We start from the raw sequence: 56,981 nt of genomic DNA, 5'->3' as shown, positions 1-56,981 counted from the left end.
CGCAAGCTCGGCCTGCCGGCGCGCGGCGAGCGTCTGCTCGAACGTCGCGCGATCGCCGAATTCGCGTGAGTTCCCGCGCCGACTGACATGACGCGGCGGCACGCATCCAGGCGTGGCCGCCCACCGATTTCCCCTGATTTGAAGGATGCGTTGACATGGCTGTGAAGACCGACATCAAGACGTTCGCCGCCATCGGCACCGGCGTGATCGGCAGCGGGTGGATTTCCCGTGCGCTCGCGCACGGTCTCGACGTGGTCGTGTGGGACCCGGCGCCGGGCGCGGAAGAGCGGCTGCGCGCGAATGTCGCGAACGCATGGCCCGCGCTCGAGCGCGTCGGCCTCGCGCCGGGCGCCGATCCCGCGCGGCTGCGCTTCGTCTCGACGATCGAGGCGTGCGTCGCCGATGCCGATTTCATCCAGGAAAGTGCGCCCGAGCGCGAGGCGCTGAAGCTCGAACTGCACGAACAGATCAGCCGCGCGGCGAAGCCCGACGCGATCATCGCGTCGTCGACGTCGGGGCTGCTGCCGACCGATTTCTACGCGCGGGCGACGCATCCCGAGCGCTGCGTGGTCGGCCACCCGTTCAACCCCGTCTACCTGCTGCCGCTCGTCGAGGTGCTCGGCGGGGCGCGCACGTCGCCGGAAGCGGTCGAAGGCGCGATGGAGATCTATCGCAAGCTCGGCATGCGGCCGCTGCACGTGCGCAAGGAGGTGCCGGGCTTCATCGCCGATCGCCTGCTCGAAGCGCTGTGGCGCGAGGCGCTGCACCTGGTCAACGAAGGCGTCGCGACGACCGGCGAGATCGACGATGCGATCCGCTTCGGCGCGGGCATCCGCTGGTCGTTCATGGGCACGTTCCTGACCTACACGCTGGCCGGCGGCGACGCGGGCATGCGACACTTCATGCAGCAGTTCGGCCCGGCGCTCGAACTGCCGTGGACGAAGCTGGTCGCGCCGACGTTGACCGACGCGCTGATCGACAGCGTCGTCGAAGGCACGACCGAACAGCAGGGCACGCGCAGCATCAAGGAACTCGAACGCTATCGCGACGAGTGCATCACCGAGGTGCTGAAATCGATCGCCGCGGTGAAGGCGCGGCACGGGATGCGATTCGAGGACTAGACGATGACGGGCGATACCCCGCTGACGATTTACCGCGACGTGGTGCGGCCCGAATGGGTCGATTACAACGGCCACCTGCGCGATGCGTTCTACCTGCTGATCTTCAGCTTCGCGACCGATGCGTTGCTCGATCGCATCGGGCTCGACGACACCGCACGTCGCGAGCGGGGGTGCTCGGTCTATACGCTCGAAGCGCACGTGAACTACCTGCACGAGATCAAGGAGGGCACGCAGGTGCGCGTCGATGCGCGTGTGCTCGCGTACGACGCAAAGCGGCTGCACCTGTATCTCGAACTGTTCGCGCAAGGGCATGACGACGCGGTATCAGCGAGCGAGCAGATGCTGCTGCACGTCGATACGCGCGACGGCGCGAAATCGGCGCCGTTCGACGAGGACGTGGCTGCACGCGTGGCCGAACTGCACGCGTTGCAGCGCGATTGCGCGGCGCCTGCCTATGCGGGCCGCGTGATCGGGCTGCCGCCGCGCCGCTAGCGGCGCTCGTCATCCTTCAACTCTCGACTGCGGAGCGCGCACGATGCTCGAGCCGGAAATCGAGGCGTTCGTCGCCGCCGTCGACGCGTGGTACCCGGCCGATGCGGCGGCGCGCTCGCCCGGCGAGCAGCGCCGCCTCTACGACCGCTTCGCGGCCGAATGGACGCCGGCCGCACTGCCGCCCGGCATCGTGCAGCAGGACGCCGTGTGGCATGCGCCGGACGGGCGCGCGATCGCACTGCGGCGCTATGCGTCCGCACATGGCTCATCGCGCGGCACGGTGCTGTTTTTTCATGGCGGCGGTTTCGTCGTCGGCTCGCTCGACAGCCATGCGCTGATCACCGCGCAACTCGCGGCCGACACGGGGCTCGACGTGATCGCCGTCGACTATCGCCTTGCGCCCGAACACCGCGCGCCGGCCGCACTCGAAGATTGCCTGGAAGTCACACGCGCCGCACGCGACGCACGCTGGCCGTTCGGGCCGTGCGTGCATCCATTGACGCTCGCGGGCGACAGCGCGGGCGGGATGCTCGCGGCGGCCGTGGCCACCGCGCTGCGCGATGCGGACGAACGCAACGTCGACGGCGTCGCGCTCGTCTATCCGATGCTCGGCTTCGAACCGCAATCGCCCGCGCGCGAGACGGAAGCGCACGCGCCGATGCTGACGCTCGACGACGTGCGTCGCTATCGTGAACTGTACTGGGATGGTGATTTGTCCGCCGTGCTGCGGGCAGATAACCCGCTGTTGCGCGCGTCGGTGCCGCTCGAGGCGGCGCGTTTCGACGGCCTGCCGCCGGTGCTCGCGATCGGCGCGGAACACGATCCGCTGCGCGACGACGCGCGCGTGTACGTCGAACGGATTCGCGCGGCCGGCGGGCTCGCGCACGGCTGGATGGGAGAAGGACTGGTGCACGGCTGCTGGCGCGCGCTCGGGACGAGCCCGCAGGCCGCACGCATGCACCGGATGGTCGGCGGGTTTTTGCTCGCACCACACGCGTAGCGGGCGTTTCCGGGAGGCAACGATGCAGGCAGCAGCGCAACACCGTATCGAGGACTGGCGGACGTTTTCGGCCGACGCGGCCATCGCGGCGGCGACGATCGGCGATGGGGCGGTGGACGTCGAGTGGAGCGACACGCGACGATCACCGTTCCATTTCGACTGGCTGCGCGACAACTGCGCGTGTTCGGCATGCGTGCATGCGGTCACGCGCGAGCAGGTGTTCGAGATTGCCGATGCGCGCGCCGATCTGTCGGCGCTCACCGTGCATGTCGAAACCGATGGTGCGCTGCATGTCGAGTGGAACGACGGCCATCGCAGCGCGTGGTCGCCGGGCTGGTTGCGTGCGCATGCATACGACGACGCGTCGCGCGCCGAGCGTCTGGCCGCGCACGGGCGGCATGTATGGACCGGCGACGATGCGACGGCGATCGGCGTATTCGCGTGGCGCGACGTGATGGAGGACGACGGCGCGCTGCTCGCGTGGCTCGCCGCGCTGCAGCGCACGGGGCTGACGCTCGTCGAAGGCGTGCCGGCCGAGCGCGGACGTGTCGACGAGATCGCGCGCCGCATCGGCCTGATCCGCGAAAGCAATTTCGGTGTGCTGTTCGATGTCGAATCGAAACCGCGTCCGGACAGCAATGCGTATACGTCGCTGAACCTGCCGCCGCATACCGACCTGCCGACACGCGAGTTGCAGCCGGGCGTGCAGTTCCTGCATTGCCTGGCCAACGAAGCGACGGGCGGCGACAGCATCTTTCTCGACGGCTTTGCGCTGGCCGACGCGCTGCGGCGCGAGCATCCGGCCGATTTCGAGCAATTGGCGTCGACGCCGTTCGAGTTCTGGAACAAGAGTGCGCACAGCGACTACCGCTGTTCGGCGCCGGTGATCGGGCTCGATGCGCGCGGCAACGTGACGGAGGTGCGCGTCGCGAACTTCCTGCGCGGGCCGCTCGATGCGCCGGCCGGCTCGGTCGCGGCCGTCTATCGCGCGTACCGGCGGTTTCTCGCGCTCGCACGCGAGCCGCGTTTCCGTGTGCAGCGCCGGTTGCGGGCGGGCGACATGTGGGCGTTCGACAACCGGCGCGTACTGCATGCGCGTACCGAGTTCGATCCGTCGACGGGCCGACGCCACCTGCAGGGCTGTTACGTCGATCGCGACGAGTTGCTGTCGCGCTGGCGCGTGCTGTCGCGATCGGTGCCTGCCGCAGCCGCGGCGCGCTGATCGGCAGCGCATACGGCTTCGTCACGCCTGCCCCGCCGCGAAAAGGCACCCGGACGCCAGGCGTCCGGGCGAAGCCACCCGCTGCCGGGCGGCGGAGGTATGCGTTTCATGAAACAAGACGAGCCCCGCGAAGGGGCTCGTCCGGACTGCCGTACTTCATCGCGCGACGCGCGGCGCCCGCCGGGGGCGCATCGGCTTACTGGCCGAAGAAGATCGAGTCGCGTGCGTTCGTCGATGCGGCTGCCGGGGCGCCCGAGTGGACGAGCGGAGCCGGCTGTGCGCCGTAGCCGCTGGTGTCGGCACCATGAATACGCGCTTCGGCGCTCTGGATGTCGTTCGGGTAGTACGGGCTCGACACGCCCGGCTTGTAGCCGGCTTGTTCGAGCTGAACCAGTTCGCCACGCACTTGTGCGCGGGTCACGGTGCTTTGCGCGAATGCGCCGAACGAAGCGGACAGGGCGACAGCGGCAACGACTGCGGAAACGAGCGATTTCATGGTGACCTCCGGGTGTTTTATTGAGTTCGCTCTCGACACCATGTCTTGAGCGATTGATCAAATCTTAGTCACCAGAGGATTCAGGGTAAACGCCGATTTTGACGATAAATTGTTTCCTGTGTGGTAACAGTGGCGCGCTGGATCAGTCTTTCAACGGGCTTTCTTTTCAGTCCGCGCAATACGTATGAAGAATATTGCGAATGGCGGCATGGGGTTCAGCGCGCTTCGGCTGTCGTGTCGAACGGCCGGCCCGGCGCGCGTCCGGCCGGCGCACCCGAACTGAGGAAGCGCACACCCGTCGCGGCTTCCGACGCCTCCCACAGCAGCGCCGCCGCGGCTACGTCGCGTGCCGGGCGCGGCACGCTCGCGGGCGCCGGCAGCCCGCGCGACTCGAACCAGCCGGACGGCCCGATGTACGCGCCACCCGCGAGATCGGGTGACGTTGCCGCATGAATCGCGGGCAGCGCACCCTGGTCGGCCGGCTGCGCGAGATAACGGTTCGCCGCACGCATCAGCGCGGCGCGCGCGGGCGAACTGTCCATCGCCGGGCCCGCGAACTGCAGGTTGGTCGCCGCATAGCCGGGGTGCGCGGCCACGCTGATTCCCGCGAACGCCGCGCGCTCGAAACGGCGCTGCAGCTCGATCGCGAACACGAGGTTCGCGAGCTTGCTGTCGCAATAGGCGAGATAACGGTTGTAGCGGTGTTCGGCACGCAGGTCGTCGACGCGAATCCGGCCGCCGCGATTGAAGCCGCTCGACATCGTCACGACGCGTGCGCGCCGTGACGCACGCAAGGCGGGTAGCAGATGGCCGGTCAGCGCGAAATGGCCGAGGTGGTTGGTGCCGAACTGCATCTCGAAGCCGTCGCGCGTGTGCCGCAGCGGCAGGAACATCACGCCGGCGTTGTTGCAGAGGATGTCGACGCGGCCGTGGCGTTCGGAGATATCGCCCGCGAAACGTGCGATCGACGCGAGATCGGCGAGGTCGAGCGGATCGACTTCGACGCGTGCATCGGGATGAAGCTGGCGAATCGCGTCGGCCGCCTGCGCGGCGCGCGCCGCGTCGCGGCAGCCCATCACGACCGTCGCGCCTTTCGCGGCCAGCGTTTCCGCGAGCTGCCAGCCGAGACCGCTGTTGGCGCCGGTTACGACCGCGACCTTGCCGCCCTGCGCCGGGACGTGGCGCGCACTCCATGCATGCATGTCTGTCTCCATCGGCACGGCCGATCGGCCGCAGCACGTAATCGTTACATTGAGTGGTGTAACGATAGTGCGGGCGGACGTGACAGACAAGCGGGGGAATTAGACCGGCGCTTCTAGGACGTGCTCGCGGCGTGACGCAGCAAGCTTCCGCGCGCGGCCGGCAGGTTTTACCTGCTTCCGGCCAGTGCGAGTACCTCGGCGGCGGAGATCATCGCGGCCGCATTCGCAGGTGCCGGGCGTTCGGCCGGTCGGAATACTTCGTCGCCGCGATGGATGACCTGGCGCGACAGCGCGCAGGTGCCGGTACGCTGCGCGAAGCGGCGGCGCCAGCGCTGTTCACCGTAGTGACAGCGACCGGGCTCGACCCAGCGGACGACGAGCAGCGTATCGGAACGTTCGAGAATTTCGACGTGGACGTCGGCGGGATCGAGCGCAGGCAGGGATTTGGAGGCCTTCATTTTGCCGTTTCCTAAAGCTCGTGCGGTTTCGGCCGTGGCAGTGGATGTCACTACCCGATGGCGAATCCGTAGCGGTTTCCATGAGTGGTGCGCTAAATGTAAGCGTCTGTGACCGGAAAAAACATCCTGTCTGGCTCAAATTACCTTTTGCCGATTTAGAAACAATCCACGCTTATTTTCTTGGAAACCACGGACAAAAACGCCCCGGACGGGGAAGTCCGGGGCGGAAAATCGGCCCGCGCACCGTGTCTGCTCGCCCAGTCACGGCGTCCATCGCCGGGGGACGGAGTGCCCGCAGGAACGAAAGCGGGCGGGGAGGCGATGGTTGAAAAGCGCGGTCCGGCAACACCATGATGGCGCGCCGATCCCGTTGAGACCCTGACGCGAACATGACTTTTTTGTCAGTTTGGTGGGGCCGCAGCGGCGGACAAGTACGACGAACCGGCTGAGGGACGCGCCGATATTGGGTTTGTACGAAACCCGGACTCGACTTTCCGGCCCTGTCCTGCACGGATTTTTCTTCATCCGCCCGATTTTCCCGCTCGGGTAAATACTGAATCCCGATTTCGTGACAAACGCGCGATCACTTCCTATGATTGGTTGGACCTTTAGTCCTTTGTGCCAATCGGCCGACGGGTGGCCGCTTTTTCGGGAGAGTCGCTCATGAGATTGCAGGGCAAACGCGCGCTGGTGACGGCGGCCGGGCAGGGCATCGGCCGTGCGACCGCGCTGCGGTTCGCGAGCGAGGGCGCCGACGTGCTGGCGACCGACATCAACGAAGCCGCGCTCGTGCGGCTCGAGGCCGACGCCGAACGCGCGGGCGGCCGGCTGGCCACGCGGCGGCTCGACGTCACCGATGCGAGCGACATCGCGGCGCTCGCCGCGGGCGAACGCGCGTTCGACGTGCTGTTCAACTGCGCGGGCTACGTGCATCACGGCTCGATCCTCGACTGCGACGACGCCGCATGGGCGTTTTCGATGAACCTGAACGTCACGTCGATGTACCGGCTGATCCGCGCGCTGCTGCCCGCGATGCTCGAAGCCGGCGGCGCATCGATCGTCAACATGGCGTCGGCCGCGTCGAGCGTGAAGGGCGTGCCGAACCGCTTCGTCTATGGCACCACCAAGGCGGCCGTGATCGGGTTGACCAAGGCGGTGGCCGCCGATTTCGTCGAGCGCGGCATCCGCTGCAACGCGATCTGCCCGGGCACGATCGAGTCGCCGTCGCTGGAGCAGCGGATCGCGGACCAGGCGCGCACGCGCCACGTGTCGGCCGACGAGGTGCGCCAGGCGTTCGTCGCGCGCCAGCCGATCGGCCGCATCGGCAGCGCGGATGAAGTGGCCGCGCTCGCGCTGTACCTGGCATCCGACGAAGCGTCGTTCACGACCGGCACGATCCACCTGATCGACGGCGGCTGGTCAAACTGACCGTGCCGAACCGACTGACCTCCCCCCGTTCACTTCCCGCTTCCATTCGGACAACGCAATGAAACTGCTCAGATTTGGCGACAAATACCATGAAAAACCGGGCCTGCTCGATGCGCACGGCCAGCTCCGCGACCTGTCCGGCGTAATCGACGACATCGCCGGCGATGTGCTGACCCCGGCGTCGCTCGCGCGGCTGCGCGACATTCCTCCGTCGTCGCTGCCGCTCGTCGAAGGCACGCCGCGGCTCGGCGCGTGCGTGGGCCGCGTCGGCAAGTTCATCTGCATCGGCCTCAACTATTCCGACCACGCGGCCGAATCGGGGATGGAGGTGCCGAAGGAACCGGTCGTGTTCGGCAAGTGGACGAGCGCGATCTCGGGCCCGAACGACGACGTGGAGATCCCGCGCGGCTCGGAGAAGACCGACTGGGAGGTCGAGCTCGGCGTGGTGATCGGCCAGGGCGGCCGTTATATCGCGGAAGCCGATGCGCTGTCGCATGTCGCCGGCTACTGCGTCGTGAACGACGTATCGGAACGCGAATTCCAGCTCGAGCGCGGCGGCACGTGGGACAAGGGCAAGGGCAACGACACGTTCGGCCCGCTTGGGCCCTGGCTCGTGACGGCCGACGAAGTGCCCGATCCGCACGCGCTGCGGCTGTGGCTCGACGTCGACGGCCACCGCTACCAGAACGGCACGACCGCGACGATGGTGTTTCGCGTGCCGCACCTGATCAGCTACCTGAGCCGCTTCATGAGCCTGCAACCGGGCGACGTGATCTCGACCGGCACGCCGCCGGGCGTCGGCCTCGGGCAGAAGCCGCCCGTCTATCTGCGCGCCGGACAGGTGATCACGCTCGGCATCGACGGGCTCGGCGAGCAGCGCCAGCGCACCGTGCAGGCCTGATTTCCTTTTACGGACGGTTCGTCATGCCTATCATTCGATCGATGCGCGTCCTCGACGTGCGCTTCCCGACCTCGCGCCAGCTCGACGGCTCCGATGCGATGAATCCGGACCCCGATTATTCGGCGGCCTACGTCGTGCTCGAAACCGACCGCGACGGGCTCGAAGGGCACGGGCTCACGTTCACCATCGGGCGCGGCAACGAAATCTGCTGCGCGGCGATCGACGCGATGCGTCACCTCGTCGTCGGCCTCGACCTCGACTGGATCCGCGAGGACATGGGCCGTTTCTGGCGGCACGTGACGTCGGACAGCCAGTTGCGCTGGATCGGCCCCGACAAGGGCGCGATCCACCTGGCGACCGGCGCTGTCGTCAACGCGGTGTGGGATCTGTGGGCGAAGGCCGTCGGCAAGCCGCTGTGGCGGCTCGTCGCCGACATGAGCCCCGAGGAACTGGTGCGCGCGATCGACTTCCGCTACCTGACCGATTGCCTGACGCCGGACGAAGCGCTCGAACTGCTGCGCCGGCAGGCGCCCGGCAAGGCCACGCGGATCGCCGCACTCGAGCGCGACGGCTACCCGTGCTACACGACGTCGGCCGGCTGGCTCGGCTACAGCGACGACAAGTTGCGCCGGCTGTGCCGCGAGGCGGTGGAAGAGGGCTTCGAATACGTGAAGCTGAAGGTCGGTGCGAACCTCGAGGACGACATCCGCCGCGTGACGATCGCGCGCGAGGTGATCGGCCCCGACCGCAAGCTGATGATCGACGCGAACCAGGTGTGGGAAGTCGACGAGGCGATCGACTGGGTGCGCGAGCTCGCGTTCGCGCGGCCGTGGTTCATCGAGGAGCCGACGAGCCCCGACGACGTCGAAGGGCATCGCAAGATCCGCAAGGCGATTGCGCCCGTGCAGGTCGCGACCGGCGAGATGTGCCAGAACCGCGTGCTGTTCAAGCAGTTCATCGCGCGCGGCGCGATCGACGTCGTGCAGATCGACGCGTGCCGGCTCGGCGGCGTGAACGAGATTCTCGCGGTGATGCTGATGGCCGCGAAGTACGGGCTGCCCGTGTGTCCGCATGCGGGCGGCGTCGGGCTGTGCGAGTACGTGCAGCACCTGTCGATGATCGACTACGTATGCATTTCCGGCACGAAGGAAGGGCGCGTGACCGAATACGTCGATCACCTGCACGAGCATTTCGTCGAACCGTGCGTCGTGCGCGGCGCGGCGTACATGCCGCCGACGGCGCCCGGCTTCTCGATCGAGATGAAGCCCGAATCGCTGGAGCAGTACCGGTTCCGCGGCTGAAGCAGGGCGTGCGTGCCGACAACATGAACGACGGAGACGCGAAGTGGATTTGAATCTGCAAGACAAGGTCGTGATCGTGACCGGCGGCGCGTCGGGCATCGGCGCCGCGATCTCGATGCGGCTCGCCGGCGAAGGCGCGATACCGGTGGTGTTCGCGCGGCACGCGCCCGACGACGCGTTCTGGCGCGAACTCGTGCGGAAGCAGCCGAATGCCACCTGTGTTTCCGTCGAATTGCAGGACGATGCGCAGTGCCGCGACGCAGTCGCGCAGACCGTCGCGCGTTTCGGTCGCCTCGACGGCCTCGTCAACAATGCGGGCATCAACGACAGCGTCGGGCTCGATGCCGGGCGCGACGCGTTCGTCGCGTCGCTCGAACGCAACCTGATCCATTACTACGTGATGGCGCACTACTGCGTGCCGCACCTGAAGGCGGCGCGCGGCGCCATCGTCAACATCTCGTCGAAGACGGCCGTGACGGGGCAGGGCAACACGAGCGGCTATTGCGCGTCGAAAGGCGCACAGCTCGCGCTGACACGCGAATGGGCCGTCGCATTGCGCGACGACGGCGTGCGCGTGAACGCGGTGATCCCTGCCGAGGTGATGACGCCGCTCTATCAGAACTGGATCGCCGGTTTCGACGATCCGCAAGCGAAGATCGCGGAAATTGCCGGCAAGGTGCCGCTCGGCCGACGCTTCACGACGGCCGACGAGATTGCCGATACGGCCGTGTTCCTGCTGTCGGAGCGCGCATCGCACACGACGGGCCAGTGGCTGTTCGTCGATGGCGGCTACACGCATCTCGACCGTGCGATCAGCTGAGGGCCGCGCTCCATGCAACCCGACCTCGACCCGAACCCCACGCCGCCGCTGATTGCATTGACCGGCATCGGCAAGCGCTTCCCGGGCGTGCAGGCGCTCGACGACTGCCGCTTCGACCTGCGCGCCGGCGAAGTGCATGCGCTGATGGGCGAAAACGGCGCCGGCAAGTCGACGCTGATGAAGATCCTGGCCGGCGTGTACCAGCGCGACGGCGGCGAGATCCGGATGGACGGCCGCGCGGTGGAGATTGCCGATCCACGCGCCGCACAGGCGCTCGGCATTGGCATCATCCATCAGGAACTGAACCTGATGAACCACCTGAGCGTCGCGCAGAACATCTTCATCGGCCGCGAGCCGCGCGGCCGCCTCGGCGTGTTCGTCGACGAAGACAAGCTGAATCGCGATGCCGCCGCGATCTTCCAGCGGATGCGGCTCGACCTCGACCCGCGCACGCCGGTCGGCCGGCTGACGGTCGCGAAGCAGCAGATGGTCGAGATCGCGAAGGCGCTGTCGTTCGACTCGCGCGCGCTGATCATGGACGAGCCGACCGCCGCGCTCAACAACGCGGAGATCGCCGAGCTGTTTCGCATCATCCGCGACCTGCGCGCGCACGGCGTCGGCATCGTCTACATCTCGCACAAGATGGACGAGCTGCGCCAGATCGCCGATCGCGTGACCGTGATGCGCGACGGCAAGTATGTCGCGACCGTGCCGATGGTCGGCACGTCGATGGAGTCGATCATTTCGATGATGGTCGGCCGCCAGCTCGATACGGAAAGCCGCACGCCGCCCGATACGTCCGCGAACGAGATTGCGCTCGAAGTGCGCGGGCTGTCGCGCGGCCGTGCGATTCGCGATGTCGGCTTCACGCTGCGGCGTGGCGAGATCCTCGGCTTCGCGGGGTTGATGGGCGCGGGCCGCACCGAAGTTGCACGCGCGGTGTTCGGCGCGGACCCGGTCGACGCCGGTGAAATCCGCGTGCACGGCAAGCCGGTGACGATCCGCACGCCGGCCGATGCGGTGAAGCACGGGATCGGCTACCTGTCGGAGGATCGCAAGCATTTCGGGCTGGCGGTCGGGATGGACGTGCAGAACAACATCGCGCTGTCGAGCATGCGCCGTTTCGTGCGCCGCGGCGTGTTCCTCGATGCGCGCGAGATGCGCGATACCGCGCAGTCGTACGTGCGGCAGCTCGCGATCCGCACGCCGTCGGTCGCGCAGCCCGCGCGGCTGCTGTCGGGCGGCAACCAGCAGAAGATCGTGATCGCGAAGTGGCTGCTGCGCGACTGCGACATCCTGTTCTTCGACGAGCCGACGCGCGGCATCGACGTCGGGGCGAAAAGCGAGATCTACAAGCTGCTCGACGCGCTCGCCGCCGACGGCAAGGCGATCGTGATGATCTCGTCGGAGCTGCCCGAGGTGCTGCGCATGAGCCACCGGATTCTCGTGATGTGCGAAGGCCGCGTGACCGGCGAATTGCGCGCGGCCGACGCCACGCAGGAAAAGATCATGCAGCTCGCGACGCAGCGCGAGTCGACCGTATTGTCCTGATTCAGACGCTGACCATGTCCAACGATACGCATCCCGTTCCGCCCCTGGCTTCCGGCGACACGCCGGCCGCCGCATCGAGCCTGAAGTCGCGCTTCTTCAATCCGGCCGCACGGCAGAAGCTGCTCGCGTTCGCGAGCCTCGTGCTGCTGATCGTGTTCTTCAGCTTCGCGTCGCCGAACTTCCTCGAAGTCGACAACCTCGTGTCGATCCTGCAGGCCACCGCCGTGAACGGCGTGCTGGCCGTCGCCTGCACGTACGTGATCATCACGTCGGGCATCGACCTGTCGGTCGGCACGCTGATGACGTTCTGCGCGGTGATGGCCGGCGTCGTGCTGACGAAGTGGGGGATGCCGCTGCCGCTCGGGATCCTGGCCGCGCTGCTGTTCGGCGCGCTGTCGGGCTGCGTGTCGGGCTTCGTGATCGCGAAGATGAAGGTGCCGCCGTTCATCGCGACGCTCGGCATGATGATGCTGCTCAAGGGGTTGTCGCTCGTGATCTCGGGCACGCGGCCGATCTACTTCAACGACACGCCGGGCTTCACGTCGATCGCGCAGGATTCGCTGATCGGCAGCCTGATCCCCGCGCTGCCGATCCCGAACGCGGTGCTGATCCTGTTCCTCGTCGCGATCGGCGCGTCGATCGTGCTGAATCGCACGATCTTCGGCCGCTACACGTTCGCGCTCGGCAGCAACGAGGAAGCGCTGCGGCTGTCCGGCGTGAACGTCGACGCATGGAAGATCGCCGTCTACACGTTCAGCGGCGCCGTGTGCGGGATCGCCGGGCTGCTGATCGCGTCGCGGCTGAATTCCGCGCAGCCGGCGCTCGGGCAGGGCTACGAGCTCGATGCGATCGCGGCCGTCGTGATCGGCGGCACGTCGTTGTCGGGCGGCGCGGGCAGCATCGTCGGCACCATCATCGGCGCGTTCATCATGAGCGTGCTGACCAACGGCCTGCGCATCATGTCGGTCGCGCAGGAATGGCAGACGGTCGTGACGGGCGTGATCATCATCCTCGCCGTGTACGTCGACATCCTGCGCCGGCGCCGCCGCTGACGCACGCCTGCCCGCAGGCATCCGCTTCACCGCCGGCCCGGCCGGTATCCAGAAGAGACCCACCAAGGAGACGCGAAGTGATCAGGAGCAATGTGTTGAACGCGATCGTCGGGCTGACGTTCGCCGTCGGCTTCACGGCCGGCGCGCGGGCGCAGGAAGCCTATATCCCGCTGATCTCGAAAGGCTTCCAGCATCAGTTCTGGCAGGCCGTGAAATCGGGCGCGATGCAGGCCGCGAAGGACTACAAGGTGAAGGTGACGTTCGAAGGGCCCGAAACCGAGGCGATGGTCGACAAGCAGATCGACATGCTGTCGGCCGCGATCGCGAAGAAGCCGGCCGCGCTCGGCTTCGCGGCGCTCGACAGCAAGGCCGCGCTGCCGCTCCTGAAGAAGGCGCAGGCCGCGAAGATCCCGGTGATCGCGTTCGACTCGGGCGTCGACAGCGACATCCCGGTGACGACGGCCGCGACCAACAACAAGGCGGCTGCCGCGCTCGCCGCCGACAAGCTCGCGGCGCTGATCGGCGACGAAGGCGAGGTGGCCGTGGTCGCGCACGACCAGACGAGCCGCACCGGCATCGACCGCCGCGACGGCTTCCTCGAGCGGATGAAATCGGCGCATCCGAAGGTGCAGGTCGTGACCGTGCAGTACGGTGAAGGCGACCAGCTGAAATCGACCGAGGTGACGAAATCGATCCTGCAGGCGTATCCGAAGCTCAAGGGATTGTTCGGCACCAACGAGGGCTCGGCGATCGGTGTGGTCAACGGCGTGCGCGAGATGAAGCGCAAGGTCGTGATCGTCGGCTACGATTCCGGCAAGCAGCAGAAGGACGCGATCCGCAGCGGGCTGATGGCCGGCGCGATCACGCAGAACCCGATCGGGATCGGCTACAAGACCGTCGAGGCGGCCGTGAAGGCGACCAAGGGCGAGAAGCTGCCGAAGGTCATCGATACCGGTTTCTACTGGTACGACAAGACCAATATCGACGATCCGAAGATCGCGGCGGTGTTGTACGACTGAGCGTTGCGCATGAGCGGCGGCGACGGCGACGCGCGCCGCCGCCGCGGCAACCGAACACGAGGGCACCATGGGCGCAGTACGCATCGATTCCCATCAGCACTTCTGGCGTTATCGTGCGGCCGACTATCCGTGGATCGGCCCCGGGATGAGCGTGCTCGCGCGTGACTACCTGCCCGACACGCTGTGGCCGCAGATGCATGCGCAGGCGCTCGGCGCGTCGATCGCGGTGCAGGCGCGTGCCGGGCGCGACGAGACGGCGTTCCTGCTCGACCTCGCGCGCGACGATGCCCGTATCGCGGCGGTGGTCGGCTGGGAAGATCTCGGTGCGCCGGCGCTTGCCGACCGGGTTGCCGAGTGGGGCAGCCCGAAGCTGCGCGGTTTCCGTCATCAGGTGCAGGACGAAGCCGACGTCAGCGCGTTCGTCGCGAATCCCGGGTTCAATCGTGGCGTTGCGTGGCTGCAGGCGAACGGATACGTGTACGACGTGCTCGTGTTCGAGCGCCAGTTGCCGGACGTGCGCGCGTTCTGCGCGACGCACGATGCGCACTGGCTTGTGCTCGACCATGCCGGGAGGCCTGCGCTTTCGGCGTTCGAGCGCGACGAGACGGCGTTCGCGCGCTGGCGCGCGTCGCTGCGCGAGCTGGGTGCGCTACCGCATGTCGTGTGCAAGCTGTCGGGGTTCGTGACCGAAGCGGACTGGCAGCGTGGACTGCGCGCGCAGGACATTCGGCACATCGAGCAATGCCTCGACGCGGCGCTCGACGCGTTCGGCCCGCAGCGGCTGATGTTCGGGTCGGACTGGCCCGTGTGCCTGCTCGCGGCGTCGTACGACGAAGTGACGTCGCTCGTCGAACGCTGGGCCGAATCGCGGTTGTCGGCGGCCGAGCGCGGCGCGCTGTGGGGCGGTACGGCCGCGCGTTGCTACGCGGTGCCGGGCGATGTGAAGCGCGGCATATAGAATAGGCGCGAACGGCCTGCCCGATTCGTCAGGCCGTCCGGAACGAAACCGATTACCAGCATCAACGTATGTCCATCCAGCCGATTCAGAACCGCCGCCTCTACCAGCAGATCGCCGACAAGCTCAGTGCGATGATCGAGTCCGGCGATTTTCCGCCGGGCAGCTATCTGCCGCCCGAGCGCGAACTGGCCGAGCAGTTCGGCGTGTCGCGCACGTCGGTGCGCGAGGCGCTGATCGCGCTCGAAGTGAGCGGGCTCGTCAGCGTGCGCGTCGGCGACGGCGTGAAGGTGCGCCATCCCGAGGCAGCTGCAGTGCCCGAGCCTGCCCCCGAACCCGATGCGAAAGTCGCGCCGTTCTCGATCGTCGAGATCGATCCCGAACTCGGCATCGCGCTCGACCTCGACACCGAAATCCCGCCGTTCGCGTTGTTGCAGGCGCGCCGTCTGATCGAGCCGGAAGCCGCGTCGCTGGCCGCGCAGCACGGCTCGGACGCGCAGATCGAAGGGATTCACGAAGCGTTCCTGCGCAACCAGGATGACAACCGCAGCGGCTCGCTCACGCACCCGGGCGACCGGCTGTTCCATATCCGTATCGCGGAAGCGAGCGACAACGCCGCTTACGCGCTGATGATCAAGCAGTTGCTCGCGCACAAGTACGACCTGATGTTCCAGCGGCTGCAGTCGCTGTACATGCCGAACGACATGCCGCACCGGTCGGAACGGGAACACCGCGCGATCCTCGACGCGATCCGTGCGCGCGATTCCGAAGCCGCGCGCCGCGCGATGGCCGAGCATCTCGACGAGGTCATCCGGATTTTCGGTCGCGCGCTCGACTGAGCGCGCGTCGACGCACCACCGGTCAGAATCGGTCCGCGCGATACGGCGCCGGATCGGTGAACGGTGCCTCGCCCGTCATCATCTCGGCCAGCAGCCGGCCGGTGACGGGGCCGAGCGTCAGCCCGTGGTGGTTGTGCCCGAACGAGAACCACAGCCCGCGATGGGCGGGCGCGGGGCCGATCACCGGGCGCATGTCCGGCGTGCATGGCCGGAAGCCGAGCCACGGATGCGGGTCGAGCCGCTCGCCGAAGCCGAACACCGGCCGTGCGATGCGTTCCGCGCGCTCGAGCTGCACGCCGGTCGGCGGCACGCGGCGCCGTGCGATCTCGACACCCGTTGTCAGCCGCAGCCCGCGCCGCATCGGCGCGATCACGTAACCGTATTCCCGATCGACGATCGGCGCCGACGGCACGCCGCGCGCGGACGGCGCGTAGTGCATGTGATAGCCGCGTTTCTCGCGCAGCGGGATCTTGTAGCCGAACTTGCCGAACACCGTGTCCGACCACGGGCCGAGCGCGACGACGACGGCCGGTGCGGCGGCCGGGCCATCCTGGGTGTGAACCTGCCAGCCGGGCGACAGTGCGTCGAGGCTCGCGGCGTCGCCGGTGAGCAGCGTCCCGCCGCCTTGCACGAACAGCTGCGCATACGCTTTGACGAGCGCGGAAGGATCGACGACGCTCTTCGGATCGAGCCAGTGCAGCGCGCCGCAGAAGCCGGGCGCGAGGCTCGGCTCGTGCGCGAGCAGCGCGGCTGCGTCGAGCGGCGTGATGCCGAGCCCGTGGCGGCGCGCGGTGAGGCCGGCCTCGGCCACGCCGCGTTCGAACGCGGCCGGCGTGCGGAACGCTTCCAGCCAGCCGTTCGCGCGGATCAGCTCGCCGGCGCCGGCCCGTGCGATCAGCGCGTCGTGCTCGACGATGCAGCGCTCGATCAGCGGCAGCATGTCGCGTGAAGCGGCCGCATGACGCAGCGGTGCCGATTCCCACCAGAACCGCGCGAGCCACGGCGCGAACGCGGGCAGCGACGCGCTGTGCCAGTAGAGATCGGTCGAGCGGTTCAGCGCATAGCGCATCAGCGTGAATGGGCTGCGCGGGAACGGATACGGCTCGACCGACGAGCGCTCGATCAGCCCCGCGTTGCCGAAGCTCGTGCCTTCGCCGGGCGCGCCGCGATCGACGAGGGCGACCTTGCGTCCGCGATCCTGCAGGTGCAGCGCGGCGGAGACGCCGACGATGCCGGCGCCGAGAACGATGACGTCGAAATCCATGAGTGTTGAATGACGGTTGGCGGTGCGCTCGCCCGCGGTACGGTGCGCGCGCCCTGGTTGGAGATCGTTCGAACTGCAAGCATACTCGCGGTGGTGCGGGGGACCAAGAGGCGGCGCGCGGCCATTCCTTCGCAGGTGGCCCTTGCGCGACGATTCCGGAACCGCTTGGCGAGCAGACCTCGTTGACCGACAAGCTCGATCTGACACCCGGCGAGATGCGCAAGCTCGACGTGTGTCCCGATTTCGTTCGAACCATGTTTCATAACGGCGGCGGTGATTACCAGTGTGTCGACTTGCGCAACGGCGACGCGAGCGGGTGGATATGGTGGCACGCGCGTCCGACCGAACTTGAGCGCGCGGAATTGTGGGCCGTGATGAACGCGTGGTTCGATATCTTCGTCGAAGGGGCCGACGAGCGATAAATGCACGTGCATATCGCGGTCGCATCGCTGAACACGATCGCGAGGCGCAGGGCGTACGCCGTTCGATCTGCCGGCGATCGCGTAGCGCGCGGGGAACGTATGATGTTTGTCGCGGACGGACATCCAATCCGCTGATCAATTTACCGGCGTCGACACCGGATCGACGTCGGCCAACGCATTCGCCCGCATCGTCGTACCGCTGAATCGAGCCGCATACATCCCGATGTTTTATCGGGTGTTTCCCACTGCTTTGTCATCCGAATTTTTACCTAAGATGAAGAAATCGTGCGCGTAATTCAGTGCCTGCACGCGCATGGAGGGAGGCAGGCGGCAACGGCGGAGCGACGCCAGCGGAAGTTGCCATCATGGATGCGAAAGTGTGCGCGCCGGCTGTCAGTCTCGCGACTGCAGCGACGCCAGCGGCCGCGGCGGCCATCGCCGCACGCACGGTGTGCGGCCGTCTCGGTCGAACCGCTTCGCTGCGTCACGCGTTGTTCGCAATCGTTTGCGCTCTGGGTGCGGCTTCCGCCGTGCTTGCCGGTGCGCCCGCCAATCCGGACGATCCGGTCGACATCGTGCAGATCGCCGCCGCCGCAAGCCCCGCGAATCCTCCTGTTTCTTCACACGACGCGACCGTGCGCCAGGTCGTGCTCGGCATCATCAGCTTCACGCGCTGGCCGGCCACGCCCGTTCACCTGCATCTGTGCGTCACGGGCCGGCCCGACTACGCGCGCGGCCTGACGGACACGCTGGAAGCCGGCTCGACGCTGGTCGACGTGCAGCGCGTGAGTCCCGACGATCCTGCGCTCGGCATGGCGTGCGACATCGTCTACTTCGGCACGCTGAACAACGACGAACGCACGCGGGTGAGGACCGCGGTGGCCGGCCATCCGGTGCTGACGATTGCGGAACACGATCCGTCCTGCACCGCGGGCGGCATGTTCTGCCTGAATGTCGACGGCGATCGCGTGTCGTTCGACATCAATCTCGACGCCGTCGCGCGCAGCGGCGTGCGTGTGCACCCGAACGTGCTCAACCTCGCGCGACGGCCGGTGACGCCATGACACGGTCCGCGCTCCCCGTTTCCGCTTCGCGCATGTCGCGCCCGACGCTGCAAAGCGTGTTGCGTCGCGCGCATTTGCGCCTCGCGTTCGTCGCGGTGACGATGGCGGCCGTGTCGTTGATCGTCGTCGCGGTGATCGCGTTGCGTGCGTATGCGGGCAACAACCTGAACCTGCTCGCGCGCTCGCTCGGCTATACGGTCGAGGCGGCGCTCGTGTTCGGCGACCGTGTCGCGGCGAACGAGGCGATCGGGTTGATCGCGAGCGACGAGGACGTCGCGCAGGTGGTCGTCACGGACAGCAAGGGGCAACTGTTTGCAACTTGGCAGTTGCCTGCCGGAAGCGAGATCGCGCGGCTCGAACGCGCGGTCGCCGACGTCGCGCTGCCCGGGCCGGTGACCGTCCCGGTGATGCACGACGGCATCGTCGTCGGACACGTCGTCGTGCGGGGGCGCGGACATCAGTTCTTCGGCTTCCTGCTGGGTGGTGTCGGCGGCATTCTTGGCTGCCTGGTCGTCAGCGTGCTCGGCGCGTATGTCAGCTCGAAGCGGCTCTTGCGCAGCATCGTGTCGCCGCTGCGCGCGCTGGCTGGCGTGGCGCACGCGGTGCGGCGCGAGCGGGCGTTCGCGCGGCGTGTCGAGCCGGCGGCGATTGCCGAATTGAATCAGCTCGGCGACGACTTCAACGCGCTGCTCGACGAACTCGAAGACTGGCAGAACACGTTGCGCGACGAGAACGCGTCGCTCGAACACAAGGCGACGCACGATGCGCTCACGGGGCTGCCCAACCGCGTGCAGTTCGAGTCGCGCCTCGCGCTCGCGCTTTGCGATGCCACGTTGACCGGGCAGCGGGTCGCGATCCTGTATCTCGATTGCGATCGTTTCAAGGAGATCAACGATTGCCTCGGCCACGACGCAGGCGACGCGGTGCTGATCGGCATTGCGTCACGGCTGCGCAAGCAGGTGCGTGAGACCGATCTCGTCGCGCGCCTGGGCGGCGACGAATTTGCGGTGATGCTGGCGACGGTGCCCGAAGCGGACAGCGTGTGCCGGATCGCCGACGAGATCTTGTCCGGCATGGCGCCGTCGATCGAGTTGTCCGACGGCCGCGTGGTGGCCACCATGATGAGTGCCGGCGTTGCGCTGTATCCCGATCACGCATCGGACGCGAGCGGCTTGCTGCGGGCCGCGGATGCCGCGATGTACCGCGCCAAGCGCGCGCGGCCGGGTTCGTGGCAGTTGGCGGAGGGCGTTGTCCGGTCGGCTTGAGGGTTAACGTCTCGCGCTGCGGGCGAGGCCGCGGCAGCGATTTACAAGAAGTGCGCCCAACAATTGCGCACTCGAAGGGGATGCGAAATGAACCACTCGTTTCCTGTGAGCATGGAGCGGCTGTGCGTTGGAAGCGCGTTGCTGCTGTGCATGCTGCTGGGGGGCTGCAAGACGCCGCCGCTTCATCGCGGGCTGACGCAGACTCAGGTCACGGCGCTGAAGTCGGCCGGGTTCCAGGAGACTGGACAGGGGTTCGAGTTCGGGTCGACCGGGCCGATCCTGTTCAATTTCGACCGGTACAACCTGAAGCCGGATGTGCGGCGGATCGTCGAACGGATCGGGCGCACGTTGCGGTCGGCAGGGATCAATGGCGTGCGGGTCTATGGCTACTCGGATGATGACGGGACGGAGAAATACGATCTCGAGTTGTCGAGGCGACGGGCGGAAGTCGTGGCGATCGAACTGGTTGACGTCGGGCTCGACGCGAAGCAGATCGCGATCGTCGGGAAAGGGAAGGTGGATCCGGTAGGGGATAACAAGACGCCGGCGGGGCGCGCGCAGAATCGAAGGGCGGCAATCGTGGTTTCGCCGCGGTGAGGCGACGCGGCGCGGCGCGCGCGGGTAGCCGTGCCGACAAGCACACTGTGCCGTCTGTTGTAACGGTTTGCCATCATTGAGGTAAAAGTGTCCGAGCGATCGTTTGCAAGCGGCGAGCCTTGATGTTCGCGGCATTTCGGACGGTCATCCACTGAATTCGTCATCCCGGAATCGCGATTTTCAATTCGCTGAGAATGAAATAATCGGTCATCCCAATAAAATCGTTCCGCCTTTTTTAACGCTGCATCGTCATCCGCACATGCAGCGACGGACGGAACGCGTATGGTCATCGAACCCAAGGATCTGTTGCCGCACTTCGAACGCGAGATGACGCTGCTGCGCCGTTCGATGCAGGTGTTTGCTCAACGCTTTCCCAAAATAGCCGCTCGGCTGGCGATCACCGGCGAGCATTCGGACGATCCGCACGTCGAACGCCTGTTGCAGTCGTTCGCGTTGATGGCGGCGTGTCACGACATCCGTCTCGACGATGACGTGCCTGCGTTTACGCACGGTTTTCTCGATACGCTGCACGGCGTTTTTCTGCGTCCGTTTCCGTCGTGCGCGGTGGCGCAATTTCGTGGCGACCGCAGCAGCGAACTGACTGCACCGCGCGTCGTGCCACGCGGCGATCGGCTGATCGCGCCCGTCGGCAAGGAAGTATTCCGCATCGCGGACGACATCGCGATCGTTCCATTGACGGTGTCGTCGGTGCGTTACACGACATCGTCGATCGCGCCGCGCGATGTCACGTTGCCTCCGGAAACGACCGGTTTGCTGACCTTCACGTTCGAGCTCACTACGCCGAATGCGACGTTCGCCGTCGTGCCGGACACCGTGCGCCTGCATTTCACCGGTGCGCGGGAAATCGTCGCGGCGCTCGCCGATGCCGTGTTGCTTCTCGGCAACCGAAGCTTCGCCGAAGCAGGCAACTCAACGCGCTGGAAGCGCTTGCCGGACGCGACATTCACGGCTGTCGGCTTCGAGCCTGCCGATGCGCTGCTCGACGTGCGGCCGGACGATGCCCTCTGGCCGTTCCACCTGCTGAGGGCGTATTGCGCGGTGCCGGAGCGTTTCGACTTTGTCGACCTGGACATGCGGGCGATCAAGCGAATCGCCGGCGGCGGCCGTCGCGTCGCGCTCCACCTCGCGATCGCGGGCGTGCATCCGGATTCGCACCGCGCCCAGCGCCTGGCCGCCGCCACGGCCGACCACGTCCGGCTGTTTTGTACGCCGGTCGTCAACCTGTTTCCGGACGACGCCCAGCCGATCGAGACGCGCGCCGGTTGCGCCCACTATGCGGTGAGGGCGCTCGCGCAGGCGGGAGCGCCGCGCACGGCTATCTGGTCGATCGACACCGTTCGTCAGGTGTCCGACGCGGGAACGTCGACGCTGGCACCGTTTCGGTCGCTACGGCATGGCACGGATACGCATACCGGGTTGTTCTGGACGGTGTTGCGCGACGAGGCAAGGCGGGCACCCAGGGAACCTGTCGATCCCCGGTCCAAGGAGACGGAGACGACCGCGCCGCCGGATCCGTCCGACGCCGCGGAGTCGCTCCGCGGCGTCGAACTGGAACTGGTTGACCGGGACGGACGGCCTGCCGATCCCGGCCGTCGCAAGCTGGAGATCCGGCTGTCCTGCACCCAGGGCGATCTGTCTGGAATGCGGGAGCGCGAACTGGCATTGCCCGCGGGCGATCCGGCGGGAACGGTCGTGCTGCTGAACCGGCCGACGTCGAGCCGGCCGCCCGCTTTCCGCTACGGGGAGCTGTGGGATCTGCTGTCGCTCCTCGTGCCGCAGGCGATCCGGCTGGACAAGGGCGGCCTGATCCAGCTCAGGCGGCTTTGCGCATACTGGGCGGAGGACGCCGTCGACGCCGGCCGGCGCTTCGATGCGCTCGTGTCGTTGTCTACCGCGCGCGTGCGGCGCTGGCTGCCCGGCAAGCCGGCATCGGCTTTCGTGCAGGGGCTGGAGGTGCGGCTGGTCGTGGATGAACAGCGTTTCGCCGCGTTCAGCCTGAACGGATTTGCGCACGTAATGGACCGGTTTTTCGCGCCATACGTACCTGTCACCAGTTTCGTGCAGGTCGTGCTGTTTTCGGCTGCTACCGGCGCGCTGCTTCGACGCGGGGCGCCGCGTCCCGGCGTCCAGCCGCTGGTCTAGTTTTCCGATTTTCAGGGCTCGAACGAAAACGTTTGCGGCATCTTTCAACCGGTCAGGTTTTACCCTACATTATCGAGGCTTCGGGCCGGCGAGCCGGTCCATGGAACCTGAGATCAAAAGAAAGGAACAAGAATGAGTTTCGCTCCGAACGGGGGTATTCCCAGTGGCTTGGGCGGCAGTGCGCTCGGCTCGTTGAGCGCGCTCGGCGGCCTCGCCGGTCCGGTTGCGTCGAGCGTAGCCGGCAGCCTCGGGCCGCTCGCGGGGCTGGCCGGGCACGTCGACACCGTCCAGCGCGCGATGCAACTCGCGCAGACCGGTTTTTCGCTGATGGAGAAGACGCCCGGCGCCATCGCCGAAGCGATCAACGGCGCCGCCAACCCCGCGCGCCTGACTCAGCTCAACCGCTACGTGACGCTCGATACGCCACTCGGCCCCGATGTGCTGCTGGTCAGCGCGGCCGTCGTCGACGAGCACGTGAACCGGTTGCCGGAAATCCACCTCGACCTGCTGTCGCATCGCCACGACTTGCGCCCCGACGACCTGATCGGCCAGCAGGTCAAGATCCGCTTCGATCAGCAGGCGCGCCTGTCGACGCTCGAGCGCGTCGTGGCAGCGGATACCGTCGAGGGCGACCGCTACTTCGATGGCTACGTCGCGTCGTTCGACCGGGCCGGCAACCCCGGGAACGTCACGCAATACCACCTGACGGCCGTGCCGTGGTTCTGGTTCCTGACTCGCTCGACCGACTGCCGGATCTTCCAGAACAAGACCGTGCAGGACATCCTCACCGAGATCTTCCAGGAACACGGTTTTTCCGATTTCGTGTTCGACATCCGGACGAGCCAGAAGCCGCTCGAGTACGTCGTGATGTACCAGGAGAGCTACTACAATTTCTGCGCGCGGCTGATGGAGCAGGAGGGGCTCGTCTGGACGCACCGCTATGAGAAGGACAAGCACTTTCTCGTGATCGGCGACACGAACCTGCTGTTCCGCCCGATCGACGGGCTCGCCACCGTGCCGTTCGCCGCGACCCAGGCCAGCGAGGACAGCGGCATCGACCAGTTGCACGAAGGCCGGCGCTTCGGCGTCGGCAAGGTCACGTTTCGCGACTTCAATCACCAGAATCCGTCGTCGCCGCTGATGCTGGTGGAGGCCGGGCCGCAGAACCTCAAGCACGCACGGCTCGATGCGACCGAGCGGTTCGAGCATCAGTCGCTGTACGACCACGGCGACGACGGCCACCGCTACGCGCGTTTCGCGATGGAGGCTGAGGAGGCGCAAGCCCATCGCTATACGGGCGGCGGCTACGCGTGGCGCATGACCACGGCGGGCGCCGTGACCGTCGCGAACCACCCCGTCCTCGAAAACAACCAGGAGTACGTGATCCTGCACGTGCGTCACGAGGCCGTGAACGACTATACGCAGCACAGCGCGAAGCTGCCGTACCGCAACAGCTTTGCGCTGCTGCCGAAGAAGATTCCGTACCGTGCGCCGCGCGCGACGCCGAAGCCGGTGATTCACGGCACGCAGTCGGCGATCGTCGTCGGGCCGAAGGGCGAGGAAATCTATACGAACGGCAGTGCGGTGAAGGTGCATTTTCCGTGGGACCGGCGCGGCAAGAAGGACGGCTCCGATTCGATGTGGGTGCGCGTGTCGCAACCGTGGGCGGGTGACGGCTGGGGCGCGGCTGCGATTCCGCGGATCAAGCAGGAAGTGCTGGTGGCGTTCAATCAGGGCGATCCGGATAACCCGGTGATCGTCGGCCGCGTGTTCAACGGCGAGCAGGGTAACCCGTATCACGGTGCGGCCGGCCAGACGATGGGGATCAAGAGCCAGACGCATAAGGGGCAGGGGTCGAACGAGATCCGCATGACCGACACGAACGGCATGCAGGAATTCTTCATGCACGCGCAGAAGGACATGAACACCGTCGTCGAGAACAACGAGACGCACAAGGTGCTGGGGCCGATGCGTACCGTGCTCGTGGCGACGGGCAGCGAAGAAAAGCAGATTCCGCAGGGCAATCTGACCGAGACGATCGCCGAGAAACGCAGCACTACGGCCACCACCGTCGAGGTCACGACGCCGGCCAAGGATGGTGGCGGCGGCACGCAGGTCTACATGGCCGAGCGCGGCATCCTGCTGAAGGTGCAGAACAGCTCGATCTCGCTCGCGCCGGAAGGTATTCGCCTGGAGCACAACGGCTCCGTGATCCTGATGACCGACGACGGCGTGATGGTCAACGGCAAGCGCATCGATCTCAACAAATAACTCGAAGAACACCAGCCATGCACTACGCAATCCACGAAGGCACCTTCGAGCTGCCCGACGCGGCGCTCGATCGTACTGTCAACATCCTGATGATGAACGTCGGCCCCGGCGGCCTCAACCTCGTGATCGCCCGAGGGCGGTTTCGCGACGGCGAGAATCTCGACGCGTTCGTTGCGCGCGAATGGGAAGTGGCGTCGCGCGACGCACGGATGCTCACCGAGAAGGCACGCCGGCCGGTTACGGTCGGCGGGCGGGCAGGTATTCAGATCGATTCCACGCACGAACGCGACGGCCGGCTGTGGCATCAAATGCAGACCATGTTCCCGTCGGACGACGCCGGTCGCGTCCTCGTGATGACATTGACCAGCGCGGTGCCGCTGACCGACGAGCAGCAGGCGATCGCCGACCGGATGCTCGCCAGTTTCCAGCCGCGCGCGGCGCGACCGACCCTGCTCGGGCCGGGTGACGCGTTGTGAGCGCGGAACACTTCGCGGCCGCTCGCTTCGAAGACCCGATCCAACACACGTCGTTCTGGGGCGAGCTTGTCGGCACGGTCGGATCGGTGGTCGGCGGCGCTGTCGTCGGCGCACTCGTGGCCGAGGCGATGGAGGGGCTGGTGTTCGTCGGCCTGGCCGCGCTTGAAATCGGCACGGCGGGGTTGGCGACGCCGCTCGTGATCGCGATCGGTGTCGGTGTGGCGGTCGGCTCGGGTGCGCTGATGGAAGCGAGCGGCATGAACGAAGCGATCGACGACGGCGCGAAGGCGCTGGCCGATGCGATCGCGCCGCCCGAGATCAAGGGCAAGATCGCGAGCGGTTCGGGGAACGTCTACGTCAACGACAAGCCGGCGGCGCGGGCGGCCAAGCCGGGCGATCTCGATACCGTCGCGTGTACGGACCATCCCGGGCCGCAGATGATTGCCGACGGGTCGGGGAGCGTTTATATCAACGATCAACCGGCTGCGCGCGTTGGCGACAAGACGACGTGTGACGGGACGATTGCCGAAGGTTCCGACAACGTCTTCATCGGCGGCGGCACGCAGCGGGTGCGGGACGTGAAGTCGGCTACGCGGCTCGGATGGCTGGGTGCGGCGCTCGGGATTGCGCTGGCGGTCTGCGGCCGCGGCAAGATGAGCTGGGGGCAGTTCCTGAAGAGCAAGGCGCCGTGTATCGCGATGAATTTTGCAGCCGGTGCATTCGGGACGTGGCTCGGTCGCCTCGCCAGGCCGTCAGCAGGTCACCCGGTCAACGTCATTACTGGCGGCAAGGTTCTCGATGGCACGGACGACACCGACTTCGCATTGCCCGGACCGCTGCCGATCGTGTGGCGGCGTTTTTACAGCAGCCACGACGATCGTGCCGACAGCCTGTTCGGGACGGGATGGAGCGTGCCGATCAGCGTCGAGCTGCGGATTGCGCGCGAGCAGGGTGAAGTCACGTCGATCACGTACTGGGACGAGCAGGGGCGCGATATCGAGTTTCCACCTGTGCCGCCGGGTGAGAGTCATTTCAGCGTGCCTGAAGGCATTTACCTGATTTGTACCGCCGGTGGGCACTATGTGGTCGAAGCGGTCGATGGTTTGTATCGCGATTTCGGCCGCGCGCGCAGCGATGCGGACAGCGAGACGCTCAAGCTGTGGCGGCTTGAGGATCGCAACGGCAACTGGATCGAGGTCGAGCAGGAATCGGCAGATCAGGTTGTGCGGCCGGTGCGGTTGCGTGACAGCGCGGGGCGCGTGCTGACGCTGGGTTATGAGAAACGTCATCCTCGACGCATTGCCACGATCGAACTGACGCGTGGCGTGGACGGTGAGCAACCGGACACGCTGGTGCGTTATGCGTACAACGACGCCGGCGAGCTCGTGGCCGTGACCGATCGCAGTGGTCACATCGGACGACGCTTCGTCTACGAGCATGGGCTGATGGTCAAGCACACGCTGCGCGGTGGTTTGACGTGTTTCTATGCGTGGCACGGTGTTGGCCGCGACGCGCGTGTCGTGCGCCACTGGACCGACGACGGCGAAGCGTACACGTTCGATGCGGACCTCGCGCAGCGTTCGGTGACGATCACCGACCAGATCGGGCGCGTGACGCAATGGACGTGGAACGAGGATCAGCAGCCGACGAGTCACACGGATGCCGAAGGCAACGTGTGGCGGCTCGAATGGAACGGGATGCGGCAGCTGGTCAGTACGACCGATCCGGCCGGGAACGCGACGCGCTTCGAATATGACGAGCGCGGGCGGCAGACGCAGCGCATCGATGCGCTCGGCCAGGTCGAGCGCACCGAATGGAACGGGCACTACGATCTGCCTGTTGCCGAAACTGATCCGGCCAACGCGCGGTGGATCTACCGCTACGACGATCGCGGCAACCTGACGATGACGCGCGATCCGGCGGGGTTCGCGACCGAGTATTACCGCGACGAGCGCGGGCTCGTGCATACGATTCGCGACGCGCGTGGCGGCTACAAGTTCCTCGAATGGAATGGCCGGGCGCAGTTGACGTCGTATACCGATTGTTCCGGCAAGGTCACGCGGTTTGCGTATGACGCACGCGGTGCGCTCGCGCGGGTGACCGATGCGGCCGGGCAGGCTACCGTGTATGAAACGGATGCGATGGGGCGGGTCACGGGGATCGGGACGGCTGACGGTGCGCATCAGACGTTTCGGTATGACGCGGCGGGGCGTCTCGTTGAGGTCGTCGATGCAAATCAGCGCAGTACGCGTTACGAACTCAATGCGCGTGGATTGCTGCTGGCGCGCACGGATGCGGCTGATCGTGTCGTGCGGTTCGGCTATGACGACGCGTTCCGGTTGGCGAGCCTCACCAACGAGAACCGTGAGACGTATCGCTTTCAGTACGACCGTCGCGATCTCGTTTCCGCACAGATCGGTCTCGATGGCCACAAGCGTACGTACGAGTACGACGTGTGCGGCCAAGGCACGATCGTACGCGATGGGCAGATCGAGACGCGATACGAGCGCGACGCGATCGGGCGGCTGACGGCGAAGCAGGCTCCACATGAGCGTTGTGAGTACCTGTATGACAAGGCTGGCCGGATCACGTCGGCCGAGTTGTATGCGCTCGCCGCGCGCGGGCCATCGCTGAAGAATCGGGTTAGTCTGAAATACGACGCGCGTGGAGAAGTCGTCGAGGAATACACGCCAACCGGCTGGCTCGCGCACACCTACGACGAGCTTGGCAATCGTGTCAGCACCACGATTTCCGGCGAACGCACGATCGATTGGCTGCATTACGGCTCAGGGCATGTGCACCAGATTCGTTTCGACGGTGCTGCGGTTGCGGACATCGAACGCGACGATCTGCATCGCGAGGTGCTACGGACGCAGGGCAAGCTGACGAGCCACTTCGGGTATGACGCGGTGGGGCGCCGTGCGCGGCAAACTGCGCAGCGAGGTACGGCGGGCGGCGAGTTGCTTGCGAAGCAGTGGCAATACGATGCTGCAGGCGACGTGATCGAGAAGCGCGATCAGCGTTACGGCACGACGTGCTATCGGTATGACCCCACAGGGCGCATCGAACAGGCGGCGGGGCCGGGACTGCCGTCGGAAGTGTTTCGCTGGGATGCGGCGGCCAACCTGGTATCGAGCGATCACCCAGGCGGCTACGTCGAGCACAACCGGCTCAAGATGTTCGAGGACAAGCGCTTCGAGTACGACGCGTATGGGCGACTCGTTCGCAAGCTGAGCGGACATGGGCCGGCAAAAGAGCTCACGCTTGAATACGACGATTGGAACCAGCTCAAGACGGTCGTGACGAAGGACCGGCTCGGGATCGCGACGACGCATTTCGAGTACGACGCGTTCGGCCGACGGATCCGGAAGCTCAATGGCAGTTACGCGAGTACGGATTTCCTGTGGGACGGCATGCGGTTGGTGCAGGAGACGTATCACGACCGTCAGGGCGAGGAAGCGCTGACGTATTTGTACGAGTCGAATAGTTATGTGCCGCTTGCCCGGATTGATCAAGGGAAGGCGGCCGCTAATGATGCGGATGTACGGGACGCGGTTTACTACTTCCACAACGATGTTTCTGGGTTGCCGGAGGAACTGACTGACGCCGGTGGCGAGCTGGTTTGGCAGACGCGCTACAAGGTGTGGGGCAATGCGGTGCAGGAGGAGTGGGTTGCGCGGGGGCCGCAGAGATCGACACCCTCCTGGGGTCAAGTGTCGGTGGCCGCGCCGACATCGACACATGCACCACGACCGCAGAACTTGCGCTTCCAGGGGCAGTATCTGGACCGCGAGACCGGGCTGCATTACAACACCTTCCGGTTCTACGATCCGGACATCGGGCGATTCATCACGCATGATCCCATTGGACTTGCTGGCGGCATCAATCTCCACATGTACGCGCCGAACCCGGTAAGCTGGATTGACCCGTGGGGCTTGAGGTGCGGGCCGGGTGAGGCGACAGGAGCTGGGCATAAAGTGACTCCTGGAAGATGGCTACGCGGTACCCATGGGAATGCCGGTGCCTTTCCGGAGTCGATTGCAAAAAAGATGAAGGGACGCTCTTTTAGAGATTTTGACCATTTCAGATCAGAATTTTGGAAGGAAGTCTCAATGGACCCCGATCTGAGTAGTCAGTTCTCGAAATCCAACGTATCGAGAATGACAAATGGATTGGCTCCGAAGGCATCGGTTACTCAGGGAGTGGGTAAGAACACCTCGTATGTGCTTCATCATATAGAACCGATTCAGCATGGTGGGGGTGTCTATGATATGGATAATTTGCGTATCGTAACGCCTCGATATCACGCTGAAGTGCTGGACCCTTCGTACCATTATTGAGAGGTTAAGTGATGAATAGGGATGAATTAATTGTTTTAATTGGGCGGATGAGGGAGTCAAATTATGCCTCCGACGAGGAGGCTGAAAATGATATCGAAATTTTGAATAGAAATGTGGCTGATCCTTATGCGATGGATTATATCTTTCAAAAGGAATACGAAGATATGTCGCTTGAGGAAGTTGTTGACAAAATTCTCTCATATAGGCCGATACAACTGTAACTCGCGTAGTCGGGTTTATCGAGGATATTCTTGGAGTGTTGTAGATAACCTGGTGCAAAAACGCTGTGAGGATGGTAACGGGTTCCGCTTTTAATTTGACTAGCCCGCATACTAAGTGAAGCTTGCATCAGAGGATCCACTTGCGAATACACCTTGCGCTGGGCGTTAAGTTTTGATAGTGCGGTGACGCTGTGGGCAACGTGATCCAGAAGCGCAATCAGTTAGTGGATCGGGAATTGGTTCGCAATCGGATTGGGTTGACGTAAATTGCGAGGGATCTTGGTGCGGACACAGCGGCAGATGATGCTGTCTCAGGATCACGTGCCCGTTACCTCGCCGACACTGCGCCGCACGCCGCGACCATAGATCCGGTGGCTGGTTCGCAAGCTGAGTGGACATGGGCCGGCTAAAGAGCTCACGCTTGAATACGACGATTGGAACCAGCTCAAGACCGTCGTGACGAAGGACCGGCTCGGGATCGCGACGACGCATTTCGAGTACGACGCGTTCGGCCGGCGGATCCGGAAGCTCAATGGCAGTTACGCGAGTACGGATTTCCTGTGGGACGGCATGCGGCTGGTGCAGGAGACGTATCACGATCGTCAGGGCGAGGAAGCGCTGACGTATCTGTACGAGTCCAATAGTTACGTGCCGCTTGCCCGGATCGATCAAGGGAAGGCGGCGGCTAATGATGCGGATGTACGCGATGCGGTTTATTACTTCCACAACGACGTTTCGGGGTTGCCGGAGGAGCTGACTGACGCTGGTGGCGAGCTGGTTTGGCAGGCGCGCTATAAGGTGTGGGGCAATGCGGTGCAGGAGGAGTGGGGTTACACGGGTGCCGGACCGACCGACAGCGGTGTGGGGAAACGCTCAAGCGGCTGCACCAACGCCGGCTCACGTACCGCGACCGCAGAACTTGCGCTTTCAAGGGCAGTATCTGGACCGTGAAACGGGGCTGCACTACAACACGTTCCGGTTCGACGATCCGGATATCGGTCGGTTCATCAATCCCGACCCGATCGGTTTGCTAGGTGGAATGAACCTCTACCGGTACGCACCGAATCCGATCCAATGGATCGATCCGTGGGGACGGGCTTACCAAGGCGTCGACTTTTCTGGGAGTCCCGATCTGTTTCCGGCGACGGAAGGGCAGCGGAATATCCTAGAGATCACCATGCAGGGATCGAGATCGAGAGACTTTGTTCAGGCATTCAAAGAAGCGAATAATTCAAAGGCTGATGTCACCGGCTATACGTGGCGCCATCTGAACGACTTCAATCCTGAGACGGGGCGTACGACGATGCAACTGGTCAAAGCGCAAGCACATATCGGCACTTTCCCGCATGCGGGTTCGGCGGATCAATTTGCAAAGCACTTTGGCGTTGCATACGATTCCTCCGGGGCCGTGCGGGTCGGGCAAGAGCAGGGATGGTTGAAGGGGGCGCAGTCCCAAACGAGGATGCTAACGGGGGAAGTATGAAGCAAAATGAGTTCTCGATGTGTGGACCCGCAATTGACCGATCGGGCATAGAGAAGCTCGAGAGCGACTTAGGTGTCCAGCTACCGGTAGCGATGAAGGGGCACTACCTGAAGTTCAATGGTGGCATGCCAGTTCTCGACTGGTTTCCAATGGAGGCTGATTGGGGGCCGATATGGGTCCACGAATTCCTTCCTATCGGAACGCAGGATGCTAGCAAACCTAACATTCAAAGCATTTATGCGCGAGTCGCGGGTAAGGGAGGATACCCTCGAACCTTTGTTCCATTTGCCACTGATCCTGGCGGTAATCTCTTCTGTGTCGACACCGGTAGAGGTTCCGTACATTATTGGTTGACCGATACCTACGAGGAAACGTTGACGGACTTGGAGAACCGCCAGAAGGCTGATCGGCGTCTGACTGATTCATTTGACCAATTCGTCAGCTCGCTCGTTTCTGAAGATGAGGCATTCGGCTAGCGTTCGGTCCTGCGAAACGATGGCAATCCAGGGCTGGGCGAACAAGGGTCGCCACTAGGAACGTTTGTAAGCAAGTTGAAGCTGATCAAGCTCGCCATGTCGCTGACCGGCCGCACCTTTCATCAGATGCAGACGGCGTTTCGGTTCGATGCCGGCGGCTAGGCCCAGCGCGCCGGAGAAGGTCGCGCCGCCGTAAGCGGCAGCCACCCAAACCCCCCACATCACCAAGCGATATTGCAAGACGACCGCGACGTCCCCGCGCCGCCGGTAGCCGTGCATTTCGTCCCCGAGCCGTTGTCATAGAACGTCCGCGTTTCCGGCTGCGGCACCGAAGGATCGAACGGATTCGGCGCCCCATGCGGACCACGCGGCGCATCGTACGGCCGCTGCGGCGCATACGATCCACCACTACCCACAGGCCGCGAGCCGTTGGCGCGCAGGTATTCATTCCAGTTCTGTTCGCGCTGCTCATACCCGGGCACGGTGCGACCCAAACTATCGCTTCCACCCGCACCGAGCGCGACGCGATTCGGCGGCAATGCAAACTCGGGCTCATGCACAGACGAAGGTGGCGATGCCACCAGCGCATCGCTTGTCGCACGCAACGGCCGCTTGTCCGGCGTATCGAACGGACTGCGCTCCACAGGCGCGGCGTACTGCACGCGTCGGCGGCTCATGCGTGCCGCATGCCTGTCATCCCGGGCAGCAGCATGCCGCTCCGAACGAAACACATTGGCGCTGGCCGACCGATCGGTCAGCGAATCGCGACCCGAAGCATGGGCAGCAGAAACAGAAAGCGCGCACGCAATCGCGGCGGCGGAAGAGAGGCGGATGGGGTGATTCATAGGCGGTCCGAAGCAGGTGATGTGCATTGAACAAAACGGCAGATCACTGGCTGGCGGCTGGGCGACGGAGGGGCGTCGAAGCGGCCCTGAAGCGACTGCGAGGCGCGGCGGGCGCGACTCGCAGGGAGGCTGGCTGGATTGCAGAAGCGAGTTCGTATTATTTCATGGAAATATCAATCAGCTTTCATCATGTCCGAATCAGTCGGAAAGAAGAAAGATTTACCGCATGGTACGAGTGCCCCGTGTTGGTGCCCGCCCATACAATCATCAGTCGATTGATTTTCAGCGATCGGACCCTCTGCCGCCCCAAATCGCGCCCCGCAGAATGACCGATCGCCGAATCCCATACACAGCAAGGCACTCGATCCAATCACCCCGCCAAATAGCAACCCGATTGCACTCGAAGCAAACGTTCCCGCATCACAGAGGTTGCGCCCCCATCGCCACCCACCAATCTCAAAAACGTACGTGTTTTCCCTTGGTTGACCGGCATTTTTGACAGACGATTGAAAAACGCCCATATAATTTCGACTGCCTTGCCAATGGCTGTCGGACCATCCCTCCGAACGAGCGTTTTGGCAAGCGGGGCAGGCGAAACGCTTGCGCAATGCAAGACGCATCACGATGTCTTTCCGAACCAGACGTCCCCTTCGGGGACTGCAAGAGCCGGGCCCCGCTACGCAACATTCCGCTGGAGTTCCGTCTTCTATGTGTCTCGGGCGTGTCCCATGTCCTCGCCCCGGGTGCTGTTCGATTGCGCAAGTCATGCCGCCTTTGCCCGTATGACTAAACAACATCGAGGAGCTCCCAGATGACGCTGTCCCGTCTTACGTCCATTTCCGTCGCCGCCGTGCTGTTCGCCGCCGGCGCCGCCGCCGCGCAAGCGGAAACCGTGAAGATCGCCATCGCTGGTCCGATGAGCGGCTCGGTCGCCCAATACGGCGACATGGTGAAGGCCGGCGCGCTGACCGCGATCGAACAGATCAACGCGGCAGGCGGTGCGGGCGGCAACAAGTTCGAAGTGGTGATGATGGACGACGCGTGCGAGCCGAAGCAGGCCGTCGCCGTCGCCAACAAGATCGTCAGCCAGAAGATCAAGTACGTGATCGGCCACGTGTGCTCGGGTTCGACGATTCCCGCCTCGGACATCTACGAGAACGAAGGCATCGTGATGGTCACGCCGTCGGCCACCGCGCCGCAGCTGACCGAAGGCAAGAAGCGCCACTTCATCTTCCGCACGATCGGCCGTGACGACCAGCAAGGCCCGGCCGCCGCGCACTACATCATCAACAACGTGAAGCCGAAGAAGGTCGCGATCCTGCACGACAAGCAGTCGTACGGCCAGGGCATCGCGTCGTCGGTGAAGAAGGACCTCGAAGCCGCGAAGATCCCGGTCGTCCTGTTCGAAGGCATCAACGCCGGCGATTCGGACTACTCGGCGATCATCACGAAGCTGAAGTCGCAAGGCGTCGATTTCGTCTACTTCGGCGGCTACCACCCGGAAATGGGCCTGCTGATGCGCCAGGCGCGCGAGCAGGGCGTGAAGGCGACGTTCATGGGCCCTGAAGGCGTGGGCAACAAGGACGTGACGGCGATCGCCGGCCCGGCTTCGGAAGGCATGCTCGTCACGCTGCCGGCCGACTTCTCGGCCGACCCGGCCAACGCGGCGCTCGTGAAGGCGTTCGCCGACAAGAAGCGCGACGCGAACGGCCCGTTCCAGATGCCGTCGTATGCAGCGGTGAAGATCATCGCCGACGCGATCGCGGGCGCGAAGACAACCGACCCGGCCAAGGTCGCCGCGTACATCCACAAGACGACGTTCGACACGCCGATCGGCAAGGTCGCGTATGACGCACAGGGCGATCTGAAGGCCTTCAAGTTCGTCGTCTACACGTGGCACAAGGACGCGACGAAGACCGCCGCCAAGTAATACGGAGTACCCGCCCGTGCACCCGCCCTGTCCGAGACCCGGACGGGGCGGGTGCGTATTGGCTGCGCATCGGCCCGGTGCGCGGCCAACGGGCGGCCCGAGACGACACCGTGCGTTGCGCGCGGCCGAACGCCGTGATCCGGCGACGGCATGCGACCCAGCGCCAACGGGAGCTTCCCGCACATGACTGACTTCTTTCCTCAATTCGCCCAGCAGCTGGTCAACGGCCTGACGCTGGGTGCGATCTATGCGTTGATCGCCATCGGCTATTCGATGGTCTACGGCATCATCGGCATGATCAACTTCGCCCACGGCGAGATCTACATGATCGGCGCCTACGTGGGCCTCGTGACCCTCACGGCAATCGGCATCTCCGCCGGCTATCCGCTGCCGCTCGTGCTCGGCGCCGCGCTGATCGTGTCGGTGATCGTCACCGGCCTGTACGGCTTCGCGGTCGAGCGCGTCGCGTATCGCCCGCTGCGCGGCGGCCCGCGCCTCGTGCCGCTGATCTCCGCGATCGGCATGTCGATCTTCCTGCAGAACTACGTGCAGATCGGCCAGGGCGCGCGCGACGTGTCCGTGCCGGTGCTGATCTCCGGCGCGTTCGACATCCATCTCGGCGGCGATTTCGACGTGACCGTCCCGTATTCGCGCCTGATGATCGTCTGCGTGACGCTCGTGCTGATGATCGCGCTCACGCTGTTCATCTCGCATTCGCGGATGGGCCGCGCGTGCCGCGCATGCGCCGAGGACATGAAGATGGCGAACCTGCTCGGCATCGACACGAACCGCGTGATCTCGTTCACGTTCGTGCTCGGCGCGATGCTGGCGGCCGTCGGCGGCGTGCTGATCGGGCTGACGATCGGCAAGCTGAATCCGTACATCGGCTTCGTCGCGGGCATCAAGGCGTTTACCGCCGCGGTGCTCGGCGGGATCGGCAGCATCCCGGGCGCGATGCTCGGCGGCGTGCTGCTGGGCCTGGCCGAAACCTTCGCCGCAGGCTACATGCCGGCCGAGTACAAGGACGTCGTCGCGTTCGGCCTGCTCGTGCTGATCCTGCTCTTCCGCCCGACCGGCCTGCTCGGCAAGTCGGACATCGAAAAGGTCTAAGGGAGACGCAGATGAGTCAAGTCATTTCCGTTCGCGGCCCGGCCGCCGACGCTTCGATCGGCCAGGCGCTGAAGAATGCCGTGGCCGCCGCGTTCCTGACGGCGATCCTCACGATTCCGGTGCTCGGCCTGCAGTTGAAGCTCGACGGCTATCAGGTCGTGCTGACGCCGCATTGGCGGCCGGTCTGGATCGCGGTCGCGGCCGTGTTCCTGTTCCAGCTGTTCAAGCCGTGGCTCGTGCGCGCGAAAGCGGCCGTGAAGCTGCCGGCGGTGCCCGCGATGGGCGCGCAGCAGCAGCGCGTGATCATCTGGGGGCTGCTGGCGGTCGGGCTCGTGTGGCCGTTCTTCGGTTCGCGCGGCGCGGTGGACGTCGCGACGCTCGCGCTGATCTACGTGATCCTCGGCCTCGGGCTGAACATCGTGGTCGGTTTCGCGGGCCTGCTGGATCTCGGCTATGTCGGGTTCTACGCGGTCGGCGGCTATACGTACGCGATGCTGAACCAGTATTTCGGGCTGTCGTTCTGGGAATGCCTGCCGATCGCGGCGATCGCCGCGGCGACGTTCGGCTTCCTGCTCGGCTTCCCGGTGCTGCGCCTGCGCGGCGACTATCTCGCGATCGTCACGCTCGGCTTCGGCGAAATCATCCGCCTGCTCGCGAACAACCTGACGAGCCTGACCGGCGGCCCGGACGGCATCTCGAGCATTCCGAAGCCGACGGTGTTCGGCTTCGAGATGGCGCGCTCGGCGAGCGTCGAAGGCGCGAAGACCTTCCATGAACTGATCGGGCTGGAATACAGCGGCGAGCACATGGTGATCTTCCTGTACCTGATCGCGCTGGTGCTGGTCGGCTTCACGCTGTTCGTGACGAGCCGCCTGATCCGCATGCCGATGGGCCGCGCATGGGAAGCGCTGCGCGACGACGAGATCGCATGCCGTTCGCTGGGCCTCAACCCGACGCGCATCAAGCTGTCGGCGTTCACGCTCGGCGCGGCGTTCGCGGGGATCGGCGGCGCGTTCTTCGCGGCGCGCCAGGGCCTCGTGAATCCCGAATCGTTCACCTTCATCGAATCGGCGCTGATCCTCGCGATCGTCGTGCTCGGCGGGATGGGGTCGCAGCTCGGCGTGATCCTCGCGGCAATCCTGCTGACCGTGCTGCCGGAAGTCGCGCGCGGCTTCGCCGAGTACCGGATGCTGATCTTCGGTCTGGTGATGGTGTTGATGATGATGTGGCGTCCGCAGGGCCTGTTGCCCGCGAGCCGTCCCCACGTGGAGCTGCCGCAATGAGCGCGAATGCAGAACTGTTGAAGGTCGCCGGGCTGCAGATGCGCTTCGGCGGGTTGCTCGCGGTGGACGGCATCGATTTCGACGTGCGCCGTGACGAGGTGTTCGCGATCATCGGGCCGAACGGTGCGGGCAAGACCACGGTGTTCAACTGCGTCGGCGGCTTCTACAAGCCGACCGGCGGCGACGTCGTGCTCGACGGCCACGCGATTGCGGGGCTGCCGAGCCACAAGATCGCGTTGAAGGGCCTCGTGCGGACGTTCCAGAACATCCGCCTGTTCAAGTCGCTGACCGTCGTCGAGAACCTGCTCGTCGCGCAGCACCGCAAGGTGAAGGCGGGGCTGCTGCACGGGCTGTTCGCGACGCCCGCGTATCGTCACGCGGAGAAGGAAGCGCTCGAACGCGCGGCCGTGTGGCTCGACCGGATGGGGCTGACGTCGGTCGCCAACCGCCAGGCCGGCACGCTGTCGTACGGGCACCAGCGGCGTCTGGAGATCGCGCGCTGCATGATCACCGAGCCGCGCCTGCTGATGCTCGACGAGCCGGCGGCCGGCCTCAACCCGCAGGAAAAGATCGAGCTGCAGCACCTGATCGACAAGCTGCGCCGCGAGTTCGGCGTGTCGGTGCTGCTGATCGAACACGACATGAGCCTCGTGATGGGCGTGTCCGACCGCATCCTCGTGATGGAGCACGGCCGGCCGATCGTGATCGGCACGCCGGAAGCGGTCCGCAACGACCCGCGCGTGATCAAGGCGTATCTGGGGGAAGAGTGATGCTGAAGCTGGAACAGGTCCATACGCACTACGGCGCGGTCGAGGCGCTCGCGGGCGTGTCGATCGAGGTGAACAAGGGCGAGATCGTCACGCTGATCGGCAGCAACGGTGCCGGCAAGACGACGCTGATGATGACCGTGTGCGGCACGCCGCGCGCATCGTCGGGCCGCGTGCTGTTCGAGGGCAACGACATCACCGCGATGTCGACGCACCAGATCATGCGGCAGGGGATGGCGATCTCGCCGGAAGGGCGCCGCGTGTTCCCGAGCCTGACGGTGCTCGAGAACCTGAAGATGGGCGGCTTCTTCGCGAGCCGTCACGAGATCGACGACGGCATCGAGCACGTGTTCAAGCTGTTTCCGCGCCTGAAGGAACGCGCGGCGCAGCGGGCCGGCACGATGTCGGGCGGCGAGCAGCAGATGCTGGCAATCGGCCGCGCGCTGATGAGCAAGCCGCGCCTGCTGCTGCTCGACGAGCCGACGCTCGGCCTCGCGCCGCTCGTGATCGCGCAGATCTTCGACATCATCCGCACGATCCGCGACGAAGGCGTCACGGTGTTCCTCGTCGAGCAGAACGCGAACAAGGCGCTCGGTGTGGCCGATCGCGGCTACGTGCTCGAGACGGGGCGCGTGGTGCTCGCCGACACGGGTGCGAACCTGCTCGCGAACGATCGCATCAAGCAGGCCTACCTCGGCGGTTGATGCCGACAGCCGCCGGCCTGCAACGGGCCGGCGGCGTTCTGCTTTCGATGTTTCCGCATGCAAGGCCGGTTCGCGGCCTTGTCTTCCCTAGCCGATCCTGAACGTGCTTTTCAGAACGTCGCGCAGATGCAGCGCGGCGCGGTTGCTGTCGTCCGTCAGGATCGTGATCAGGTGCGGCGGGAGATCGGGCAGCACGATGCCGGCGACGTGACTCGTCAGGTTGCCCGACACGCGGTCGTGCTCGATCAGGCCGACCGCGAGACCGTTCGCGATGCAGGCCTCGACCGCCGGCGAACTGGCGCTTTCGAGCAGCATCCGGTGCGCGATCTTCGCCTTCTTCAGCGCGTTCAGCGCGGTGTCGCGGTACGGGCAACCCTGCAGTTGCACCGCGATCGGCAACGGCGCATCGGGATTGAACTTGAACGTGCGCGCGGCGACCCACACCGGATGGGTCTTGCTGAGCAATTCGGCGTGCGGCGGCGCCTTCGGCACGACGGCGATCGTGATGTCGAGCTGGCCGCGCGAGAACAGCAGCTGCAATTCCTCGCTGGAACGCGCTTCGACGGTCAGTTCGAGCAACGGGCGATCGGCGGCGAAGCGCGGCAGGAATTCCGCCATGAAGTGCGCCGCGTAGGAATCGGGAATGCCGAGGCGCAGCTTGCCGGTCAGCATCTGCGGCGACAGCGATTCGACGAGCCGGTCGTGGCTCAGCAGGAACTCGGTGGTGTCGCTCAGCAGCTTGTGGCCGTACTGCGTGAGTTCGACGGCCTGGTTGTTTCGCGTAAACAGGCGCTGCGCGACCATCTCCTCGAGCTTCTGGATCTGCGCGGTGACCGACGACGGGCTGCGGTTCACATGAACGGCCGCATCCTTGAACCGGCCGAGCTTCGCGACGGCGTGGAAGGTTCGCAGCAGGTCGACGTCAAGGGTGCGCGGCATGATTTGGTTTTTCCGAATCAGTAATTCAGGTAATGTCGATTGACGGAATTATTGAGCATCCCATATTCTCGGGTCAACAGGCAGACAACGGCAGGCAGCCGGTCGGGCGTTGCACGCATCCGGGGAACGATTCATGTCGATCAATGATTTTGTCGTAGATGCATTGGTGCGGGACAGGAAGCTGAAGGCGGAGTTGGTATGGACGGTCGAGAATCACGAGAAGTATTCGACGCTGAATCGCACTGACGACGATGATGCGCGGCGGAGGGAAGCGGGTCGAGAAGTCTTTTCGCTGATGCGCAACCTGAACGAGCTGGGCGTGCGGAGCCCGGCGCTGTGCGCGGATCGCGACGGCAACGGTTCGTTGCGCGAAGCGATCGGCGCGTTGAGCGAGCGGCTGGCCACGTTGTCGCGCGGCCGCGATGTCCATTACATCGAGCTCGGGCCCGAGCCGGTGAAGACGACCGAGCTGATGAAGGGCGTCAGCGGCGGCGGGCCGGACCATCTGCGCTACACGGCCGTCGACATCAACGAATCGTCCGAAGACGCGATGCGGCACGCGATCATGCCGTTCCTGAAAACGCCCGGCTGTTTCAACTACATCGCCGACGATTACCGGAACGTGCAATGGAACCATATCGACCTGGGCCAGGACGTGACGTTCATCACGATGCTCGGGTTCCAGGAAGGCAACGAGTTGCCCGTGACGATCGGCCGGCTCATCCGCAATCTCGGCGGCCGGTCGACCTACGTCGTATCGGAGATGCAGCTGCTCGTGGAGGGGCGCGAAGAGCCTATCTACAACTTCTACCGGAACGAGAACATGGTGCGGTTCTCCGAGATCGTCAGCCGGCAGCAGGGCTTCGAGCCGCTCGGCGAGCATCATGTGTCGATCGTGCGGCTCAATCTGCTCGGCGACCAGTTCCATGTCGCGGTCACGCTGCAACCGGTGTCGAAAGCGGGAGCCGACGGGCATCTGATCACCAACGTCTGCCTGAAATACACGCCGGAGCAATTCCGCCACGTGCGCCTGAGCCACGGCAATTGCCGCGTGATTGACGAGTTGCGCAGCGGCGACGGCAGCGTCGTGTACCAGATTGCGCAGTTCAAGAGCTGAATGCCGAAACGTCGACAGCGAGGCGCGCGATGAACAAGGGAAATGCATTGCCGGTGTTTGCGCGAGGGTTCGATCGGGTGAGGCTCGCGTTGCAGACGTCGCTGTCCGCCGGCGTGAACGTCGAAGGCGCGATGGATGCGTCGAAGGAACCGATGCGCTGGACCGGCGCATGCCTGCGCGACGGTTATCAGGTGCGATATCGCCGCAACCTCGACGATCTCGGCTACCGCGATGTGCCGATGCGCGGCACGCGCTCGGATTCGCTGAATGCGGTGTGCCATCTGCGCGGGCTGTTCTCCGACGAAGCGGTGAGTGCGTTGCGCGAGATCGGTCGCGCGCTCGAGCGCAGCGCGTCGAGCAGCAACTGGATCATCTCGAAGCGCGTGCGTGCGGTGACGAACCGCTCGCGCTTCATCGACGACATGATGCACGACCGCGCATTCCTGATGCGGGTGTCGCGTCTTGCCGGCGCGCCGCTGATTCCGTATCCGATGGTCAATGCGCGGTCGCAGTTCAACTACTACTATCCGACGGGCTCGCGCGCCGACGGCAAGGAACAGCTGGGCATGTGGCACACCGACGGCACCAGTTTCGTGCTGAACATCGTGCTGTCGGATCGTTCCGACTATGAGGGCGGCAACTTTCTGTTCTACGAATCGACCGCGGAGACGTTCGATCGTCACGACAGGGAACGCCGGCATGTGAGGGCCGCGAATCTCGACAACGCGGGCGACGCGCTGCTCATCTACGGCAGCAAGCTGTTTCATGGTGTCGAGCCGGTCGTGGCCGGGCGCCGCATGTCGCTGGTGCTGTCGTTTCATTGCCCGTACACGCGCGAGGACGACAACGGGTTCTGGCATCTCGCGTCGGACGACGGCATTCCACGCACGATCGTCAACTGGCTGGCGCTGCAGCGCGCGCTCCGGGACGACGCCGAGCTGCAGTATCGCCGCCTCGGGCTCGAGCCGATCCGGCCCGAGGACCTGCACGACCAGCGCCTGTCCCCGGCCACTTTCTGAGAGCCGTCGCCCCATGCAGCTATTCCTGCTTCAGCTCGTATTCGTGTTGTCGTGGAGTTCCGGTTTCATCGGCGCGAAGCTCGGCGCGGAGACGGCCGGCGCATTCAACCTGCTGTTCTGGCGGTTCCTGCTCGTCACGCTGTGCCTGGCGATCGTCCTCAATCGCCAGCTCGGGCGGCTGACGCTCGAGAAAATCCGCTATCACGCGGTGATCGGCTTCCTGTCGCAGTTTCTCTATCTGACCTGCGTGTATATCGCGATCCAGCACGGCCTGCCGCCGGGCATCGCGGCGATCGTCGCGGCGCTGCAGCCGCTCATCACGGCCGCGATGACGTCGCTCGAAGGCAGCGAGCGCAGCGGGGCGCGCCAGTGGGCCGGGCTCGTCGTCGGGTTCGTCGGCGTGGGCATCGTGATCGGCGGGCAGTATGCGTTGCCGGCCGGGTCGGTCGGGATCGTCATGTACCTGCTGCCGCTGGTGTCCGCACTGGGGCTGTCGATCGCGACGATCTATCAGCGCCGGCGCGCGCTGACGGCCGCGCGCAGCAACGAGGACGGGCTGTTCCTGCCGCTGTTCGTACAGGGGTGCGTGAGCCTCGTGCTGTTCGCCGTGTGCGGAATCGTCACGGGCAACCTGCATGTGCCGACGCAACCGAACGTGTGGGTGTCCGTCGTGTGGTTGACGCTGTTCTCGACCTTCATCGCGTATCTGTCGCTGTGGGCGTTGCTCAAGCGCATGCCCGCGACGCGCGTGGCGACCCTCGTCTATCTCGAACCGCCGGTGACGCTGATGTGGGCCGCGTGGATGTTCGGCGACCGGATCGAGGTGACGACCTACGTCGGCATCGTCGTCGTCGCGATCGGCGTGTGGCTGGCCGGCAAGCACGTCGAGCGGCCCGCGCGGCCGCGGCGCGCGGAGATGGAGGCGGCCGGCCGCTGACGGTCTGGCCGTACGGGCGTTTCCGGCGTAGCGTCGCGAGACAGTCCGACTCGCGAAGGAACCCTCACGCATCGCTGACCCGAAGCACCGTACCGGCTTCGACGCTTCAGCGTTCAAGCATGCAACGCCAGCCCCTTCACCGCCTTGTCGACGGCCTTCTTCGGCCCGTGCAACGCCAGCCCGACCAGATCGGGATTCACCGCATCCTCGGCGCGAAACGCTTCGCGGTTGGCCGCGTCGTGCCTGGATTCGGCGCCGGATGGCGCGCTGGTCGCAGTCAAAATGTAGTCGAATCGGCTTCAATTGTAGTCGAATATGCTACATTCGGATCTTTCGTCGGCGTCGGTACAAAATCGGCGACTTGGACTATGCATTGTAGCTAATTCAGCTACAATTGAAGCCAATCATGCTACGATCCATTGCCTCGACCCTGTTTAGCGACTACCGGCGCCGCGTGCTGGGCTTGCTCCTGCTGCGGCCCGAACAGGCGTTGCACGTCCGCGAAATCGCTCGTTTGACCGGCACGACGCCCGGTACGCTTCACAAGGAACTGAGCAAGCTGGCCGAAGCCGGCATCCTGAGCAGGGATCGGCAAGGTAACCAGGTGCGCTATCACGCCAATCGAAGTTGTCCGATCTACGAGGAACTGGCTTCGATCATGCGAAAGACGTCGGGGTTGGGTGATGTGTTGTCCGAAGCGTTGTTGCCCTGCACGGAGCAAATCAGCGTGGCGTTCGTATTCGGTTCCGTTGCGCGTGGCCAGGAGACGGCGGACAGCGACATCGATGTGATGGTGATCGGCTCAGTTGGCTTTGCAACGGTGGTCCGGCTGCTTTACGACGCACAGACAACATTGGGGCGCGACATCAATCCCAAGGTACTGGCGCCAGACGAGTTTCGCGACGGCGTCGCCGGGCAGGACGCATTTTTGCGAGACGTGCTTGGAAAACCCAAGATATTCCTGATTGGTAGCGATGATGACCTTGCAGAACTTGCTCGGCGTTAGTCTCGATGCGGTCGAACCGGACGGCGGACAAGCGGCGCGCCTGCTGGCCGCGGCGGAACGGAATCTGGCCGATGCGCAACTCGCAGGGTTGAGCAATGAAAACCGCTTCGATGCCGCCTACAAGGCGATCATGCAACTCGCCATGCTTGCATTGCACGCGAACGGCTTTCGTACATTGACGAGTCGGCCAGGGCACCACCAGACGGCGATCCAGACGCTTCCGCAGACGATTGGTTTGCCGGTCGCGCGCATGATCGTACTCGACGCGCTGCGCAAGCAGCGCAATCTGTCCGATTACTCCGGGGATGTGGTTCAGTCGTCAGCCGTTCGCGAGTGTTTCGATAGCGCGGCCGCGCTCATGATCGATGTAAAGGCATGGCTGGCGGGGAACAAGCCTGAGTTGCTGGGCACACCGTAGCCGTTACCGTGTCGAAGTGCCGACTCGAAACGTTGGTGCGTCAGGCATGCAACGCCAGCCCCTTCACCGCCTTGTCGACGGCCTTCTTCGGCCCGTGCAATGCCAGCCCGACCAGATCGGGATTCGCCGCATCCTCGGCGCGAAACGCTTCGCGGTTGGCCGCGTCGTGCCCGGTCGAGAACATCGCGCGCACGTAGGGCACGATCGTCAATTCGCGCGACAGCGCCTGCCGGTGCGCGGCCTGCAACCCGTTCAAATCGGCCGCGAACACCAGCATCGGCTGGCCGAGCATCCGGCTGTAGCGGCGGCCGGCCGCATCCTCGTAAGGCTCGCCGAGCGCCTCGGGCGCACCGGCCGCGACACCCGTCGCGAGAAACGCGACGACATTGAGTTTCTGCCACGCTGCGAGATCGTCACGCACGATCAGCGCTACTTTCGTATCGAACATGCTTGCTCCTGGTTGGAGCGCCCATGATCGGATGCCGCGCGCGATCAGTCTGGAACGTTTGTGCAAAGTTGCCGGTATGCGGCCGGCGTGATCCGGTACGCGCGGCGGAACCAGCGGCCCAGATGGCTCTGGTCGGCGAAGCCGACGTCCGCGGCCGCTTGCGCGGGCGTGCGGCCGGCCGCCAGCAACCGCCGCGCGGCGCGCAGCCGCAAGCGCACCAGGTACGCATGCGGCGACGTGCCGAATGCGCGCTGGAACATCCGCGTCAGCCGGAACCGGTCGATGCCGGCGACGCTGGCCAGTTCGTCGAGCCCGAGGTTGCCGTCCATCTGTTCGTGCAGCAGGTCGCGCACGCGCGCGATCGCGGGCGGCACGACGCTGCTTTCCAGCGCGAGCGGGCCGCGCAGTTCCCCGCCGAGCCGCGTCAGCAGGCGGTCGAGCGTCTGGTCGCGGGCGAGCCGGCCTTCGTTGTCGTGGATCGCGAAGAATGCGTTCCGGATCGCGTCGACGAGGCTGCGGTCGTCGACGAGCGTATGGCCGAACGTGGCTTCGACGCCGCCGAGGCCCGGCAGGTCCAGCCGGCGCGCCGCGCGCTCGACCCACGCTTGCGGCAGGTACAGCATGCCGTAGGTGAAGCCGCCGGCTTCGGGCGCATGGCCGTCGTGCATCGCGCCCGGCTCGATCAGGATCGCCCGGCCCGGCACGCTGGTATGCAGCGACCGGTGGCACTGGAAGCGCTGCACGCCCTGTTCGGTGAAACCGACGAGCATGTCGTCGTGATCGTGCGCGTCGTAGGCATGGCCGTTGAAATGCGCGTGCAGGCTTTCGATGCCGGTTTCCGCATCGCGCCGTGCGACGAGCCAGTGGTCGGTCGTGGCGGAGGCCTTGGCCGCTGTCGTCATCGGATGCCTCGCGCGTCGTCGTTGGGTGACGGGTAGTGTACGCAGGTCGCGCAATGGCGGTGGCGGGCGCGGCTCATGCGTCGTTCGTCGCCGCCTGTTCGTCGCGCGCATATTGCGCGGGCGGCCGGCCGACGTGCCGCGTGAACGCGACGCTGAACGTGCTCGCGGAACTGTAGCCGACGCGCGCCGCGATCTCCGCGATGCGGCCTTCGTTGCGGCGGAGCAGGTCTTTCGCGAGCGCCATGCGCCATGTGAGCAGGTATTCCATCGGCGCGACGCCGACCGCGCGGCTGAAGCGCTCGAAGAACGTCGAACGCGACAGCGCGGCCTCCTTCGCGAGTTCGACGATGGTCCACGGATGCGCGGGGCGTTCGTGCATCCGGCGGATCGCGGCCGCGAGGCGGCTGTCGGCGAGCCCCCGCACGAGGCCGGGCGACGCATGCGTGCCGGACGTGAAGCGCAGCGCTTCGATCAGCAGTACTTCCAGCAGGCGCGCGAGCACGATCTCGCGGGCAGGGCGCTGCGCGCGCGATTCGTCGCGCACCAGTTGCACGAGCGTGGTCAGCCGCGGTTCGCCGCGCACATGCACGAAGCGGGGCAGCAGCGACACCAGCAGCGATGCGTCGGGCGAACCGAAGCTGCAGTTGCCGGCCATCATGCGCGTGTCGACCGGGTTGGCGGGATCGCCGATCCGGAATTCGCCGTGGTCGAGCGCGACCGGCGGCGCGGTTTCGACGCCCGGCGCCGGCGGTTCGAGGCTCGACATCGCGACGCCGTAGGCCGCCGGAATCAGCATGAAATCGCCGGACAGCAACTCGATCGGCGCATGCCCGTCGATCGCGATCCGGCACCCGCCGTCGAGGATCGCGCAGTAGAACGGCTCGCCGGCGACCGTGCGGCTGATCGCCCACGGGCTCGCGCCGCGCACGTACTTCGAGTACCGCGCGCCCGGTTGCAGCAGCGTCACGACTTCGGTCAGCGGGTCGATCATCAGTTGCTCCGAGAAACCCCGTCCTTCCGGACGGGGAGGAAAGGCATGCTGTTGACAGGCAGCTTCTTCCACGGGTTAGGATCACCGGCATGATTCTTGTCTATCGCTACCGGGTGAAATCGCTCAACGGACTGCTCAACAAGCAGAGCCGCGCGGTGAACTACGTCTGGAACTTCTGCAACGACACGCAGAAGCACGCGCTCAAGTGGGGCAAGAAGTGGCCGACGGGATTCGACCTGAACGTGCTGACGACGGGGAGCAGCAAGGAACTCGGTATTCACTCCGGCACGGTCAACGCCACGTGCGAGCAATACGCGAAGTCGCGCAGTCAGCGCCGTCGGCCCTACCTGCGCTATCGCGGCAGGAAATCGCTGGGCTGGGTGCCGCTGAAGGGGCGTGACCTGAAGCGCGAGGGTGACGCGTTCCGTTTTGCCGGCAACACGTTTCGCGTGTTCAACAGCCGACCGCTTCCCGACGGCAAGATCAAGGACGGGACCAACTTTGCTCAGGATGCACGCGGTAACTGGTTTCTCAACATCGTGATCGAGATGCCTGATGTGCAGGCCCGACCTATCCGTTCCGGCGTCGGCATCGATCTCGGCCTGAAAGACTTCGCCACACTTTCGACCGGAGAAAAACTGCCGAACGACCGGTTCGGCCGACGCGCGGCCGAGAAGCTGGCGAAAGCGCAACGGGCGAGAAAGCACAAGCGGCATATCGCGAAGCTGCACGCCAAGGTCGCGAATGCGCGTGCCGATTTCCAGCACAAGCTCGCGCTCGATCTGGTGCGGCGTTTCGATTACATCGCGGTTGGCAACGTGTCGGCTGCCAAACTTGCCAGAACCAGGATGGCGAAAAGCGTCTACGACGCATCCTGGTCGTCCTTCCGAAACAAGCTCCGCTACAAGGCGATCGCGCACGGGGCCACGTTCGAGGAAGTGGACGAAAGCGGTTCGACCCAGTCCTGTTCGTCGTGCGGATCGAAAGACAGCACGACGCGGCCGAAAGGTATCGCGGGACTGCGAGTAAGAGAATGGGCCTGCAGTGACTGTGGTGTCGAGCATGATCGAGATATCAACGCTGCGCTGAACATTCTCCGATGCGGACGTGCATCGCCAGGTGTGGGAATCCTCTCCCTTTAGGGAGAGGAGGACGTCAACGCCGGACTCTCGCAAAAGAAAAGCGGATTGTCGATTGTAGCGAATACGGTTCCCGCCATCTATCGTACGGACACGTGCTCAATACACCCGAGGAGTTCGCATGAAGACCGTACTGATTACCGGCTGTTCCTCCGGCTTCGGCCTCGAAATCGCGCGCTATTTCCTGGCGCGCGACTGGCAGGTCGTCGCGACGATGCGCAAGCCGAACGACGACGTGCTGCCGCCGTCGGAGCGCTTGCGCGTGCTGCCGCTCGACGTGACGAACGCGGACAGCATCCGCGCCGCGATCGACGCGGCCGGCCCGATCGACGTGCTCGTCAACAACGCGGGCTTCGGCGCGGCCGCACCGGCCGAACTCATGCCGCTCGACACGGTGCGCGCGCTGTTCGAGACCAACACGATCGGCACGATCGCGCTCACGCAGGCCGTGCTGCCGCAGTTTCGCGCGCGCGGCGCCGGCGTGGTCGTGAACGTCACGTCGAGCGTTACGCTGAAGGCATTGCCGCTGCTCAGCGCGTACCGCGCGAGCAAGGCGGCAGTCAATGCCTATACCGAATCGATGGCGGCCGAGCTCGAACCGTTCGGCGTGCGCGCGCACCTCGTGCTGCCGGGCCGCGCGCCCGACACGCGTTTTTCCGAGAACGCACGGGCCAACATACACGGCTTCGAGCACGAAGCGTATGCGGACTTCGTCGGCAAGACCGTCGCGCGAATCCTCGATGCGTCGGGGCCGATCACCCATGCGGAGGATGTCGCCGAAGCCGTGTGGTGCGCGGCGACCGATCCGTCGAGCCCGATGCGCATGCCGGCCGGTGCCGACGCCGAGGCGTGGGCGGCGGAAGCAGCCTGATCGATCGGGAATCCGTCGCGCCGGTCGGCTGAACCGGCGCGACGGATCGCATGACGCGGAGCAGGGCGTTACAGCACGCGCGTGATCGCCTGCTCCAGCAGCGACAGGCCGAGGTCGATTTCTGCGTCGCTGACGGTCAGCGGCGGCGCGATCCGGAACACGCCGCCCATGCCGGGCAGCTGCACGATGTTCATGCTGAGCCCGAGGTTCATGCACTCGCGCGTGATCTTCGCGCCGAGCCCGTCCGCCGGCTCTTTCGTCCGGCGATCCTTGACGATCTCGACGCCGAGCAGCAGCCCGCGCCCGCGTACGTCGCCGATGCAGTCGAACCGCTCCATCAGGTCGAGCAGGCCGCGCCGCAGCCGCTCGCCCATCGCGTTGGCGCGCGCGACGAGCCCGTCGCGCTGTACCACGTCGAGCACGCGCAGGCCGACCGCAGCGGGCAGCGGGTCGGACACGTGCGTCGTATAGAACAGGTAGCCGAGCTCGTGCGCGCGTTCCTCGATGGCCGCGGACGTGACCATCGCCGCGAGCGGCAGCCCGGCGCCGAGCGTCTTCGACAGCGTCAGGATGTCGGGCGTCACGCCGTCGCGCTGGCACGCGAACATCGTGCCGGTGCGGCCGACGCCCGTCTGCGCTTCGTCGAGGATCAGCAGCATCCCGCGTTCCTCGCACTTGCGCTTGAGCGCCGCCATATAGCCTTCCGGCAACTCGATGATCCCGCCCGAACTGAGGATCGGCTCCGCGATGAACGCGGCAAGGTTGCCGCTCGACTGGCGGTCGATCAGGTCGAATGCATAGTCGAGTTCGGCGAGGAAGTCGTAGGTGCCGTTGCGCTCGAAGCGCGGCCGGTACGTGAACGGCGCCGGAATCGCGAACGAGCCGACCGATGCCGGGCCGACGCCCTTGCGGCCCGCGCTGTACGTGGCCGACGCGGCCGCGCCCGTCATGCCGTGCCACGACTGCGCGAAGCCGACGATCTCGTACTTGCCGGTGACGAGCTTCGCCATCCGGATCGCCGCTTCGTTCGATTCCGCGCCGGTGCTGAGCAGCAGCGCGCGGTCGAGTCCCGGCGGCGTGACGTCGGCGAGGCGCGTCGCGAGATCGACGACCGGCCGCGACAGCATCCCGCTGAACAGGTGGTCGAGCTTGCCCGCGTATTCGCCGATCACGGACACGATCTCCGGATGGCTGTGGCCGAGCACCGCGCTCATCTGGCCCGACGTGAAATCGAGGATCGCGCGGCCGTCGGCGTCGTAGACGAAGCTGCCTTGCGCGCGCTCGATGATCATCGGCTCGAAGGTGCCGCCGTAGCGCACCAGGTGCTGCCTGGCGTTGCGCCAGAAGGTTGGGTCGTCGTTCAGGGACATCGGGCGTCTCCGGGCAAAGGGGCAGGGATCGCTTGCAGTCTAGGTGCGCGTCTGGTTTGATGGAAACGAATAGTTCTTATGCAAGGTAGAAAAGGAGCTAATACCTTGGGGCTTTCGCTTGAAATCGACCTGCTGCGTTCGTTCGTCGTGATCGCCGAGGTGCGTGCGCTCAGCCGTGCGGCGGCGCGCGTCGGCCGCACGCAATCCGCGCTCAGCCAGCAGATGAAGCGGCTCGAGGAGGTCGTCGACCAGCCGCTGTTCCAGCGCACCGGCCGCGGCGTGGTGCTGACGCATCCGGGCGAGCGGCTGCTCGTGCATGCGCAGCGCATCCTGCGGCTGCACGACGAGGCGATGGCCGACCTGTGCGGCACGGGGCTGTCGGGGACGATCCGGTTCGGGTGCCCGGACGATTACGCGGAAGTCTGGCTGCCGTCGCTGCTGCGGCAGTTTTCGAGCCAGCATCCGCAGGCGATCGTCGAAGTGGTGTGCGGGCCGACGCCGCGGCTGATCGAGCAACTGGAGAAGCGTGCGGTCGATCTCGCGATGATTTCATTGCCGGACGACGGCGCGAGCGACGACATCATTCGCCGCGAGCAACTCGTGTGGATCGGTTATCCGGGGCTGGAGCCCGGGCATTTCGACCCGCTGCCGCTCGCGCTGTCCGATCGCGATACGCTCGATCACATCGCAGCCTGCGAGGCACTGGATCGCGTCGGCCGCGATTACCGCGTCGCGTATGCGAGCAGCAGCCTCGCGGGGCTGATCGCGCTGGTGCGCTCGGGCCAGGCGTTCGCGGTGATGACGCAGACGGCCGTGCCGGCCGACCTCGCGATCGTGAACGGCGATCCGCGGCTGCCGCCGCTGCCGGCCGTCGGCATTACGCTGAAGTTCGACCGGAAGCGGCCGTCGCACCTGACGGCGGCATTTGCCGAGCACATCCGGAACGCGTTGCCGCTGTTGTGACGCCTGCCCGATCGGGATTCGATCCCGGTCGCGGCCTGTCGCCTCTCTCCCGACGTTCCGTCCGCTGCGGCACGACGCCCGCGTGCCGCCCTGACGAGTCGTACGCCGTCTCGTTCCCGGCAGCGCGACAGGCCCGGGACCCGTCCTACGACGGTCGCGGGGCTTCTGTCGGATTTACGCGCGCCGACGGCGAAATAGACTTCCAATCGAGCGAAATGATCGTACGGGACAGCACACGAAGCCGGCCGTCCCACGTCGCTCGCGCAAGCGCTTCGGCATGTCGCCCGACGGTCGCACGCTGCCGGCACCGTCGACGTCGACCGCTCTCGGGGGAGCGGCCCGCCTGGTATCGGCAGACGAGCGGGCAATCGCCTGACATGGGCATTGCCCGACTGTTTCCGGACGACATCCGGACGAAATCGTTACGCCCAGATGTTCGACGCGTATCGAGCCGGTGCGCTGGCCGACCGTCGACGCCGTGCGACCGGATGCCGTCGCATCGTGCGCTGCGTCGGGCGAATGCCTATCGAGGGGGTCATCATGACCAGGTCATTTCGTATCGTCGGCGCAGCGCTTGTCGCATGGGCGTGCGCCGTTGCCAGCTTCCCGGTTCAGGTTCGCGCAGCGACGCTCACGGAGTACGCCGCACCGCGGCATGGTGCACGGATGCGGCCGGCGGCACCGGCGCCAGCCTTACTGGCGGCCGCGACGATCCGGCCGGCAAGCGACGGCAGCGACCAGACCGATGCGTTGCAGGGCGCGCTCAATGCGTTGCAGGTCGGGCAGACGCTGGTGCTCGCGCCGGGACGCTACACGGTCAGCCGCTCGCTGTCGGTGGCGACGTCGGGCGTCGTGGTATCGGGCTACGGCGCGACGCTCGTCGCGACCAATCCGTCGGACCAGACGATCGTGATGAGCGGCGCCGGCTCGACACTGGTGGGCGTGACGCTGGTCGGCACCGGCACGACACGGCTCACGACGCCGGCCTCGACCAAGGTCGAGGTGACGGGCACGGGCGTCCAGGTGCTCGGCGTGACGATCGAAGGCGGCGCCAGCGCGGGCATCTTCGTGTTCGGCGGCAGCAACGTCGCGATCGTCGGCAATACGGTGAACGCCACGCTGGCCGACGGCATCCATATGACCTACGGCTCGACCAACGTGCTCGTGCGAGGCAATACGGTGACGGCTACCGGCGACGACCTGATCGCCGTCGTCAGCTATCTCGGCGACGGCCGCATCAGCAGCAACGTGCTGATCGACCATAACGCGGTGTCGGGCAACGCGTGGGGACGCGGCATTGCGGTGGTCGGCGGCCGGGCCGTGACGATCTCGAACAACACGGTCGACGGCGTGCAGAAGGCGGCGGGCATTCTCGTCGCCCAGGAGGACAGCTGGCGCACCTACGGTGCGTCGAACGTCGTGATCGACAGCAACGTCGTCACCCATATCCAGAACTCGACCGTGAACAACGGGCTGCAGCCGACGCAGCAGGCGGCGCTCGAACTGGACACGTGGTCCGGCACGGTGTCGTACGTGACGGTCACGCGCAATCGCGTGACGGGATCGGGCTATTCGGGATTCCGGGCCCTGGGCAACGTATGCGAGTTCGAGGTCGAGGGCAACACGTTCGCGTCGATCGCGGGTACCGCGGTGTCGTTGCTGTCGAGCGGCTGCACGGCCAGCCGGATCGTCGCCGGCGGCAACACGCTGGACGGCGTCGCGCTGGTCCGGCCGGTCGGCGCATCGTCGTCGGGAACGATTCCGGCTGCCGGCGCAGTGACGACGGAGATGCCGCAGGTGCGCACCGCCCTGATGCAGTCGTCGGGCAGTGCGGCGCCGGCGACCGGCGCGGCTCGATGATGTCGCGCCGACGATCAGAGGAGCCCCAGGCGTTGGCCCGCCGCCGCGGCCTGGGTGCGGTTGCGCACGTGCAATGCCTTGAAGATGGCGGTGATATGGGCCTTCACGGTTTTCTCGGACAGCCCGAGCCGGTCGGCGATGAGCTTGTTCGGCACGCCTTCCGCGATCAGGCGCAGCACGTCGAGCTGGCGCAACGTCAGGCGCGGGCTGTCGGGTTCGTGCGCGGGCGGCGGGTCGCGATGCGTCGACTGCAGGTCGAGCAGCAGCGGCGGCACGTATCGCTCGCCGTTCATCACCATCTTGATGGCCGACAGCAGCGTGTGCGCGGTGGCGGACTTGGGGATGTAGCCGAGCGCGCCATGCGTGAACGCGGCGCGCACGTCATGCGGGTCCTCGGACGAAGACAGCACGACGATCGGCAGCTCGGGCCGGAGCTGCGTGATCCCGGCAATCGCGGCGAAACCGTCCATGCCGCTCATTTTCAGATCCAGGACGATGACGTCGAGGTCGGTGTGCAGCTCGAGCAGCCGCATCGCGTCGTCGGCGTTGCTCGCCTGAATGTCGACCATCCCGCCATTATCCTGACGCAACAACGTCGCCACGCCGTCTCGCAGAACCGGATGATCATCGACAATGAGTATTTTCATGAAAATAAAAATAAAGCCGGAGGCAGATCTCTTTCGCTCATGTGGAATTCGGTTTTTTCGAAAAGTCTTAATACTTTGGTCGTATTCGACGCCGTTTTTCCATGGGCTAACGTCGGATTTACATCCGGTAAATCGTGGTTGACACTGAATCGTCGCGGTCTTCGGTGCGCTGGGCCGCACAACGCGCGTAACGAAGACCGCGACGGCAAGGGTTCGGGCCAGCTGCGGAAGCCGAGAGTTTTCGGGGAGCGATCGATCCCGGCTGCTGACTATACGATAAAAAAGAATCGAACGTGCCGATACGGTGCGCATCGTTCATTTCAATTGATTGCTTTCCGGAAATCGGGAATTCGACGCTGAAGCATGCGATTCGCACCGTAAAGCAAGACATTTTCCTTTGCACGAATTTGACGGACGTCTCCATCAGACTGATTCGATATCAATCAAGGTGCAATATGGACACTATCAATGAAGAGGATTTAATTCGTGACCTGAACATGTCTTATCTGTGGCTCGCGCAGCGGTTGCTGCGGGCGGATCGCGCGACCGGCATGTTTCGCCTCGGCGCGACGCCGGAAATGGCGGGCGCGCTGGAAAGCTTGTCGATGCGGTCGATGCTCAACCTGGCCTCGTCGGGGCAATTGATCTGCGCGCTGCGGCTGAGCCGCTGCGACACGGTCGAGGCGCTCGCGCGGCACGCGCCGCCGGACGAAGTCGCGCCGCTGCACGTCGCGCTGGCATTCTCCAGTATCGGGGCGTTCGACCAGGATACGCCGTGAACGGCGGCCCCGATGCCGCGCATGCGGCGAGTCTCGCCGATCACGCACGGCTCATCCTCGATGCCGTGACGTTGATCCGGCTCGGCGCGCGTCCGCAGATGCTCGAGATCGAACTGGCGCTGCCGCATGAGCGCGTGGCCCGCCTGTATCGCGAGGTACGTGGCGTTCCGCCGCCGAAAGGCCTGCTGCCGTTTTCCAGCGACTGGTACATGACGTGGATGGCCAATATCCATGCGTCGCTGTTCCACAACATCTACAGCTTCCTGCGGATCAACGCGCAGTGCTCGCGGCTCGACGCGCTGGTGAAGGCGTACGGGTTGTATGCGGAGCGATGCGGTGCGGCGCAGTGCGATCCGCTGCTCGACCTGACGCGCGCATGGATGCTGGTGCGCTTCGTCGACGGCGGCGTGCTGTCGACGGCGCGCTGTGTCCGCTGCCACGCCGCCTTCGTGATCCATCGTCACGACCTGCGGCCGAATCGCGTCTGCGTCGCCTGTCGGCCGCCCGCGCGGGCAGGCAAGCGCACCAGCCGCGCAATGCAGGAGTCGTCTGCCGGCGATGCGGCCGGCGCGAAGGTCCGCATCGTGCCCGACCCGGCAACGGCCGGCGAGCACGCACGGTGCGGCTAGATCGCGACGTCGCGGGCGTCCGCGTCGGCCGTCGAGCGCCGGCGCGCACCGGCTGTGACGAGATGATCGACCGCCGCGCGCAGTTTGCCGTTCGGCAACGGCCGGTGCAGCAGAACCAGCCCGCGTGCGTGCGCCGCCGCCGATTGTTCGTCGGTCGTGTCGCCGCTGATCAGCAACGCGGGCAGGGCGGCGTCGACGTCACGGCGCAGCCGCTCGATCACCGCGATGCCGTTTTCGCCGCGCGGCGGCAGGTAATCGCAGATCAGCAGATCGGGCCGCCGTTCGCCGGCCGACAGCCGGTCCAGCGCCTCCTTGCCCGAGCGAACCGCGACCGTCTCGTAGCCCCACGTCGCCAGCAGCCCGGACAACCCGGTGCGCGTCGCGCGATTGCCGTCGATCACGACCACGAGCCCCGTCGAACCGGGCACGTCGCCGCGACCGGCGATCGGCATGTCGAGCGGGTCGGGCAGGCATGCGGCGAGCGCGATCGCGACTTCGAAGCACGAGCCGCGGCCGGGCGTCGAGCGCACGGCCAGCCGGCCATCGAGCAGGCCGGCGAGGCGTCGCACGATCGCGAGCCCGAGCCCGAAGCCTTTCTCGTGATCGCGTTCGGCGTTGCCGACCTGGTAGTACTCGTGGAACACGAGCTTCTGCAGGTGATCGGGAATTCCGCAGCCCGTATCCCAGACCTGGATCGCGAGGCGGGTGCCGCGGCGCCGGCAGCCGACGACGATTTTTCCGCGCTCGGTATAGCGCACCGCATTCGCGACGAGGTTGCGCACGATGCGTTCGACCAGCAGCGGATCCGAATGCACCACCGCGCGGCATGGAACGCGCGACAGCGCGACGCCTTTCGCCTGCGCATCGGGCAGGCAGTCGTTGCAGACGGTCTCGAGCACGGTGTCGATGGCAAACGGCCGGCACTGCACGTTCATGCTGCCGGCGTCGAGCCGGGAAAGATCGAGCAGCGCACCGAAGAGCCGGCTGAGCGCATCGGACGAGCGCTCGATGCGCTCGACGAGCCGCCGCCCGTCCGGCGGCATCGGAATGCCGTGCAGCGCACCGATCAGCAGATTCAGCGCGTGCGCGGACTGGCGCAGATCGTGGCTGGCCGCCGCGAGGAATTGCGATTTGGCGAGACTGGCCTGGTCGGCGATGTGTCGCTGGCAGTCGAGGTCGACGGCGAGTCGTTCGATCCGTTCGTTCTGCGTCTGCAGATCGATCGCGTACCGTTCGGCCTTGAAGCGCAGGCGGATGTTCCGTGTGGCCGCACGGTTCGCCAGCAGCCCGAGATAGCCGACCACGCAGGCGATCAGCAGCATCATCGGCGCGGTCGTCCGCTGGAGCGCGTTCGTCGACAGGATCGCGGCGCCGATATACGGGACGGTGGCCGGCAGCAGGAAGGCGATGAACGCCGGGAAGTACGTCCCGAGTACCGGGATGGCGCCGGCGACGACGCCGGTCGTCGCGACGACCACCAGGCTCGCGATTTCGGCATCCGCGTGCGCCGCGAGATGAATCGAAGCCCATCCCCAGCCCATGCCGGTGGCCGTGCTGAAGGCGGAGAACCACAGCGCCCAGCGCCGCCAGTGGCCGGCGGGCGAGCGCGACCGGCGATACAGGCACGACAGCACGATCTGGCCGACCGAGCACGCGGCGATATAGAGCGTCCACGCAAGGCCCGACGCGGCAGGCGGACGGCCGAGCCAGCCGATCGACAGCGTCGCGAAGAGGGCAAGCAACATGCTGCCGACGGCGTAGGGCATCACGGCGTCGTAGACGATCCTGACCTGCTCCGCGGCAATCCGGTCTCGCGACTGCATAGGTGTCCACCCAGGTCGCTGCGCACGGCAGCGGGGAGTATCGGCGCGCCTGGCACAGGCGCGTATTCCCGTCACTTCAGCATAGTCGCTGCGATCGAGAAATACGCGTTGTTTTCTTGATTCATTGGAAAACTAATAAGGAATGCAAATGTAATTAGAGCGTGAAGATTGCAATTCGCCCGGGGCGTGTCAATGGTGTTCCGGCGTTGCGCAATCGGGTACACGCGATCGGGCAGGCGGGGCAGCGATGCATCGAATGCACCGTCATGACGAGCGCTTTCTACAGGTTCGCGGGAGAGTCGTCGTTGCAACAGACGGCACCGGTTGCCGAACCTGTCTGGAACGGGGCGTCGTTGCCGTGCGTGCCGATCGCGATGAGGCTGCCGCGGCGGGAGGTCGCGTGTGCAGTGAAGGGGACGATGGGCCGGCGTCATGACGGATGCTCGGCGGAGGATGCGTCGGTCACGTTACGACGCGTACCTGTATCCGCTCGAGAGCGGGACGTGACGAAGGGGGGGGGGGGGGCGAGCCATTGCATTTCGGGGGGGGTGGGGGGGTTTGTGTTTGTGGGAGGGGTGATTCGGT

Annotated in this window: 54 protein-coding genes and 1 pseudogene (1 of these 55 running past the window's edge); 42 read left to right on the top strand and 13 right to left on the bottom strand. The window is 65.5% G+C overall.

All coding sequences use genetic code 11. From position 1 onward, the window contains the following. The 5 genes from DIE03_RS26165 to DIE03_RS26145 form a co-directional block, all read left to right on the top strand. Positions 1-69: the final stretch of a 3-keto-5-aminohexanoate cleavage protein gene (locus DIE03_RS26165; RefSeq protein ID WP_124455208.1), read on the top strand. Its footprint begins 861 nt before the window's first position; 69 of the gene's 930 nt are visible here — the last part of the coding sequence; the start codon falls outside the window, past its left edge; it ends in the stop codon at positions 67-69. Between the two features lie 86 nt (positions 70-155). Further along, positions 156-1,121, top strand: a complete 966-nt coding sequence (locus DIE03_RS26160) for an L-carnitine dehydrogenase (RefSeq protein ID WP_011354221.1) — start codon at positions 156-158, stop codon at positions 1,119-1,121. Positions 1,122-1,124: 3 nt separating this feature from the next. Beyond that, positions 1,125-1,613 carry a thioesterase family protein gene (locus DIE03_RS26155; RefSeq protein WP_124455207.1) on the top strand — a complete coding sequence of 163 codons (489 nt, stop codon included), beginning with the start codon at positions 1,125-1,127 and terminating at the stop codon, positions 1,611-1,613. A 43-nt stretch (positions 1,614-1,656) separates the two neighbouring features. Further along, positions 1,657-2,613, top strand: a complete 957-nt coding sequence (locus tag DIE03_RS26150; protein WP_124455206.1) for an alpha/beta hydrolase — start codon at positions 1,657-1,659, stop codon at positions 2,611-2,613. Between the two features lie 22 nt (positions 2,614-2,635). Continuing rightward, positions 2,636-3,835 carry a TauD/TfdA family dioxygenase gene (locus DIE03_RS26145; RefSeq protein ID WP_124455205.1) on the top strand — a complete coding sequence of 400 codons (1,200 nt, stop codon included), beginning with the start codon at positions 2,636-2,638 and terminating at the stop codon, positions 3,833-3,835. Positions 3,836-4,031: 196 nt separating this feature from the next. Here the strand turns inward: DIE03_RS26145 and DIE03_RS26140 are convergent, their stop codons facing one another. The 3 genes from DIE03_RS26140 to DIE03_RS26130 form a co-directional block, all read right to left on the bottom strand. Beyond that, complete coding sequence (locus tag DIE03_RS26140; protein ID WP_124455204.1) at positions 4,032-4,331, bottom strand: DUF4148 domain-containing protein; 300 nt, start codon at positions 4,329-4,331, stop codon at positions 4,032-4,034. Between the two features lie 215 nt (positions 4,332-4,546). Next, positions 4,547-5,533 carry an oxidoreductase gene (locus DIE03_RS26135; protein ID WP_124455203.1) on the bottom strand — a complete coding sequence of 329 codons (987 nt, stop codon included), beginning with the start codon at positions 5,531-5,533 and terminating at the stop codon, positions 4,547-4,549. 167 nt (positions 5,534-5,700) lie between these two features. Then, positions 5,701-5,991, bottom strand: coding sequence for a DUF3331 domain-containing protein (locus DIE03_RS26130; RefSeq protein ID WP_006484717.1), 291 nt, complete (start codon positions 5,989-5,991; stop codon positions 5,701-5,703). A 663-nt stretch (positions 5,992-6,654) separates the two neighbouring features. Between DIE03_RS26130 and DIE03_RS26125 the strand changes: the two genes are divergently transcribed. The 9 genes from DIE03_RS26125 (at position 6,655) to DIE03_RS26085 (ending at position 15,857) form a co-directional block, all read left to right on the top strand. Next, positions 6,655-7,419, top strand: a complete 765-nt coding sequence (locus tag DIE03_RS26125) for an SDR family oxidoreductase (RefSeq protein WP_124455202.1) — start codon at positions 6,655-6,657, stop codon at positions 7,417-7,419. A gap of 58 nt (positions 7,420-7,477) precedes the next feature. Next, positions 7,478-8,320 carry an ureidoglycolate lyase gene (locus DIE03_RS26120; RefSeq protein ID WP_124455201.1) on the top strand — a complete coding sequence of 281 codons (843 nt, stop codon included), beginning with the start codon at positions 7,478-7,480 and terminating at the stop codon, positions 8,318-8,320. 23 nt (positions 8,321-8,343) lie between these two features. After that, positions 8,344-9,621: an L-fuconate dehydratase gene (locus tag DIE03_RS26115; RefSeq protein ID WP_124455200.1), complete on the top strand. Its 1,278-nt coding sequence runs from the start codon at positions 8,344-8,346 to the stop codon at positions 9,619-9,621. 43 nt (positions 9,622-9,664) lie between these two features. Next, positions 9,665-10,441: an SDR family oxidoreductase gene (locus tag DIE03_RS26110; protein ID WP_124455199.1), complete on the top strand. Its 777-nt coding sequence runs from the start codon at positions 9,665-9,667 to the stop codon at positions 10,439-10,441. Between the two features lie 12 nt (positions 10,442-10,453). Next, complete coding sequence (locus DIE03_RS26105) at positions 10,454-11,992, top strand: sugar ABC transporter ATP-binding protein (RefSeq protein WP_124455198.1); 1,539 nt, start codon at positions 10,454-10,456, stop codon at positions 11,990-11,992. 14 nt (positions 11,993-12,006) lie between these two features. Continuing rightward, positions 12,007-13,044: an ABC transporter permease gene (locus DIE03_RS26100; RefSeq protein WP_124455197.1), complete on the top strand. Its 1,038-nt coding sequence runs from the start codon at positions 12,007-12,009 to the stop codon at positions 13,042-13,044. A gap of 77 nt (positions 13,045-13,121) precedes the next feature. Beyond that, the gene (locus DIE03_RS26095) at positions 13,122-14,063 is read left to right on the top strand and encodes an ABC transporter substrate-binding protein (RefSeq protein WP_124455196.1); all 942 of its coding nucleotides are present in this window, start codon (positions 13,122-13,124) and stop codon (positions 14,061-14,063) included. A 67-nt stretch (positions 14,064-14,130) separates the two neighbouring features. Continuing rightward, complete coding sequence (locus DIE03_RS26090; protein ID WP_124455195.1) at positions 14,131-15,021, top strand: amidohydrolase; 891 nt, start codon at positions 14,131-14,133, stop codon at positions 15,019-15,021. 68 nt (positions 15,022-15,089) lie between these two features. Next, positions 15,090-15,857, top strand: coding sequence for a FadR/GntR family transcriptional regulator (locus tag DIE03_RS26085; RefSeq protein ID WP_124455194.1), 768 nt, complete (start codon positions 15,090-15,092; stop codon positions 15,855-15,857). 22 nt (positions 15,858-15,879) lie between these two features. Here DIE03_RS26085 and DIE03_RS26080 read toward each other — a convergent pair whose 3' ends face one another. Next, positions 15,880-17,121: an FAD-binding oxidoreductase gene (locus DIE03_RS26080; RefSeq protein ID WP_124455193.1), complete on the bottom strand. Its 1,242-nt coding sequence runs from the start codon at positions 17,119-17,121 to the stop codon at positions 15,880-15,882. A gap of 182 nt (positions 17,122-17,303) precedes the next feature. Here DIE03_RS26080 and DIE03_RS26075 point away from each other — a divergent pair, with 182 nt between their 5' ends. From DIE03_RS26075 to DIE03_RS26020, 12 genes are all read left to right on the top strand, one after another. Further along, positions 17,304-17,543, top strand: coding sequence for a hypothetical protein (locus tag DIE03_RS26075; protein ID WP_124455192.1), 240 nt, complete (start codon positions 17,304-17,306; stop codon positions 17,541-17,543). Between the two features lie 365 nt (positions 17,544-17,908). Continuing rightward, positions 17,909-18,607, top strand: a complete 699-nt coding sequence (locus tag DIE03_RS26070; protein WP_124455191.1) for a YfiR family protein — start codon at positions 17,909-17,911, stop codon at positions 18,605-18,607. After that, complete coding sequence (locus tag DIE03_RS26065; protein WP_124455190.1) at positions 18,604-19,872, top strand: diguanylate cyclase domain-containing protein; 1,269 nt, start codon at positions 18,604-18,606, stop codon at positions 19,870-19,872. The genes DIE03_RS26070 and DIE03_RS26065 overlap by 4 nt, the downstream gene beginning before the upstream one ends. A gap of 87 nt (positions 19,873-19,959) precedes the next feature. After that, positions 19,960-20,469 (top strand): OmpA family protein, encoded by a 510-nt coding sequence (locus tag DIE03_RS26060; protein ID WP_124455189.1) that lies wholly within the window; start codon positions 19,960-19,962, stop codon positions 20,467-20,469. Positions 20,470-20,751: 282 nt separating this feature from the next. Beyond that, on the top strand, positions 20,752-22,632 hold the full coding sequence (gene tssF, locus DIE03_RS26055; RefSeq protein ID WP_124455188.1) for a type VI secretion system baseplate subunit TssF: 1,881 nt from the start codon (positions 20,752-20,754) through the stop codon (positions 22,630-22,632). A gap of 132 nt (positions 22,633-22,764) precedes the next feature. Then, the gene (locus DIE03_RS26050) at positions 22,765-24,903 is read left to right on the top strand and encodes a type VI secretion system Vgr family protein (RefSeq protein WP_124455187.1); all 2,139 of its coding nucleotides are present in this window, start codon (positions 22,765-22,767) and stop codon (positions 24,901-24,903) included. A 17-nt stretch (positions 24,904-24,920) separates the two neighbouring features. Beyond that, a complete protein-coding gene (locus DIE03_RS26045; RefSeq protein ID WP_124455186.1) occupies positions 24,921-25,379 on the top strand; it encodes a DcrB-related protein in 459 nt (152 codons plus the stop codon). Beyond that, a complete protein-coding gene (locus DIE03_RS26040) occupies positions 25,376-29,719 on the top strand; it encodes an RHS repeat-associated core domain-containing protein (protein WP_260434958.1) in 4,344 nt (1,447 codons plus the stop codon). Before DIE03_RS26045 ends, DIE03_RS26040 begins: the two co-directional genes overlap by 4 nt. Before the next feature lie 11 nt (positions 29,720-29,730). Continuing rightward, positions 29,731-29,940, top strand: a complete 210-nt coding sequence (locus tag DIE03_RS26035; RefSeq protein WP_124455185.1) for a hypothetical protein — start codon at positions 29,731-29,733, stop codon at positions 29,938-29,940. Positions 29,941-30,396: 456 nt separating this feature from the next. Next, positions 30,397-30,891, top strand: coding sequence for an RHS domain-containing protein (locus tag DIE03_RS26030; RefSeq protein WP_124455184.1), 495 nt, complete (start codon positions 30,397-30,399; stop codon positions 30,889-30,891). Next, a complete protein-coding gene (locus tag DIE03_RS38825) occupies positions 30,860-31,423 on the top strand; it encodes an RHS repeat-associated core domain-containing protein (RefSeq protein ID WP_260434957.1) in 564 nt (187 codons plus the stop codon). Before DIE03_RS26030 ends, DIE03_RS38825 begins: the two co-directional genes overlap by 32 nt. Continuing rightward, positions 31,420-31,899: an SMI1/KNR4 family protein gene (locus tag DIE03_RS26020; protein WP_185658224.1), complete on the top strand. Its 480-nt coding sequence runs from the start codon at positions 31,420-31,422 to the stop codon at positions 31,897-31,899. The genes DIE03_RS38825 and DIE03_RS26020 overlap by 4 nt, the downstream gene beginning before the upstream one ends. 221 nt (positions 31,900-32,120) lie before the next feature. Here DIE03_RS26020 and DIE03_RS26015 read toward each other — a convergent pair whose 3' ends face one another. Continuing rightward, positions 32,121-32,771, bottom strand: a complete 651-nt coding sequence (locus DIE03_RS26015) for a hypothetical protein (RefSeq protein ID WP_124455182.1) — start codon at positions 32,769-32,771, stop codon at positions 32,121-32,123. Positions 32,772-33,555: 784 nt separating this feature from the next. Between DIE03_RS26015 and DIE03_RS26010 the strand changes: the two genes are divergently transcribed. From DIE03_RS26010 to DIE03_RS25990, 5 genes are all read left to right on the top strand, one after another. Next, entirely contained in the window at positions 33,556-34,674 is a 1,119-nt protein-coding gene (locus DIE03_RS26010; RefSeq protein ID WP_124455181.1) for a branched-chain amino acid ABC transporter substrate-binding protein, read from the top strand. Between the two features lie 183 nt (positions 34,675-34,857). Beyond that, positions 34,858-35,784, top strand: coding sequence for a high-affinity branched-chain amino acid ABC transporter permease LivH (gene livH, locus DIE03_RS26005; RefSeq protein WP_034186151.1), 927 nt, complete (start codon positions 34,858-34,860; stop codon positions 35,782-35,784). Between the two features lie 11 nt (positions 35,785-35,795). After that, complete coding sequence (locus DIE03_RS26000; RefSeq protein ID WP_124455180.1) at positions 35,796-37,067, top strand: high-affinity branched-chain amino acid ABC transporter permease LivM; 1,272 nt, start codon at positions 35,796-35,798, stop codon at positions 37,065-37,067. Next, positions 37,064-37,837 (top strand): high-affinity branched-chain amino acid ABC transporter ATP-binding protein LivG, encoded by a 774-nt coding sequence (livG, locus tag DIE03_RS25995; RefSeq protein WP_124455179.1) that lies wholly within the window; start codon positions 37,064-37,066, stop codon positions 37,835-37,837. Before DIE03_RS26000 ends, livG begins: the two co-directional genes overlap by 4 nt. Then, positions 37,837-38,538: an ABC transporter ATP-binding protein gene (locus DIE03_RS25990; protein ID WP_006484776.1), complete on the top strand. Its 702-nt coding sequence runs from the start codon at positions 37,837-37,839 to the stop codon at positions 38,536-38,538. The genes livG and DIE03_RS25990 overlap by 1 nt, the downstream gene beginning before the upstream one ends. A gap of 87 nt (positions 38,539-38,625) precedes the next feature. Here DIE03_RS25990 and DIE03_RS25985 read toward each other — a convergent pair whose 3' ends face one another. Then, positions 38,626-39,477: a LysR substrate-binding domain-containing protein gene (locus tag DIE03_RS25985; RefSeq protein WP_124455178.1), complete on the bottom strand. Its 852-nt coding sequence runs from the start codon at positions 39,475-39,477 to the stop codon at positions 38,626-38,628. Positions 39,478-39,610: 133 nt separating this feature from the next. Between DIE03_RS25985 and DIE03_RS25980 the strand changes: the two genes are divergently transcribed. The 3 genes from DIE03_RS25980 to DIE03_RS25970 are packed head-to-tail and all read left to right on the top strand — an operon-like array spanning position 39,611 to position 42,550. After that, a complete protein-coding gene (locus DIE03_RS25980; protein WP_124455177.1) occupies positions 39,611-40,594 on the top strand; it encodes a hypothetical protein in 984 nt (327 codons plus the stop codon). A gap of 29 nt (positions 40,595-40,623) precedes the next feature. Continuing rightward, positions 40,624-41,613, top strand: coding sequence for a 2OG-Fe(II) oxygenase (locus DIE03_RS25975; protein WP_124455176.1), 990 nt, complete (start codon positions 40,624-40,626; stop codon positions 41,611-41,613). 13 nt (positions 41,614-41,626) lie between these two features. Then, positions 41,627-42,550 carry a DMT family transporter gene (locus tag DIE03_RS25970; protein WP_124455175.1) on the top strand — a complete coding sequence of 308 codons (924 nt, stop codon included), beginning with the start codon at positions 41,627-41,629 and terminating at the stop codon, positions 42,548-42,550. Positions 42,551-42,663: 113 nt separating this feature from the next. Here the strand turns inward: DIE03_RS25970 and DIE03_RS25965 are convergent. After that, positions 42,664-42,792, bottom strand: a pseudogene (locus DIE03_RS25965) (DUF2000 family protein); the annotation flags it as partial. Between the two features lie 164 nt (positions 42,793-42,956). Between DIE03_RS25965 and DIE03_RS25960 the strand changes: the two are divergent. Then, positions 42,957-43,556 carry a nucleotidyltransferase domain-containing protein gene (locus tag DIE03_RS25960; protein ID WP_124455174.1) on the top strand — a complete coding sequence of 200 codons (600 nt, stop codon included), beginning with the start codon at positions 42,957-42,959 and terminating at the stop codon, positions 43,554-43,556. Next, positions 43,525-43,974 carry a DNA-binding protein gene (locus DIE03_RS25955; RefSeq protein ID WP_260434955.1) on the top strand — a complete coding sequence of 150 codons (450 nt, stop codon included), beginning with the start codon at positions 43,525-43,527 and terminating at the stop codon, positions 43,972-43,974. Before DIE03_RS25960 ends, DIE03_RS25955 begins: the two co-directional genes overlap by 32 nt. Before the next feature lie 40 nt (positions 43,975-44,014). Here DIE03_RS25955 and DIE03_RS25950 read toward each other — a convergent pair whose 3' ends face one another. The 3 genes from DIE03_RS25950 to DIE03_RS25940 all read right to left on the bottom strand — a co-directional run bounded on the left by DIE03_RS25950 (position 44,015) and on the right by DIE03_RS25940 (position 46,315). Further along, positions 44,015-44,422 (bottom strand): DUF2000 domain-containing protein, encoded by a 408-nt coding sequence (locus DIE03_RS25950; RefSeq protein ID WP_124455173.1) that lies wholly within the window; start codon positions 44,420-44,422, stop codon positions 44,015-44,017. A 44-nt stretch (positions 44,423-44,466) separates the two neighbouring features. Beyond that, positions 44,467-45,324, bottom strand: a complete 858-nt coding sequence (locus DIE03_RS25945) for an AraC family transcriptional regulator (RefSeq protein ID WP_124455172.1) — start codon at positions 45,322-45,324, stop codon at positions 44,467-44,469. 73 nt (positions 45,325-45,397) lie between these two features. After that, a complete protein-coding gene (locus DIE03_RS25940; protein WP_124455171.1) occupies positions 45,398-46,315 on the bottom strand; it encodes an AraC family transcriptional regulator in 918 nt (305 codons plus the stop codon). An 89-nt stretch (positions 46,316-46,404) separates the two neighbouring features. Here DIE03_RS25940 and DIE03_RS25935 point away from each other — a divergent pair, with 89 nt between their 5' ends. Together DIE03_RS25935 and DIE03_RS25930 are read left to right on the top strand one after the other, a co-directional pair. Beyond that, a complete protein-coding gene (locus DIE03_RS25935) occupies positions 46,405-47,457 on the top strand; it encodes an RNA-guided endonuclease TnpB family protein (protein ID WP_124455170.1) in 1,053 nt (350 codons plus the stop codon). 118 nt (positions 47,458-47,575) lie between these two features. Next, positions 47,576-48,325, top strand: a complete 750-nt coding sequence (locus tag DIE03_RS25930; protein WP_124455169.1) for an SDR family oxidoreductase — start codon at positions 47,576-47,578, stop codon at positions 48,323-48,325. Positions 48,326-48,393: 68 nt separating this feature from the next. Here DIE03_RS25930 and DIE03_RS25925 read toward each other — a convergent pair whose 3' ends face one another. Further along, positions 48,394-49,695 (bottom strand): aspartate aminotransferase family protein, encoded by a 1,302-nt coding sequence (locus tag DIE03_RS25925; RefSeq protein WP_124455168.1) that lies wholly within the window; start codon positions 49,693-49,695, stop codon positions 48,394-48,396. Positions 49,696-49,773: 78 nt separating this feature from the next. Here DIE03_RS25925 and DIE03_RS25920 point away from each other — a divergent pair, with 78 nt between their 5' ends. Both DIE03_RS25920 and DIE03_RS25915 read left to right on the top strand, forming a co-directional pair. Continuing rightward, complete coding sequence (locus DIE03_RS25920) at positions 49,774-50,658, top strand: LysR family transcriptional regulator (RefSeq protein WP_185658223.1); 885 nt, start codon at positions 49,774-49,776, stop codon at positions 50,656-50,658. A 540-nt stretch (positions 50,659-51,198) separates the two neighbouring features. After that, positions 51,199-52,518: a nitrous oxide reductase family maturation protein NosD gene (locus DIE03_RS25915; protein ID WP_124455166.1), complete on the top strand. Its 1,320-nt coding sequence runs from the start codon at positions 51,199-51,201 to the stop codon at positions 52,516-52,518. Between the two features lie 14 nt (positions 52,519-52,532). On the opposite strand, the gene DIE03_RS25910 is transcribed toward DIE03_RS25915, so the two are convergent. Then, the gene (locus tag DIE03_RS25910; protein ID WP_260434954.1) at positions 52,533-53,477 is read right to left on the bottom strand and encodes a response regulator transcription factor; all 945 of its coding nucleotides are present in this window, start codon (positions 53,475-53,477) and stop codon (positions 52,533-52,535) included. A gap of 143 nt (positions 53,478-53,620) precedes the next feature. Between DIE03_RS25910 and DIE03_RS25905 the strand changes: the two genes are divergently transcribed. Together DIE03_RS25905 and flhC are read left to right on the top strand one after the other, a co-directional pair. Next, complete coding sequence (locus tag DIE03_RS25905; protein ID WP_124455165.1) at positions 53,621-53,944, top strand: flagellar transcriptional regulator FlhD; 324 nt, start codon at positions 53,621-53,623, stop codon at positions 53,942-53,944. Next, on the top strand, positions 53,941-54,573 hold the full coding sequence (gene flhC, locus DIE03_RS25900) for a flagellar transcriptional regulator FlhC (protein ID WP_124455164.1): 633 nt from the start codon (positions 53,941-53,943) through the stop codon (positions 54,571-54,573). Before DIE03_RS25905 ends, flhC begins: the two co-directional genes overlap by 4 nt. Here flhC and DIE03_RS25895 read toward each other — a convergent pair. After that, a complete protein-coding gene (locus DIE03_RS25895) occupies positions 54,570-56,396 on the bottom strand; it encodes a hybrid sensor histidine kinase/response regulator (RefSeq protein WP_124455163.1) in 1,827 nt (608 codons plus the stop codon). The two genes, flhC and DIE03_RS25895, sit on opposite strands and share 4 nt — an antisense overlap. Between the last annotated feature and the right edge of the window lie 585 nt (positions 56,397-56,981).

Origin of the sequence: Burkholderia sp. Bp8992 (assembly GCF_003853705.1) — a bacterium.
Taxonomy (GTDB): Bacteria; Pseudomonadota; Gammaproteobacteria; order Burkholderiales; family Burkholderiaceae; genus Burkholderia.
The sequence above is the reverse complement of the archived record's forward strand: the minus strand, read 5'-3'. Positions and strand labels throughout refer to the sequence as shown.

Bases quoted from the DNA above. Each gene is read 5' to 3' on its own strand.
- DIE03_RS26160 (WP_011354221.1), top strand. From the start codon at position 156: ATGGCTGTGAAGACCGACATCAAGACGTTCGCCGCCATCGGCACCGGC.
- DIE03_RS26155 (WP_124455207.1), top strand. From the start codon at position 1,125: ATGACGGGCGATACCCCGCTGACGATTTACCGCGACGTGGTGCGGCCC.
- DIE03_RS26150 (WP_124455206.1), top strand. From the start codon at position 1,657: ATGCTCGAGCCGGAAATCGAGGCGTTCGTCGCCGCCGTCGACGCGTGG.
- DIE03_RS26145 (WP_124455205.1), top strand. From the start codon at position 2,636: ATGCAGGCAGCAGCGCAACACCGTATCGAGGACTGGCGGACGTTTTCG.
- DIE03_RS26140 (WP_124455204.1), bottom strand. From the start codon at position 4,331: ATGAAATCGCTCGTTTCCGCAGTCGTTGCCGCTGTCGCCCTGTCCGCT.
- DIE03_RS26135 (WP_124455203.1), bottom strand. From the start codon at position 5,533: ATGCATGCATGGAGTGCGCGCCACGTCCCGGCGCAGGGCGGCAAGGTC.
- DIE03_RS26130 (WP_006484717.1), bottom strand. From the start codon at position 5,991: ATGAAGGCCTCCAAATCCCTGCCTGCGCTCGATCCCGCCGACGTCCAC.
- DIE03_RS26125 (WP_124455202.1), top strand. From the start codon at position 6,655: ATGAGATTGCAGGGCAAACGCGCGCTGGTGACGGCGGCCGGGCAGGGC.
- DIE03_RS26120 (WP_124455201.1), top strand. From the start codon at position 7,478: ATGAAACTGCTCAGATTTGGCGACAAATACCATGAAAAACCGGGCCTG.
- DIE03_RS26115 (WP_124455200.1), top strand. From the start codon at position 8,344: ATGCCTATCATTCGATCGATGCGCGTCCTCGACGTGCGCTTCCCGACC.
- DIE03_RS26105 (WP_124455198.1), top strand. From the start codon at position 10,454: ATGCAACCCGACCTCGACCCGAACCCCACGCCGCCGCTGATTGCATTG.
- DIE03_RS26100 (WP_124455197.1), top strand. From the start codon at position 12,007: ATGTCCAACGATACGCATCCCGTTCCGCCCCTGGCTTCCGGCGACACG.
- DIE03_RS26090 (WP_124455195.1), top strand. From the start codon at position 14,131: ATGGGCGCAGTACGCATCGATTCCCATCAGCACTTCTGGCGTTATCGT.
- DIE03_RS26085 (WP_124455194.1), top strand. From the start codon at position 15,090: ATGTCCATCCAGCCGATTCAGAACCGCCGCCTCTACCAGCAGATCGCC.
- DIE03_RS26080 (WP_124455193.1), bottom strand. From the start codon at position 17,121: ATGGATTTCGACGTCATCGTTCTCGGCGCCGGCATCGTCGGCGTCTCC.
- DIE03_RS26070 (WP_124455191.1), top strand. From the start codon at position 17,909: ATGGATGCGAAAGTGTGCGCGCCGGCTGTCAGTCTCGCGACTGCAGCG.
- DIE03_RS26065 (WP_124455190.1), top strand. From the start codon at position 18,604: ATGACACGGTCCGCGCTCCCCGTTTCCGCTTCGCGCATGTCGCGCCCG.
- DIE03_RS26060 (WP_124455189.1), top strand. From the start codon at position 19,960: ATGAACCACTCGTTTCCTGTGAGCATGGAGCGGCTGTGCGTTGGAAGC.
- tssF (WP_124455188.1), top strand. From the start codon at position 20,752: ATGGTCATCGAACCCAAGGATCTGTTGCCGCACTTCGAACGCGAGATG.
- DIE03_RS26050 (WP_124455187.1), top strand. From the start codon at position 22,765: ATGAGTTTCGCTCCGAACGGGGGTATTCCCAGTGGCTTGGGCGGCAGT.
- DIE03_RS26045 (WP_124455186.1), top strand. From the start codon at position 24,921: ATGCACTACGCAATCCACGAAGGCACCTTCGAGCTGCCCGACGCGGCG.
- DIE03_RS26035 (WP_124455185.1), top strand. From the start codon at position 29,731: ATGAATAGGGATGAATTAATTGTTTTAATTGGGCGGATGAGGGAGTCA.
- DIE03_RS26020 (WP_185658224.1), top strand. From the start codon at position 31,420: ATGAAGCAAAATGAGTTCTCGATGTGTGGACCCGCAATTGACCGATCG.
- DIE03_RS26015 (WP_124455182.1), bottom strand. From the start codon at position 32,771: ATGCACATCACCTGCTTCGGACCGCCTATGAATCACCCCATCCGCCTC.
- DIE03_RS26010 (WP_124455181.1), top strand. From the start codon at position 33,556: ATGACGCTGTCCCGTCTTACGTCCATTTCCGTCGCCGCCGTGCTGTTC.
- livH (WP_034186151.1), top strand. From the start codon at position 34,858: ATGACTGACTTCTTTCCTCAATTCGCCCAGCAGCTGGTCAACGGCCTG.
- DIE03_RS26000 (WP_124455180.1), top strand. From the start codon at position 35,796: ATGAGTCAAGTCATTTCCGTTCGCGGCCCGGCCGCCGACGCTTCGATC.
- livG (WP_124455179.1), top strand. From the start codon at position 37,064: ATGAGCGCGAATGCAGAACTGTTGAAGGTCGCCGGGCTGCAGATGCGC.
- DIE03_RS25990 (WP_006484776.1), top strand. From the start codon at position 37,837: ATGCTGAAGCTGGAACAGGTCCATACGCACTACGGCGCGGTCGAGGCG.
- DIE03_RS25985 (WP_124455178.1), bottom strand. From the start codon at position 39,477: ATGCCGCGCACCCTTGACGTCGACCTGCTGCGAACCTTCCACGCCGTC.
- DIE03_RS25980 (WP_124455177.1), top strand. From the start codon at position 39,611: ATGTCGATCAATGATTTTGTCGTAGATGCATTGGTGCGGGACAGGAAG.
- DIE03_RS25975 (WP_124455176.1), top strand. From the start codon at position 40,624: ATGAACAAGGGAAATGCATTGCCGGTGTTTGCGCGAGGGTTCGATCGG.
- DIE03_RS25970 (WP_124455175.1), top strand. From the start codon at position 41,627: ATGCAGCTATTCCTGCTTCAGCTCGTATTCGTGTTGTCGTGGAGTTCC.
- DIE03_RS25960 (WP_124455174.1), top strand. From the start codon at position 42,957: ATGCTACGATCCATTGCCTCGACCCTGTTTAGCGACTACCGGCGCCGC.
- DIE03_RS25955 (WP_260434955.1), top strand. From the start codon at position 43,525: ATGATGACCTTGCAGAACTTGCTCGGCGTTAGTCTCGATGCGGTCGAA.
- DIE03_RS25950 (WP_124455173.1), bottom strand. From the start codon at position 44,422: ATGTTCGATACGAAAGTAGCGCTGATCGTGCGTGACGATCTCGCAGCG.
- DIE03_RS25945 (WP_124455172.1), bottom strand. From the start codon at position 45,324: ATGACGACAGCGGCCAAGGCCTCCGCCACGACCGACCACTGGCTCGTC.
- DIE03_RS25940 (WP_124455171.1), bottom strand. From the start codon at position 46,315: ATGATCGACCCGCTGACCGAAGTCGTGACGCTGCTGCAACCGGGCGCG.
- DIE03_RS25935 (WP_124455170.1), top strand. From the start codon at position 46,405: ATGATTCTTGTCTATCGCTACCGGGTGAAATCGCTCAACGGACTGCTC.
- DIE03_RS25930 (WP_124455169.1), top strand. From the start codon at position 47,576: ATGAAGACCGTACTGATTACCGGCTGTTCCTCCGGCTTCGGCCTCGAA.
- DIE03_RS25925 (WP_124455168.1), bottom strand. From the start codon at position 49,695: ATGTCCCTGAACGACGACCCAACCTTCTGGCGCAACGCCAGGCAGCAC.
- DIE03_RS25920 (WP_185658223.1), top strand. From the start codon at position 49,774: ATGCAAGGTAGAAAAGGAGCTAATACCTTGGGGCTTTCGCTTGAAATC.
- DIE03_RS25915 (WP_124455166.1), top strand. From the start codon at position 51,199: ATGACCAGGTCATTTCGTATCGTCGGCGCAGCGCTTGTCGCATGGGCG.
- DIE03_RS25910 (WP_260434954.1), bottom strand. From the start codon at position 53,477: ATGCGCACCGTATCGGCACGTTCGATTCTTTTTTATCGTATAGTCAGC.
- DIE03_RS25905 (WP_124455165.1), top strand. From the start codon at position 53,621: ATGGACACTATCAATGAAGAGGATTTAATTCGTGACCTGAACATGTCT.
- DIE03_RS25895 (WP_124455163.1), bottom strand. From the start codon at position 56,396: ATGCAGTCGCGAGACCGGATTGCCGCGGAGCAGGTCAGGATCGTCTAC.